The sequence below is a fragment of the Teichococcus rhizosphaerae genome, from assembly GCF_002631185.1.
GTDB lineage: Bacteria > Pseudomonadota > Alphaproteobacteria > Acetobacterales > Acetobacteraceae > Pseudoroseomonas > Pseudoroseomonas rhizosphaerae.
In genome coordinates this window covers 1-53776 of the sequence record NZ_PDNU01000006.1, presented here as the reverse complement: position 1 = coordinate 53776, position 53776 = coordinate 1, and the positions used below count along the sequence as shown (strand labels likewise).

Below are 53776 nucleotides of genomic sequence, written 5' to 3'. Positions count from 1 at the left end.
ACGAGGTGCACGCGGTCGGCCTCTATGGCGCGGAAGGGGCGGGCATCGCCGAGCGTGACGGGGCCGCGGCGCGGATCGACGTGATCGAGGGCACGCTGGCCAAGGGCGTCGGCGTGTTCGGCGGCTACATCGCCGGCGAGGCGGAGCTGGTGGACTATGTGCGCTCGGTGGCGGGGGGGCTGATCTTCACCACCGCCCTGCCGCCCCCCACCGTGGCGGCCGCGCTGGCCAGCATCCGCCACATCCGCGCCGATGCGCCGCTGCGCGCGCGGCTGGCGGAGCGCGCCGCGGCGCTGAAGGCGGCGCTGGATGCCGCCGGCCTGCCGCGCCTCGACAGCCACAGCCACATCGTGCCCGTCCCCGTGCCGGGCGCCGATGCCTGCCGCGCCGTGGCGCGCCGGATGCTGGAGGAGTTCTCCATCTACGTCACGCCGATCAACTACCCGACCGTGCCGCGCGGCACGGAGCGCCTGCGCCTTTGCGCCACGCCCTTCCACGACGACGCGATGATCGCGGGGCTGGTGCGGGCGCTGGGAGAGGTGCTGCGGATGCCCAAGGCGGCCTGAGGGCACCAGCGCAGCAAGGCGGCCCGGCCTTTGCCGGGCCGACGCCGCGACCGCGGCGCGCCGCCCATGCGGCGGAAGCCAAGCCGCCGGAGGCGGCGCCCGGCGCCTGAGGGCAGCCGAGAACCATGCGGCCCGGCCTTGCCGGGCCGAGGCCGCGACTGCGGCCCGCCGCCCATGCGGCGGAAGCCCAGCCGCCGGAGGCGGCGCCCGGCGCCTGAGGGCAGCCGAAAACCATGCGGCCCGGCCTTTGCCGGGCCGAGGCCGCGAAGGCGGCCCGCCGCCCATGCGGCGGAAGCCAAGCCGCCGGAGGCGGCGCCCGGCGCCTGAGGGCAGCCGAAAACCATGCGGCCCGGCCTTGCCGGGCCGAGGCCGCGACCGCGGCCCGCCGCCCATGCGGCGGAAGCCCAGCCGCCGGAGGCGGCGCCCGGCGCCTGAGGGCACCAAAACAGCAAACTGGAACAGGGCAAAACCCTGTTCTAGTTCGCCCCGTAGCCGGCCACGCGCGGCAGCCAGAGGGCGATGTCGGGAAAGGCGACGATCAGCCCCGTGCCGAAGGCCAGCATCAGCATGTAGGGGATGATGGAGCGGTTCACCTCGGCCAGCGGCGCCCCGGTGATGGCCTTGATGACCACGAGGTTCATCGCCACGGGCGGCGAGATCAGCGCCATCTCCAGACTCAGCGTCAGCAGGATGCCGTACCACACCTTGTCGATGCCGAGCTGCGCCAGCAGGGGCAGCACCGCCGGCATGGTCAGCAGGATGATGGAGAAGCTTTCCAGCACCAGGCCGAGGATGAACAGCAGCACCATCATGGCGACCAGGAAGCCGGTGCGCGACAGGCCCCACTCCAGCACCAGCGCGGTCAGCTCCTGCGGCACGCGCAGCTTGGTCAGCATGTAGCCGTAGATGGCGGCGCCTGCGATGATCATCAGCAGCATGGCGCTGGTGCGGGTCGCTTCCTGCACGCCGTCCAGCATGTCGCGCCAGGTGAGGCTGCGGTAGACCAGGGCCGCGATCAGGATGGCGTAGAGCGAGCCGGTGCCGGCGGCCTCCGTGGCGGTAAAGATGCCCATGTAGATGCCGCCCAGCACGAAGACCGGCAGCGACAGGCTCCATCCGGCGCGGGCGAGGGAGAACTGCTCCGGCGCCGCGGCGTCGATCTCGGCATCCTCCGGCGCCACGGCGCGCTTCTCGGTGAGGAAGCAGTAGAGGGCGAACATCGCCGCCATCATCAGGCCGGGGATGACGCCCGCCAGGAACAGCGCGCCGACGCTGGTCTCGGTGACATAGGCATAGAGCACCATGGGCGCCGAGGGCGGGATCAGGATGCCGAGCGTGCCGCCGCCCGCCACCACGCCGAAGGCGCCGCGCCGGCTCATGCCGTAGCGCAGCATCTGCGGGATGGCGATCTTGCCCACGGTGAGCGCGGTGGCGACGGAGGAGCCGGAAATGGCGGCGAAGACGGTGCTGGCGGCGACGGTGGCGATGCCCACGCCCCCGCGCACGCCGCGCAGCAGGCGGAAGGCGGCGGCGTAGAGGTCGTCCACCACCCGCCCGCGCACCATGACATGCGCCATCAGCATGAAGAGCGGGATGGCCACCAGCAGGTAGCCGTCGAGCTGGCCGATCACCAGCTCGCCCAGCGCCGGCACGCCGCCCTCCACCCAGATCAGCACGCCAAGCGGCAGCAGGAACAGCGCCACGAACATCGGCACGCCGAGATAGAGCACGACGAACAGCGCCGCGAGCAGGGCCAGGAAGGTCATGGGCGGTGTTCGATCCCTATTCGCCGCGCGCCAGCGTGTCGCGCGGCAGCTCCTCCGCCCCGTGGGGCAGGTAATCCGGGTCCTGGCCCAGCGCCAGCACCACCGACTGCGCCAGGGCCACCACCATCAGCAGCGCGGCGCCGAGCGGCAGCAGCGCCTGGATCCACCAGACCGGCACGCCGTCGATCTCGGTCATCACCCCGATCATGCGGCTGAAGGCCACCGTCTCCAGCCCGGCGTTCAGCAGGATGCCGGCCACCAGCGCGACGGACAGGGTGCCGAGCAGCCGCGCGCCGCGCGCCGCGCGGCCGGACAGGCGGTTGGTCAGCACGTCGACGCCGATATGCTCGAAGCGCCGCTGCGCCTCGGGCGCGGCCAGCAGCACCAGCGCCACCACCAGCCAGCCGGCGGTCTTGTCGATCCAGGGCTGCGGCAGCCCGGCCAGGTAGCGCGCCAGCACCGAGATGGTGACCAGCGCCAGGCACAGGAGCGTGGCCAGGGCGCCAAGGGCCGCCGCCGCCCGCGCCACCCCCGCCGCCAGGGCGGAAACGGCGCGCGCCGCCGGGCTCATCGCCGCCGGTTCCCTCACAGGGCGCGCAGCAGCTCGATGGCGCGCGCCCCGCCTTCCGGCGCCAGCTTCAGGAAGGCGTCGACCACCGGCTTCTGCATGGCGGCGCTCCAGGCGGCGCGCTCGGCCTCCGTCTGCTCGTGCACGGTCATGCCGCGCGCCTTCAGCTCGGCCAGCGCCTTGGCCGCGACCTCCTCGGTGAGCGGGATCTGGTCGCGCTCCGCCTGGGCGGCGGATTCGGTGATGATGGCGCGGTGCTCGGGGCTCAGCCGGTCGAACCAGCGCGGGTTCACATAGACATGGGTGAACACGCAGAACCACGGTGTCACGGTGCCGAACTTCTGGAACTCGTAGAAGCGGCGCGAGACGGCGGCGGACACGTCCGTCAGCCCGGCATCGAGCACGCCCGATTGCAGCGCCTGCGGCACCTCCGGCCCCGGCATGGAGGAGGGGGCGGCGCCGACGGCGGTCAGCGCGTGGTCGGTCAGCGCGTTCAGGCCGCGGATCTTGACGCCCTTGAAGTCGTCGGTCGTGACCAGCGGCTTGCGGCCGCTGGTGAAGATGGCCTGCCGCGTGGTGTAGAGCCACATCAGGTTGCGCACGGCGCGCTTCTGCAGCAGCCCCTCCAGGTATTGCGCGGCCGGGGAGCCGGGGAACTTCCGGATCCGCTCCAGCTCGGTGAACAGGTAGGGCAGGGTGATGACGTTCATCTCCGGCAGGGTGTTGCCCCACTGGAAGTTCACCGCCGCCGCCGCTTCGAAGGCGCCGCGCGCCACGCCGGGGAAGTTCTCGCCCGCCTTGGCCAGCTGCTCCGCCGGGAAGACCTGCACGTCGATGGCACCCTGGCTCCTCGCCTTCACCCGCTCGGCGAAGGCCACCAGGATGCCGGCATGCTGGTGGCTGGGCGGGAACTGGTGCGACAGGCGCATGGTGACCGCAGCCTGCGCCCGCGCCAGGCGCGGCAGGGCAGGCGCGGCGAGGCCGGCGGTGGCGGCCAGGAGCAGATGGCGGCGTTGCATGGAGCGTGTTTCCCCCGCTGGAAGGCTTGTGCGCCGTCTTTGCGGCGGCGGGCGGCGAGGGTCAACGGTTCCGGCAAGATTTTGCCGCTCGCTGCGTATGTTTGTTTCAAATTTTCCCGCTCGCGCGCAACACGCGCCGTGCTGGCCGCTGCACGGCGCGCGAGGTCCTGGCCCGGCCATGGAACATGAAAAAGCCCGCATCCGGGCGGAAGCGGGCGGTCGGGCCTGGGGCGGGCGTGTCTTGGCGGGGAACCGATGGATGGTGGGCGCGACAGGGATTGAACCTGTGACCTTCCCCGTGTCAGGGGGACGCTCTCCCGCTGAGCTACGCGCCCATCCGGTCGGGCGGGCTAACTATCGCGGCCGGGACGGGCTGGCAAGAGGCGATTGCGCGGAGCAGCCGCAAAAGCCCGCCCGTCCGCGCAAGCCGTGACAGGAGAAGGGCGCTATGGCTTGATACGGCCGGATCATGGATCTTCCACTCGCGCTCTCCGCCGGGCAGCAGCCCGGCCCCTTCCTGCTCTCGCGCCCGGCGGCGTGGCGGGCGCCGCTGGTGTTCGCCTCGCCGCATTCGGGGCGCGACTACCCGGCGGCGTTCCTGGCCGAATCGCGGCTCGACGCGCGCTCGGTGCGGCGCTCGGAAGACGGCTTCGTCGACGAGCTGTTCGCCGCGGCGCCCCTGCATGGCGTTCCGCTGCTGGCCGCCACCTTTCCGCGCGTCTATTGCGACGCCAACCGCGAGCCGTGGGAGCTGGACCCGGCGATGTTCGACGGGCCACTGCCCTCCTGGGTGAACAGCGCCAGCCCGCGGGTGGGGGCGGGGCTCGGCACCATCGCCCGCATCGTCGCCAGCGGCGAGCCGGTCTATCGCCGGCGCCTGCCCTTCCGCGAGGCGGAGGAGCGGGTGCAGCGCTGCTGGCAGCCCTACCACGCGGCGCTGAGCGGGCTGATCGCCGAGTCGAAGGCGCTGTTCGGCTGCTGCCTGGTGGTCGATTGCCATTCCATGCCGACCCACCCCGCGCAGCCGCACAACGCGCCCGACATGGTGCTGGGCGACGCGCATGGCACCGCCTGCGCGCCCCGCGCGGTGCGCCGGATGGAGGAGCTGCTCTGGTCGATGGGCTACCGGGTGCGGCGCAATGACCCCTATGCCGGCGGCTATGTGACGCGCCACTACGGCCGCCCGCGCGAGGCGGTGCATGTGCTGCAGATCGAGATGGCGCGCAGCCTCTACATGGACGAGGCGGCGATCGAGCGCCTGCCTTCCATGGGTCAGCTCCAGCGCGACCTCACCGCCATGATCGCGGCGCTGACGAAGATGGACTGGGCCTTCCTGCGCGGCTGACCGCCAGGCGCATGCCGGCATGGTGCGGCATGCGCCGGAATGTGCGCGAACGCAAAAAAAAGGCGGTGCCGAAGCACCGCCGAGTTTAGGGAGGAAACGTCCAAGAAAGACAACAACGCAGGGCGTTGCTGCGAGAGGGAACTTAAGTCCAAGGTCGTTCGTATGCAAGCAGTTTTTCGCGCTGCAACACGATATCTGCCTGCATTTTCAACGACCCCTCATGCGCCATCTGCATAACATCCGGGCGGTGCGGAGGTTGCACAACGAAAGCCCCGCACCAGCAGGGGCCGGTGCGGGGCTTTGCCGACAGGCCGGGCGGCCGGGCGGGGCCTCAGGCGGCGAGCGCGTCCTCGGCGTCGATCACGCCGGCGACCGCGTGCACCACGGAAGCGATGCGCACGGCGGCCTGCACCTGCTCGGTGCTCACCCCGCCATGCTTCACCACCTTCTCATGCGCCTCCATGCACATGCCGCAGCCATTGATGGCGGAAACGGCCAGCGACCAGAGCTCGAAATCCACCTTCTCGACGCCGGGCTTGCCGATGACGTTCATCCGCAGCTTGGCGGGCAGGCCCGGATAGTCGCCGCCCACCAGGTGGGTGAAGCGGTAGTAGACGTTGTTCATGCCCATGATGGCGGCGGCGGCCTTGGCGGCGGTCAGCGCCTCCGGCGACAGCTTCGGGCCGAACTCGGCGACGATGGCGCGGATCACCTCGGCGTTGCGGCTGGCGATGGCGCTGGCCACGAAGGTGCCGGCCAGCTTCTGCTGGTCCAGCGCCGGCTCGGTGGCCAGGCTGCCGAGGTTCAGCTTCAGGTCGCGGGCATAGTCGGGCAGGCGCGCGCGCAGGGCTTCGAGCGACATGGTTGTCCTCCGGTTCGTGGGACGGTTCGGGGGGCGCTTCCGGGGGGATCTGGAAGGGGCGGCCGGGCGGGGAGGCGGTGGGCGGGGCTGGCGTACAGCGCCGGTTCGGCGCACCGCCCCCCTGGTGCGGGCTTCCAGGGGGGAGGCCCGGGGGGAGAGGAGCCGGCGCCAAGGCGCCGGCCCGCTGTTCAGGCCGGGAAGGGCCGGTTCAGGCGGCCTGGAACAGCTCGGCGGGCTTCAGCGTGTCGCCGCCCTTGTTCCAGTTGCAGGGGCAGAGCTCGTCGGTCTGGAGGGCGTCCAGCACGCGGATCACCTCCTGCGGGTTGCGGCCGACGTTCAGGCCGTTCACCGAGGCCCACTGGATGGTGCCCTCGGGGTCGACGATGAAGGTGGCGCGCAGCGCGACGCCGGCCTGCTTGTCCAGGATGCCGAGGGCGGCGGACAGCTCGCGCTTCACGTCGGCCAGCATCGGGAAGGGCAGGTCGCGGATGTCGTTGTTGTGGACGCGCCAGTTCAGGTGCACGAACTCGCTGTCGGTCGAGGCGCCATAGACCACGGCGTCACGGTCCTCGAACTCCTGGTTCAGCTTGCCGAAGGCCGCGATCTCGGTCGGACAGATGAAGGTGAAGTCCTTCGGCCAGAAGAAGACGATCTTCCACTTGCCGGCATCGGACTCGTTGGAGATGTCGACGAAGGACTTGCCGGGGCCTTCCAGACCTTCCGGGCCGCCCTTCACGGCGGTCAGGTTGAAGGCGGGAAACTTGTCGCCAACGGTCAGCATGCGTGATTATCCCCAATTTCGGCGTTTCATGCGGGGGGCCGGATTGCTCCTGCCCCAGACGCGGCCTTTTATGTATGCTGCAGCGCACACAGGCCAATGAATAGTTTTCGACGGAATTATCGTCTGGATCGATGACCCCTCTCCCCAGCCCGCAGCAGCTCCGCTACCTCGTCGCCCTGGCCGATCTCGGCCATTTCGGGCGGGCGGCTGCGGCCTGCGCGGTGACGCAGTCCACCCTGTCGGCCGGCATCATCGCCCTGGAGCGCCAGCTCGATGCCTCCATCCTGGAGCGCGGACCCGGCAAGCGGCCGGTCTTCACGCCGCTCGGGTTGGAGCTCGTGCGCCGCGCCCGCGCCGCGCTCGCCGCCCTGTCGGCGGTGTCGGAAACGGCGGCGGCGGCGCGCGACCCGCTGGCCGGGCCGCTGCGCCTGGGGGTGATCCCGACCATCGGGCCCTTCCTGCTGCCGCGGCTGATGCCGGCGCTGCGCGAGGCCTTTCCCCGGCTGCAGCTCTGGCTGCGCGAGGACCTGACGGAGCGGCTGGCCGAGGACCTGGCCTCCGGCCGGCTGGACCTGCTGCTGCTGGCCCTGCCCGCCGTGCTGCCCGAGGCGGAGGTGGTGCGGGTGGCGGAGGACCCCTTCGTCGTCGCGCTGCCCGAGGGGCACAGGCTGGCGGCGCTGCCCGCCGTGCCGCTGGCCGCGCTGGGGGCGGAGCGGCTGCTGCTGCTGGAGGATGGCCACTGCCTGCGCGACCATGCGCTGGCCGCCTGCGGCCTGCCCGGCGCCGGCGGGGGCGACACCTTCGCCGCCACCAGCCTGCACACGCTGGTGCAGATGGTGGCGGGCGGGCTCGGGATCACGCTGCTGCCGCGGCTGGCGGTGGAGGGCGGCGTGCTGGCCGGCGCCCGGGTGGCGCTGCGCCCGCTGGAGATGCCGCAGGGGCGGGGGCTGGGCCTGGCCTGGCGGGCGCGCTCGCCGCGCGCGTCGGAGTTCCGCGGCATGGTGCCGGCCGTCTCGGCCGCCATCGCCACGCCGGCCAGCCTGGAGCGGGTGCTGGAGGAGGCCGGCTGAAGGCAGCCGCCAGGCAAGCGCCCTGGCAACCGCCCTGGCGCCCGGCCGTTCTGCCCTTGTCCGTTTCACGACAGGGAGAAAGCTTGTGGCAGGCACGATCGGGCGGATCGCCAGGGCATTGGTGCAGGGTGCGGTGCGGCGGCAGCAATACCGGGCCATGGGCGCGGTGGGGCTGCGCGGCTGGAAGCTCGACCTGCTGCGCGCGCTGCGCGGCGGCCGGCGCGGTCCCATGCCGCATGGCGAGATGCCGCCCCGCGCGACACGCCGCGATTGACAATCGCGCGCCCCGCCCCTAAACGCGCCCGCTCTAAGAGGGTGCCCCATGAAGATCCGTAACAGCCTGAAGAGCGCGAAGACGCGCGACAAGAACTGCGTGCTGGTGCGCCGCCGTGGCCGCCTGTACGTGCTGAACAAGAAGAACCCCCGGCTGAAGGCCCGCCAGGGCTGACACCGGCGGCCGCCCTCCGGGGCGGTGCCAGCAGGCTTCTTCCGCCTGAAAACGACGCCGCGGTGCGCACCGCGGCGTCGTTTTTGCGTGCGCGCCGCGCTTGCCCGGCGCCGGCCGCCGCCCCATCCTCCGCGAGAACAGGACTGGCGCGAGGAATGGACCGATGATCGAGCTGCCCTCCCCGAATCCGGCCGTGCTGGCGCGGCGGGCGGAGATTGTCGAGGCGCTGCGGAAGCTGGTGCCGGACACGCCCCTCGGCCATGGCGTCATCGGCGACGAGATCCGCCTCAAGGCCTATGAGACGGACGGGCTTTCCGCCTACCGCCAGCCGCCTTTGGCCGTGGTGCTGCCCACCGGCACGGCGCAGGTGGCGGCGGTGCTGCGCTATTGCCACGAGAACGGCATCCGCGTGGTGCCGCGCGGCGCCGGCACCAGCCTCTCGGGCGGCGCCCTGCCGCTGGCCGATGCCGTGGTGATCGGGCTGATGCGGATGAACCGCATCCTGGAGATCGACACCGACAACCGCCTCGCGGTGGTGGAAGCGGGCGTCACCAATATCGGCATCACCCAGGCCGTGGCGGAGGAGGGGTTCTTCTACGCCCCCGACCCTTCCAGCCAGCTCGCCTGCATGATCGGCGGCAACGTCATGATGAACTCGGGCGGCGCGCACTGCCTGAAATACGGCGTCACCGCCAACAACCTGCTCGGCGTCACCTTTGTCACGATCGAGGGCGAGGTGATCGAGATCGGCGGCGGGCACCTGGATGCCGCGGGCTATGACTGGCTCGGGCTGATCACCGGCTCCGAGGGGCAGCTCGGCCTCGTCACCGAGGTGACGGTGCGCATCCTGCGCGCGGCCGAGGGCGCGCGCGCCATGCTGGCCGCCTTCCGCTCCAACGAGGTGGCGGGGCAGGCGGTGGACGCCATCATCGGCAGCGGCATCATCCCCGTGGCGCTGGAGTTCATGGACCGCCCCGCCATCCATGCCTGCGAGGCCTTCGCCCATGCCGGCTACCCGCTGGACGCGGAGGCGATGCTGATCATCGAGGTGGAGGGCAATGCGGAGGAGCAGGACGCCCTGCTCGGCAAGCTGCGCGAGATCTGCGCCCGCTTCGACCCGATCAGCCTGCGCGTGGCCGAGACGGCGGAGGAGAGCCTGGCCATCTGGAAGGGCCGCAAAGGCGCCTTCGGCGCGGTGGGACGCATCAGCCCGGACTATCTCTGCATGGACGGCACCATCCCCACGGGCGAGCTGCCGCACGTCCTGCGCCGCATCGGCGAGATGAGCGACAGCTACGGGCTGCAGGTGGCCAACATCTTCCATGCCGGCGACGGCAACCTGCACCCGCTGATCATGTTCGACGCCAACGACCCGGAAAGCTTCCGCAAGGCCGAGGCCTTCGGCGCCGACATCCTGAAGCTCTGCGTCGAGGTGGGCGGCTGCCTGACCGGCGAGCATGGCGTGGGCGTCGAGAAGCGCGACCTGATGGGCGTGCAGTTCACGCGCGAGGAGCTGGACCGGCAGCGCGCCATCAAGAGCGCCTTCGACCCCGCCTGGCTGCTGAACCCCGCCAAGGTGTTTCCGCTGGACGGGCTGCCCGCCGCCGCCCGCGCCGCCGCCTGAGAAGCCGGAAGCCGATGACCGACCTGCTGGTGCCGCCTGACGAGAACAGCCTCGCCGAGGCGGTGCGCGCGGCCGCCGCCGCGCGCGAGCCGCTGGCCATCGAGGGCCATGGCACGCGCCGCGCCAGCCTGCGCCCGGTCCAGGCGGCGCGCACCCTGTCCACCCGCGGCCTGTCCGGCATCACCCTCTACCGGCCGGCGGAGATGGTGCTGTCCGCCCGCGCCGGCACGCCGATGCCGGAGATCGCGGCGGCGCTGGCCGAGCACCGCCAGATGCTGCCGGCCGAGCCGCCGGATTTCTCCGCCCTCTTCGGCGCCGCCCTGCCGCCGACGCTGGGCGGCATGGTGGCGGCCAACCTCTCGGGCCCCCGCCGCATCGGCCCGGGCGGCGCGCTGCGCGACCAGGTGCTGGGCGTGCGCGCCGTGACGGGTGATGGCGCCGTGATCCGCTCCGGCGGCCGGGTGCACAAGAACGTCACGGGGCTCGACCTGTGCAAGCTGCTGGCGGGCAGCCACGGCACGCTCGGCGTGCTCACCGAGATCACCCTGAAGCTGGCGCCACGCCCGGAGGACAGCCTGAGCCTGGCGGTGCGGGTGGCCGACCTCGCGGCCGGGGTGCGGGCGCTCTCGGCGGGGCTGGGCAGCCCCTTCGGCGTCAGCGGCGCGGCGCTGCTGCCGGGCGGCGCGCCGGAGCTGGGCCTGGACGGTCCCGCCGCCCTGCTGCGGCTGGAGGATTTTTCCCCGTTCCTGCCGCACCGGGCGGGGGCGCTGCGCGGCATCCTGGCGGCGCATGGCGCCGTCTCAATGGTGGAGGGCGAGGCCTCGCTGGTGCTGTGGCGCGCGGTGCGCGACGCGGCCCCGCTGGAGGCCGCGGCGGATCAGGCGGTGTGGCGCCTTTCGGTGCGGCCGACCGCGGCCCCCGCCGTGGCGCGCGCGCTGGAGGAGGCCTTCGGCGCCCGGCTGCTGCTGGACTGGGGCGGCGGGCTGGTGTGGGCGGCGGGGCCCGCCCTGGAGGCGGCGCACCGCGCGGTGATGGCGGCGGCCCGGGCGGCGCGCGGCACCTTCACCCTGTTCCGCGCCCCCGATTCGCTGCGTGCCGCCGTGCCCGTGGTGCCGGAGGAGCCCGCCGCTCTGGCGGCCATCGGGGTGCGGGTGAAGGCGGCGATGGACCCGCTCGGCATCCTCAACCCTGGCCGCCTGCGCGCCTGAGCGGCCCGCAGGGGCTTGCCCGCCCTTTCCGTGCGGCGGCGCGGGTCAGGGGCGGTCGAACCAGGAGGGGCCGCGGCGCGCCGGCTCCTGCGGCAGGCGCGTTCCCGGGCGATAGACTTCCCGCAGGCGGGCCTGCCGGGAAGCCTCGGAACTGCCGCCCAGAACGGGGCTGGGCGCGGCGGGCGCGGGGGCGGGAGTGGAGCGCGGGGTGGTCTGGGTGGTCACGTTGTCCTCAGGGCGATGGAACCCGTCCGGGCTTTTCCCGATCGACTGTAAATTTATCATATTTATGAATAATTGCCAGGATCGATGCATTTTTGATCCGGCTTGCATCCCCGCCCCGGGCTTTCCACCTTGGCGGGTGAGGAACGGACCGACCGATGCAAACCAGCTTTTCGCCCGCGCAGCTCACCGACCCCGACACGCGCGAATCCAACGCCATCCTGCGGAGCTGCGTGCATTGCGGCTTCTGCACCGCAACCTGCCCCACCTTCGTGCTGCTGGGGGACGAGCTGGATTCGCCGCGCGGCCGCATCTATCTGATCAAGGACATGCTGGAGGGCGGCAAGCCCGCGACCGAGGCGGTGGTGCGGCATGTGGACCGCTGCCTGTCCTGCCTGTCCTGCATGACGACCTGTCCGTCCGGGGTGCACTACATGCACCTGGTCGACCATGCCCGGCGCTACATCGAGGAAACCTACACCCGCCCCTGGCCGGAGCGGATGCTGCGCCGGGTGCTGGGCGCCACGCTGCCCTATCCGCGCCGCTTCCGCGCGGCGCTGGCGGCGGCGCGGCTGGCGCGGCCGCTGGGCGGGCTGATCCCCGGCCAGGGCACCACCGCGCGGCGGCTGCGGGCCATGCTGTCGCTGGCGCCTGCCCGCCTGCCGCCCGCCGGCGCGGCGCAGCGCCCGCGCATCCACCGCGCCGAGGGGCAGCGGCGCGGCCGCGTCGCGCTGCTCACCGGCTGCGCCCAGACGGTGCTGGCGCCTTCCATCAACGAGGCCACCATCCGGCTGCTGACGCGCATGGGGATCGAGGTGGTGGTGACGGCGGAGCAGGGCTGCTGCGGCGCGCTGAACCACCACATGGGCCAGCACGAGCCCGCCATGGCGCTGGCGCGCGCCAACATCGCCGCCTGGACGCGCGAGATTGACGGCGAGGGGCTGGACGCGATCGTGGTCAATGCCTCGGGCTGCGGCACCACGGTCAAGGATTACGGCTTCATGTTCCGCGAGGAGCCGGAGCCCTGGGCGGCGCGCGCCGCGGCGGTGGCGGCGCGGGCGAAGGACGTCTCGGAGGTGCTGCTGCGGTTCGGCTACGCGCCCACCCGCCCGGCGCCGGACCTCACGGTCGCCTATCACGCCGCCTGCAGCCTGCAGCACGGGCAGAAGATCACCGGCGTGCCGAAGCAGCTGCTGCGGCAGGCGGGCTTCACGGTGAAGGAGCCGGCGGAGGGGCATCTCTGCTGCGGCTCGGCCGGCACCTACAACCTGATGCAGCCCGAGATCGCGGGGCAGCTCAGGGCGCGCAAGCTGGAGAACCTGCGGCGCACCGGCGGCGCGGTGATCGCCAGCGGCAACATCGGCTGCCTGACGCAGCTCGGTGGCGAAGCGATGCCCGCCATCCACACGGTGGAGCTGCTGGACTGGATGGCGGGCGGCCCGCGGCCCGCCTCCCTGCCCGAAAGCCTGCCCCGCGACCGGCCGGAAGGCCCCGCCGCCCCGGTGGCCGCCGAATAGGGCGGGCTACCAGGGGGGCGAAAGGCCGGCGCGGCGGAAGGTCGGGAGGGGCTGTGGCGGATCAGGCCGCCATCTTGCGGGCGGCGCTGTCGCGCGCCAGCACCGACATCGCCTCGGCCACCAGGCTCGCCGCCTCGTCGGAGCCGGCATCCAGGCAGCAGCGCTCGGCATGGCCCAGCAGCCGCAGCACGGCGGCGAGATCGCGTTGCGCCTGGTGGGTCCAGAGGACCGCAGCGATGGGAGTGTCCATGGGGGAAGGGTGCCCGGAGGTTTCGGTGGGGGCGCCGCTTAACATTTCGCGGCCGCGTGAGGCCAGCAGAAAGCGCGGCGCCGCTTCCCCCTATTGCGGCAGGCCGCGCCGGGGCCCGCCCCAGCCGCCGGGCTGGATCTGCGGCAGCAGGGCGGCGGCGAGGGCCGCGTGGCGCGCCGCCTCCGGCGCGCCGAGCCGCGCGCATTCGGCCTCCACATAGGAGAGCATCAGCAGCAGCGCCTCGTGATCGACGCGCATCTGCTGCTGGGCAGGGGAGCGGTCAGGGGCGAGGGAGGAGGCCATGGCGGTGGACCCAGGAAAGGAGGAACGGCTGGCAGGCATGTTCACAAAATCGTGATTAATCCATAACGGCGCCGGTATCAACACTCCAGGCGGCGCGTCCATCAGGCCTTGGCTTGGCAGGGCGGTGCCCCATAGGCTCGCCACATAGCCTCCGGAGCGATTCGATGCTGCGCCCCCTGATCCGCCTGCTGTCCCTGCTGCCCGCCCTGGTGGCCCTGCCGGCCCTCGCCGGCCCGACGCTGGAGGGGGTGAAGGCCCGCGGCCAGCTCGTCTGTGGCGTCAACAGCGGGGTGGCGGGGTTCTCGGCACCGGACAGCCAGGGCAACTACCAGGGGCTGGACGCCGATTTCTGCCGCGCCGTGGCCGCCGCCACGCTGGGCGACGCGGGCAAGGTCCGCTTCGTGCCGACCACCTACCAGACGCGCTTCGTCGCCCTGCAATCGGGCGAGATCGACGTGCTGACCCGCAACGTCACGCAGACGCTGATGCGCGACACCGCCCTCGGCTTCAACATGGCGGGGGTGAACTTCTATGACGGGCAGGGCTTCGTGGTGCCGAAGGCGAGCGGCATCGCCAGCGCGAGGCAGCTCGACGGCGCCACGGTCTGCGTGCTGCCCGGCTCCACCAGCGAGCTGAACCTCGGCGACTTCGCGCGGCGCGAGAAGCTGCGCATCGAGCCCGTGGTGCTGAGCGCCATGGACGAGATGACCGCCGCCTACCAGGCCGGCCGCTGCGACGCCATGACCTCGGACGCCTCCCAGCTCGCCGCGCTGCGGGTGTCCGCCCTGCGCGACCCGGCGGCGCATGTGATCCTGCCCGAGCGCATCAGCAAGGAGCCGCTCGGCCCGATGGTGCGGCATGGCGACGAGGCGTGGCGCGACATCGTCGCCTGGACGCTGCTGGCGATGATCGAGGCGGAGGAGCTGGGCGTCGGCCGCGCCAATGCCGAGGCGATGCGCGGCGCGCAGGACCCGAACGTGCAGCGGCTGCTGGGCGTGACCCCGGGCTTCGGCAAGGCGCTCGGCCTGCCCGAGGACTGGGCCTACCAGGCCATCCGGCAGGTGGGGAACTATGGCGAGGTGTTCGAGCGCAACCTCGGCAAGGGCTCGCCCATCGGGCTGGAGCGGGGCCTGAACGACCTCTGGACGCGCGGCGGCCTGATGTACGCCCTGCCGCTGCGCTGAGCGGGCGGCCGCCTCCGCATTCCCCTCCCGAATCCCCGAGCTCCCCAGGGCCGGCCCCGGCGATCCCCGCCCGGGCCGGTTTTCCTGCGGACCGATCCTTACAATGACGTGGCATCTGGCGCGCTGCTGTGATGCCATGTGCCCGTGACGCCGCGCCAGGCTTCGCGGGGCGTCTCCAAGACAGCAGCAAGGAGGACTTCGCCTATGGCACGAGTGGCCCTCGTCACCGGTGGTCAGCGCGGCATCGGTGCCGCGATCAGCGAGCAGTTGCAGAAGGCCGGCCGCAAGGTGGTCGCCTCCTATGCCGGCAACGACGCCGCCGCCGCCGCCTTCACCGAGCGGACCGGCATCCCCACCATCAAGTTCGACGTCGCCGACTTCGAGGCATGCAAGGCGGCGGTGGCGAGGATCGAGGCCGAGCACGGCCCGGTCGAGATCCTGGTCAACAATGCCGGCATCACCCGCGACGCCACCATGAAGCGCATGGACCGCCGCATGTGGGACGAGGTGATCGACACCAACCTCGGCTCCTGCTTCAACCTCTGCAAGCTGGTCTGGGACGGCATGACGGAGCGCAAGTTCGGCCGCATCGTCAACATCGGCTCGATCAACGGACAGGCCGGGCAGTATGGCCAGGTGAACTACGCCGCCGCCAAGTCCGGCATCCACGGCTTCACCAAGGCGCTGGCGCAGGAGGGGGCGCGCTCCTCGATCACCGTGAACGCCATCGCGCCCGGCTATGTGGACACCGAGATGGTCCGCGCCGTGCCGGAGGACGTGCTGCAGAAGATCATCGCCCGCATCCCGCGCGGCCGCCTCGGCACGGCGGACGACATCGCGCGCGGCGTCTGCTTCCTGACCGCCGACGATGCCGACTTCATCACCGGCTCCACCCTCTCCATCAATGGCGGGCAGCACATGTACTGAAGCCGCGGCGGGCGGGCGACGTCCCGCCCGCCGGCCCGATCGGGGCGTCTGGCAGGCTCAGCGGTTGGCCACCGCCTCCCGGTCGCCCAGGAGGCGATTGACGAACCAGGACACAACCGCAACGATGATCGCGGCGAAGAACGCCGCCCAGAATCCCTCCACACGCATGCCAGGCATGACCAGCGCCGTCAGCCCCACCATGGCCGCATTGACCACCAGCGTGAACAGGCCGAGGGTGATGATGTTGAGGGGCAGCGACAGCAGCAGCAACACCGGCCGGATCAGCGCGTTGACGATGCCGAACACGATGGCCGCCAGCACCAGGTTGAGCGGCCCGGTGAAATTGATCCCCTCGATGAGCATATCGGCACACCAGAAGGCAAAGGCGGTGATCAGGGTGCGGGCCAGAAAACCCATGCGGGAACTCCTTGTTGCTGCGCGCGGCCGGTTCGCGGGCGGAACGCGGCCGCCCGCGCGCGGTTGCCGATCCCCGGTCACCTTCTCCCCGCTCATCTCCGCCCTGGACGCCTTCGGATGGCGCCGCTGAACACCGCGCGGGACGAGGGGCAGGGCGTGGCGCCGGCACCGCAGCTCGATTATCGCCGGGTCTACGAGACGCTGCCAGGGAACAACCTGCTGCTCTCGGCGGAACCCTCCTTCCGCGTCCTCGCCATCAGCAAGGACCTGCTTGGCACCGCCCTGCAGCGGCGCGAGGCGGTGCTCGGCCATCCGCTCTTCGCCATCTTCGCCGACAGCGACCCGCAGGCGCCCGGCATCACCACGCTCCGCGCCGCGCTGCTCCGCGTGCTGGAGACGGGCGAGCCGGAGCGCCTGCGGCACCTGCGCTACGCCCTTTGGCGCCCGGGCGGCGCGTTCGAGGAGCGCTGGTGGAACATCAGCTGCGTGCCGCTGCACGACGAGACGGGGGCGCTGCTGCACATCCTGGTCCAGAGCGAGGACGCCACCGCCTTCGTGCGCGAGAGCCAGCATGCGCGCGAAACGGTGCGGGGCCTGGAGGAGCGGCTTTCCACCATCTTCAACCAGGGCGTCGTCGGCATCGCCTTCGCCGACCTGAACGGGCGCTACATCGCCGCCAACGAGCGCTACTGCGCCATTGTCGGCCGGCCCTGGCCGGAGCTGCGGCAGTTCCGCAAGCAGGAGCTGACCCACCCCGACGACCGGCGCGAGCTGGTGGCCGCGCTGGAGCGGGTGAGCCGCTCGGAATCGCTGATCATCGAGCGCCGCTACGTGCGGCCCGATGGCGGCGTGGTCTGGGCCAACAGCAGCCTTTCCGTGGCGCATGACGCCTCCGGCGCGCCGGAGATGGTGGTGGCGGTGGTGCAGGACATCAGCGCCCGCAAGGCCACCGAGGCGGCGCTGGAGCGGCGGGTGGAGCGCCGCACCGAGGACCTGCGCGCCGAGATGCTGGAGCGCCAGCGCGCCGAGGCGGCGCTGCGCCAGGCGCTGAAGATGCAGGCGGTGGGCCAGCTCACCGGCGGTATCGCGCACGACTTCAACAACATGCTGACCGGCATCATCGGCTCGATCGACATCATGCGGCGGCGGCTGGAGCAGGGCGACGCCGCCGGGCTGCGCCGCTACCTCGATGGCGCCGCCGGCTCCGCCCGGCGCGCCGCGGCGCTCACCAACCGGCTGCTCGCCTTTTCCCGCCAGCACGCGCCGGACAGCCGCCCCCTCGACGTGAACGCGCTGATCGGCTCCCTGCAGGAGCTGCTGACCCGCACGCTGGGCGAGCAGGTGGTGCTGCGCGTGCTGCCCGCGCCCGACCTGCCGCTCGCCCGCGCCGACGCCAACCAGCTGGAAAGCGCGCTCCTCAACCTCGTGATCAACGCGCGGGACGCCATGCCGCAGGGCGGCGCGCTGACCATCGAGACCGCCCCCGCCCAGCTCACCGCGCAGGAGGCGCAGCGCCACGCCGAGGCGCGGCCGGGCACCTATGTGCGCATCGCCGTCAGCGACACCGGCATCGGCATGCCGCCCGAGGTGCTGGCGCGCGTCTTCGAGCCCTTCTTCACCACCAAGCCGGCCGGGCAGGGCACCGGGCTGGGGCTGGCGATGATCTATGGCTTCATCCGCCAGTCCGGCGGCTATGTGCGGCTGCACAGCCGCCCCGGCCATGGCTGCCGGGTGGAGCTCTACCTGCCCGTGGCGGCGGGCGGCGTGGCCGAGGAGGCGCAGGGCGTGGCGGCGCCGGAGCCGCCCCAGGGCGGCGGCGAGGTGGTGCTGGTGGTGGAGGACGAGCCCGCCGTGCGCCTGCTGGTGACCGACGCGCTGGGCGAGCTCGGCTATGTGACGCGCGAGGCGGCGGACGGCCCCTCGGCCCTGGCCCTGCTGAACAGCGACGAGCGGATCGACATGATGGTGACCGATGTCGGCCTGCCCGGGCTGAACGGGCGCCAGCTTTCCGCCCGGGCCCGCCTCGTGCGCCCGGAGATGCCGGTGCTGTTCATGACCGGCTACGCCGACAGCGCCTGGCTGGAGGAGGGCGGCATGGAGGCCGGCATGGATGTCATCGGCAAGCCCTTCGCGCTGGGCGCGCTGGCGGCCAAGGTGCGGGCCATGCTGGAGGGCGCCCGGCCGCGGTGAGGAAGGCGGGGAGGCGCCCGCCTCCCGCCCGCCCCGTCAGGCGCCGGCCGGCACCAGCACGCGCCGCCCCGGCAGGCGGGCCGTGGCCGCCGCCGCGTTGCCCTTCGGCATGACGCCGTAGAGCTCCTTGCGCGCCTCGACGATCACCACCCCCGCGAAGCGCGGCGCCAGGGCGCGGCCCGCGCCTTCCCACACCCGCGCCCCGCGCAGCAGCAGCCGCGCCTGGAAGGGCGGGATGAACAGCGCCCTGTCCCGCCGCGTCACGGTGTAGAGGTTGCGCTCCAGCAGGCGGGTGAGCTGGCCGGGGGAATAGGGGCGCCCCTGGCCGAAGGGCGTGCTGTCCAGATGCGCCCAGACGCCGCGCCGGTTGGGCGCCACGATCAGCACGCGGCCTTCGTCCTTCAGCACGCGCCACACCTCGCGCAGCATGCGGCGGGCATTCTCCGAGCCTTCCAGCCCGTGCACCAGCAGCACGTTGTCGAAGCTGAGGTCGGGAAAGGGAAGGGCGCCCTCCTCCACCCGGGCGGCGAGGCCGGGCGCGCCGGGCGGCCAGGGCACGGGGTCCGTTTCCGGCAGGCTGGCGCAGAGGATGCGCGCCGCCTCGTCCCGCCACAGCCGCAGATAGGGCGCGGCATGGCCGAGCCCCAGCACCTGCCGCCCCGGCAGGGAGGGCCAGAGGCGCTGCAGCCGGTTGCGCAGCAGCCGCGCCGCGACCCGGCCGGTGGCCGAGGCGTAGAACTCCCGGTGCCCGTGCGGGTCGGGCGGGAGGCCGGCGGGCATCTCGGCGTGGACCTCGTCGCTCATAAGGCTGATATAGGGTCTCGTTCGAGGCGTGACACGCCTTCGCGGCACCGGCCGGGCCGCCGCGAACGCCGCCGCGCCCGCCATGCCGCCGCAACCGAGGAGATCCGCGATGGCCGTGACCGTCCAGGCCGTGCCCTGCCTGTCCGACAACTATGCCTGGATGCTGCGCGACGGCGCCACCGGCACCGTGGCGGTCTGCGACCCCGGAGAGGCCGCGCCGGTGATCGAGGCGCTGGAAGCCGCGGGCGGCCGCTGCGACATCATCCTGCTCACCCACCACCATGCCGACCACATCGACGGCGTCGCCGAGATCCGCGCCCGCTACGGCAGCAAGGTGATCGGCGCCGCGGCCGACGCGCACCGCCTGCCGAAGCTCGACCAGGCGGTGCAGCCCGGCGACACGGTGCTGGTGGGCGCCACCGCCGGCACGGTGATCGACAGCCCCGGCCACACCATCGGCCATGTCGCCTTCCACTTCCCCCAGGGCGGCGTGCTGCTCTGCGGCGACACGCTGTTCTCGCTCGGATGCGGCCGGCTGCTGGAAGGCAAGGCGGCCGACATGTTCCGCGCCCTGTCTCTGCTGAAGGTGCTGCCGCCCGAGACGCTGGTGTGCTGCGGCCATGAATACACCGCCAGCAATGCCCGCTACGCGCTGACGGTGGAACCGGGCAATGCCGCGCTGCGCGCCCGCGCCGCCGAGGTCGAGGCGGCGCGCGCCGCCGGCCAGCCCACCCTGCCGGTGACGCTGGGGCAGGAGCTGGAAACCAACCCCTTCCTGCGGGCCGCGAGCGTGGAGGAGCTGGCCCGCATCCGCGCCGGCAAGGACAACTTCCGGGGCTGACGCGGCGGCGGAAGGGCGGCATCCTGCCGGGGCGGGGGCCGGATGGCGCCCGCCACAGGCCAGAAGCACAGGATGCGTCGATGCAGCTCTTCCACTCGCCCACCTCCCCCTTTGTGCGCAAGGTGATGGCCTGCGCCATCCTGCGCGGCCTGGAAGGGCGGGTCGAGCCTGTCGCCACCAGCGCCCATGCCAGCCCGCCGGCGCTGCTCGCCGCCAACCCGCTGAGCAAGGTGCCCGCCCTGCTCACCGACGAGGGCCAGGCGATCTACGACAGCCCGGTGATCTGCGAGTATCTCGACGGCCTGGGCGACGCCGCGCCGCTGTTTCCCGCCCCCGGCCCCCGGCCCCCGGCGCATCGCCGCGCTGGTGATGCAGGCGCTGGCGGACGGGATCATGGACGCCGCCGTGGCCCGCCGCGGCAACGACACCACCCTGCCGCAGGACGAGGGCCGCGCCGCCTTCTCCGCCCGGCAGAAGGCCGCCGTGTCCCGCGCGCTGGATGCGCTGGAGCAGGCGCCGCCGCGGGGCTTGGCCGATATCGGCGCCGTCGCCGTGGCCTGCGCGCTGGGCTATCTCGACTTCCGCTACGCCCATGAGCCGTGGCGCGAGGGGCACCCGGCGCTCGCCGCCTGGTATGCCGAGGTCTCGGCCAGCCCGGCCATCGCCCGCACCGCGCCGCCCGAGGCCTGAGGAAGCCCGCCCGGTGGACCTGCGCGACCCTGGCCTGCCGGCGGCGGCGGTGATCGCCACGCTCGGCCTCGCCCCGCATCCGGAGGGCGGGCATTACCGCGAGATCTGGCGCGACGTGCCCGCCGGCGGCGGGCGTGGCGCCGGCACCGCCATCTACTTCCTGCTGGCGGCGGGCGAGGCCAGCCACTGGCACCGGGTGGACGCCGCCGAGGCGTGGCACTGGTATGCCGGCGCGCCGCTGCGCCTGCGCCTTTCGGCCGGCGGGGCGGGGGAGGCGGAGCGCCGCCTCGGCCCTGGCCTTGGCGCGGGGGAGGAGCCCTTCGCCCTGGTGCCGCCCGGCCACTGGCAGGCGGCGGAAAGCCTCGGCGCCTGGACGCTGGTGGGCTGCACGGTGAGCCCCGCCTTCGACTTCGCCGGCTTCACCCTGGCGCCGCCCGGCTGGAGCCCCGGCGGAGGCGCGCCATGAGCGAGGCGGAAGCCTGGGAGGCGCGCTACGCCGCCGGCGCGTGGCTGTTCGGCCAGGCGCCCAACCGCTACCTGGAAACCCTGGCCCCCCGCCTGCGGCCGGGGATGCGCGCCCTGGCGCTGGGCGATGGCGAGGGCCGCAACGGCGTGTGGCTGGCGCGCCAGGGCCTGGCGGTGACGGCGGTGGACTGGTCCGCCACCGGCATGGCGCGCGCCGCCGCGCTGGCCGCCCGGGCCGGCGTGCCGCTGGAGACGGTGGTGGCCGACCTCACCGCGTGGCACTGGCCGGAGGGCGGGTTCGACCTGATCGCCTGGGTGTTCGTCCACCTGCCCACGCCCGACCGCCGCATCGTGGCCGAGGCCGCCTGCCGCGCCCTGGCCCCGGGCGGGCTGCTGCTGCTGGAGGGCTTCACCCCCGCCCAGCACGGGCGCCGCAGCGGCGGGCCGAGGGATCCCGACCTGCTCTGGACCCGCGCCGAGGCGGAAAGGCTGTTCGCCGGGCTGGAGGTGCAGGAATGCCTGGAGGGCACGGTGCGGCTGGACGAGGGCCCGCGCCACCAGGGCCCGGCGGAGGTGGTGCGCGGCCTCTGGCGACGCACGCCCTGACCTGACAGAAAAAAGATGGGCGCGAACCTGTAGGTTCGCGGGGGGAATTCCTTCCCCCCGGCCTTTCCCTTCCGCGTCAGGCCGCCTCGAGGCACATGGCGACGCCCATGCCGCCGCCGATGCACAGCGTGGCCAGGCCCTTCTTCGCGCCGCGCGCCTTCATGCCGTAGAGCAGGGTGGTCAGCACGCGCGCGCCCGAGGCGCCGATCGGGTGGCCCAGCGCGATGGCGCCGCCATGCACGTTCACCTTGGCGGTGTCCCAGCCCAGGTCCTTGTTCACCGCGCAGGCCTGCGCCGCGAAGGCCTCGTTGGCCTCGATCAGGTCGAGGTCCTGGATGTTCCAGCCCGCCTTCTGCAGCGCCTTGCGGCTGGCGGGGATGGGGCCGGTGCCCATGATCGCCGGATCGACGCCCGCCGTGGCCCAGGAGGCGATGCGCGCCAGCGGCGTCAGGCCGCGCCGCGCCGCCTCGGCCGCCGACATCACCACCAGCGCCGCGGCGCCGTCATTGATGCCGGAGGCGTTGCCGGCGGTCACCGAGCCGTCCCTGGCGAAGGCCGGGCGCAGCTTGGCCAGGATCTCGCGGCTGGTGTCGGGCTTCGGGTACTCGTCGTTCTCGACCACGGTGTCGCCCTTGCGGCCCTTCACCGTGACGGGGGCGATCTCGTCGCGGAAGGCGCCGGCCTTCATCGCCTCGCCCGCCTTGCGCTGGCTGTTGAAGGCGAACTCGTCCTGCTCGTCGCGGCTGATCTGGTACTTCTGGGCCACGTTCTCGGCGGTGTTGCCCATGTGGTAGCCGTTGAAGGCGTCCCACAGCCCGTCCCGGATCATCGTGTCGATCATCTGGAAGTCGCCCATCTTCACGCCGCCGCGCAGATTGGCGCAGTGGGGGGCCTGGGTCATGCTTTCCTGCCCGCCGGCGACGACGATGGAGGCGTCGCCCGAGGCCACCTGCTGGGCCGCCAGCGCGACCGCGCGCAGGCCGGAGCCGCAGAGCTGGTTGATGCCGAAGGCGGTGGCGCCGGCCGGGATGCCGGCGTTGATGGCGGCCTGGCGGGCCGGGTTCTGCCCGGCGCCGGCGGCCAGGATCTGGCCCATGATGACCTCGTCCACCGCGCCGGGCTCGACGCCGGCGCGCTCCAGCGCGGCCTTGATGGCGATGGTGCCGAGGTCGTGGGCGGGCAGGGCGGCGAAGGCGCCGTTGAAGGCGCCGACCGGTGTCCGCGCGGCGGCGGCGATCACGATATCCGTCATGGCTGGGTAACTCCCCCTTGTGTTGGCCGGTCGGTCCTTGCGGGGCCGTGTCTCGGCGAGGCCATCGCGCTGTCCGGGCGCGCGGGCGGCATCTCGTCCCGCGCCACCGTGGCGGGCCAGTGTGCGCCGCGTCATGGCCGGCTTACAAGCCCGCCAGCCATTCCCGCAATGGCCGCCAGAGCACCGCCTCGGCGCGGCCGCCCGCGGCCATGCCGATATGCCCCGCCGGAACGGGCAGCACCCTGGGCCCCGGCAGCCGCGCCGCCAGCGCCATGGCCGAGGCGGGCGGCACGATGCGGTCCGCCCCCGGCACGGCCACGAAGCTCGGCAGGGCGAGCGCCGCCGGGTCCACCGCCGCGCCCGCCACGCGCCAGCGCAGCGCCGCCGTCTCGTTGCGGCCATACCAGCCGCCCAGCGCCTCGCGCGCCACGGGGGCGGCGAGCGGCACGCCATCGTTCAGCCAGTCCTCCAGCGCCACGAACAGATGGGCACGCTCGCTGGCCGGGTCCATGGCCGCGAAGGCGCGGAACTTGGCGGCCACCCCCCAGGGGTCGAGCCCGGCGAACAGGGTCTGGATCAGGTCCACCGGCAGGGTGCCATGAGCCTCCAGCACCGGCTCCAGGCCCGGCAGCAGGGCGGCCAGGGCGAGGGCGCGCGCCTGCGCCTCGCCGCCGCCCGCGTGGAAGTCCCAGGGCGTGGCGAGCAGGGCCAGGCCGCGCAGCCGCTCCGGCCGGCGCAGCGCGGCGGCCAGCGCCAGCAGCCCGCCCATGCAGTAGCCGAGCAGCGCCACCGGCCCGAGCGGCCGCAGCGCCGGCGCCGCCAGGGCGCGCTCCAGCCGCCCGGCGATGTAGTCGGTCAGGGTGAAGCCGCGCGCCGCCTCGTCGGGCCAGCCCCAGTCCAGCAGCAGCACGCGGGAGCCGCCCCCCGCCGCCCCGCCTTCCGCCAGGGCGCGCAGCATGGAGTGGCCCGGGGCGAGATCCATCACATAGGCGCGGTTGACGAGGGAGGGCACCACCAGCAGCGGCGGGCCCTCGCCGCCATAGTCCAGCAGGCGGCTGTCGCCCTCCTGCCACAGCACGGGAAGGGATGGCGCCCGCCGCCGCGCCGGATGGCGGCGATAGGCGGCGAGGCCTGCGATCAGCGCGCGGTCCTGCCGCGCCAGGCGGCGCAGCACGGCGGCGCGGAACTGCTCAGGCGGATGGCCGCCGGCGGCGAGGGCGCCGGCGATCCGCTGCATCTCCTGCCGGCCGGCCCTCGAGACCGGCCAGGCGCCGCTCCAGCTCGGCGAGGCGGGCGACAAGGGCATCCCGCTCACCGGGTCCAGGCTCAGCACCGCGCCCATCCCGCGCAGCAGCGCCAGGCCCAGATGCAGCGGCAGGGGGCGCGGGCCGCGGCGGGGCGGGGTCATCGGCGGGCGGCGCCGCGGCATTGCCGGGCGGCGGCGGCGAGGCGGGGGGCCAGGGGAAAGGCGGTGGCGGGAACGGAAAGGGCGGCCGGAAAGCAGAGCCCTGGGAAGCAGAGCTTGGGGAAGCAGAGCCCTGGGAAGCAGAGCCCTGGGAAGCAGAGCCCTGGGAAGCAGGCCGCTGGGGCGCCGTGAAGCCGGGCCAGGGCATGCCCCAGACCGGATCGTTCCATCCCGGCTCCCCCCAGCCCCGGCTCCATGGCGCGGGCGGGACGGGCCATGGCGGCGGCGCGGCGGCGGCGCGCATCCAGGCGGCGCCGAGGGCCGCTCCATAGGCTGTCCATGACGACCAGCCTTCCGCCAGTTCGCGATCGGCCGCCAGTGCCGAGATCTCGCTCTGCCACAGCGTGATCCAATCCTCTGCCAGTTTCTCCAGCGCCTCGGGTCTGCCCTGGCTCCCCTCACCCTGGCCGCCGCGGCCGGAACCGCCATCGCCAGGGCCGCCATCGCCAGCGCCGCCATCGCCAGGGCCGCCATCACCGGCGGCGCCCCCGGTGGCACGACCGGTGCCGCTCTCCCGGGCCGCGTCGGGCCGCTTCCTTTGCGCGTCGTCCTCGGGGCCTGCCATGCCAGATCCTGTGCCTGCGCGACGTGGCCGGGAAGGCGGGAGACGCCTCCGCAGGCATCCGGCCGCCGGCCGGGCCGCGCCGGGCGAACATAGCGACGCGGCGCCGCCACGGAAGGGCCGAGGCGCCATCCTCCTGTTCGCACCGCACCAAGCGCCATGCTAGCCTGACCACCACCACATGGCGGGAGGAAGGCGGCAATGGCCGAACAGGCAAGGCAGCGTGGCGCCGAGGCGGAAGCCAAACCCACGGTTGTGATCAAGAAATATGCCAATCGCCGGCTCTACAACACCGAGGCCTCTTCCTATGTGACGCTGGAGGACCTGGCGGGCATGGTTCGGGAAGGGCGCGATTTCGTCGTCTATGACGCCAAGACGGGCGACGACATCACCCGCGGCGTGCTGACGCAGATCATCGTCGAGGAGGAGGCGAAGGGGCGGAGCCTGCTGCCCACCTCCTTCCTCCGGCAGCTGATCGGCTTCTATGGCGACAGCCTGCAATCGCTGGTGCCGCGCTACCTGGAATTCGCCATGGGCAGCTTCTCGCGGCAGCAGGAGCAGATGCGGGTCTCGGTGGAGCAGGCGATGGGCGGCTTCAACCCGCTCGCCGGGCTGGAAGAGGTGAGCAAGCAGAACATGGCGATGATGGAGCGCGCCATGTCGCTGTTCAGCCCGTTTCCGCGCAAGGACGAATCGGCCGCGTCCACCCGTTCCGCCGCCGAGGAGCCTGAGGATGTGGCCGCGCTCAAGGCTGAGTTGCGGCAGTTGCGGCAGCAGTTGGCACAACTGCAACGGGGAGGTAGCAAGGGAGGACAATAACGCCTCGGTTGCGCCTCTCACGCTGTTGTCAGTCTTCGTAACCTGAAAGGCAACACCGCGGCGGCCATATACTACTTAATAAGGGATGGGATCATTTTTCAGCCTAACAGGGTAGAGCATGGCCGATATTGAGGCCGGCGTCGTCGCCACGAGCGACGAGCCGGACGACACCTCCACACAGCGCGCCCGCCTGGCCGACCGCCATGTCGGGGCCCGTATCCGTGAACGCCGCCTGATGCTTGGCCTGTCGCAGCAGCAACTGGCCAGTATGATCGGCGTCACCTACCAGCAGGCCCACAAGTACGAACGGGGCCTGAACCGAATCTCCGCCGGGCGCCTGTTCGAGATCGCTCTCGTCCTGGCCGTCCCGGTGTCGTGGTTCTTCGAGGGGTTGAACGAGGAGGGAGCGGCCCAGCCGCTGGGCGTGCGGCAACGCATGTGCCTGGAACTGGCCCGCAACTTCGCGCTCATCGACAATGAGCGGCACCAGGAGGCGCTGAGCCAGATGGCCCGCGCCCTCGCGGCCCAGTCTCAGGGCCGTCCGCTGGACTGAGGCACCGCCCCCCTTCCGCGCGCTTTGCCGGAAGCAGGCGATGCCTCCCTTGTTGCCGCCTGTGCTCCGGCCGCGTCTGGCGTCCGCCGGGGCTCCGCCGTGCCCGCATCTCCACCGCGTGCCCCGCTTCCGCCCGTCATGCTCCGTGCCGGGCGGCGCGGGCCGCCGCCGGAAAACCGGCCCGCAAGAGGCGGGGCGGAACCGGAGGGGCGCCCCTTTCCTCAGGCCGGCTCGCAGGCCTCCACGCGCGGCCCGGCGGCCTCGATGGCGGCGCCGGCGGCGAGCAGCAGGTCCTCGCGGTAGCGCCCCGCGATGAGCTGCACCCCCACCGGGCTCTGCCCGGCACTGCCCTGCACGCTGCCTGTCGTCACCGTCAGCGCCGGCAGTCCCATCAGCGGCAGCCCGATCTGCACGAGCTGCGCCTCGGCCACCCGGTCGAAGGCCTCGGGCGATTCGACGTCCAGCAGGTCCGGGAAGGGCAGCTCGGCGCAGACCGGCACCAGCAGCACCGGATAGTTCCTCAGGAAGATCTGCCACTGCCGCACCAGCCCGGCCCGCGCCTGCAGCAGGTCCTGGAACTGGTGCAGGTCCGGCAGCTGGGCGATGCGCTCCATCTGCTGCAGCACGAAGCCGGCATCCGGGTCCCCCTCGCGCGCCACGGCGGCGTTGCCGCCGCGGCGGAACTCGGCCAGCCAGAGCATCAGCTGCAGGCGCATCGGCTCGCGCAGCGGCGGGCAGGCGGTCTCGACGATGCTCCAGCCCTGGGCCTGCAGGCGCAGCGCGGCGTCGCGCAGCGCGGCCTCCACCTCGGGCGCGGTGTCCAGCCCCTCGGGGCGGACGCAAAGGGCGGCGCGCTTCGGCATGGGCGGGCCCTCCAGGGGCGCCGGCACCCACCACGGGTCGCGCAGGTCCTCCGCCGCCATGGCGTGGAAGGACAGGCGCAGATCGTCGATGCTGCGGGCCAATGGGCCCGAGACGGCCATGAGCTGGGCGCCGATGGCACGCTCCGGCCCGGAGGGGTTCCAGGCCGGCACGCGCCCCAGCGTCGGCCGCAGCCCGTGGACGCCGCAGGCATAGGCCGGGTAGCGGATGGAGCCCGCGATGTCCGTGCCATGCGCGATGGCGCCGATGCCCGCGGCCACCGCCGCCCCCGCCCCGCCCGAGGAGCCGCCCGGCGTCAGCGCCGGGTTGCGCGGGTTGCGCGTGTGGCCGTGCAGGCTGTTGCGGGTGAACCAGCGCAGGCTGAAGGCCGGCGTGTTGGTGCGGCCGATGATCACCGCGCCGGCGCGCTTCAGGTTGGCCACCACCGGGTTGTCCTCGGCGGCGACGAGGTCCTGCTGGATGCGCAGCCCGTTGGTGGTGGCGAAGCCCGCCTGGTCCACGTTCACCTTGACCGTGACGGGCACGCCGGCCAGCGGGCCCACCGCCTCGCCGCGCGCCAGGGCGGCGTCCACCGCCCCGGCGGCGGCCAGCGCCTGTTCCGGCATCTCCTGCACCACGGCATTGATCCGGGGGTTCGCCGCCGCCAGCCGCGCCAGCGCGTCCTGCGCCACCTCGCGCGCCGAAACCTGGCGGGCCGCCACGCGGGCGGCGATCTCGCCAGCACCCAGGCGCCAAAGCTCACCCATGCCGAAGCCCCCCCATGCCAAGCCCCATCATGCCGGTCATCCCTGTCTTGCGGAACATGGGGCGAGTGTCGCCCCGGCCGCCGGCGGCGTCGAGGGGGCGGGAAGGGGCCGGGGGCTCAGCCCAGGCGGCGCTTGCGGCGGCGGGGCGGCGGGGGAGGGTGGAAGGCGGCGTCCTCCTCGGCGGGCAGCTCCTCCTCCTCGGGCACGTCCTCCCTTGGCATCTCCTCCCTGGGCATGTCCTCTTCCGGCGGAGCCTTGCCGGGCACCGCCTGTCCGGGCACCGCCTGTCCGGGGGGCGGCGCCGCGCCGCGCACCGCCGCCAGGCATTCCTGGAAGGCGGCCAGGATGGCGGGGCGGCCGCGCGGCGCGTCCGCCTCCCGCATCAGCATCCGCAGCAGCCCGAAGGCGACGGCCTGCTCGCTGTCGCCGGCGACGACGATCCGTGGCTTGGGCATCCGGGCTTCTCCTCGGGAAAGGGCGTCAGGTGGCGCCGGTATCGGGGTGGGTGGCGGGGGCGGCGGGGCCGGCGAGCTGGCGCAGCGCCGCCAGGAAATCCGGATGGTCCCAGGCGGCGGCGCCTTCCAGCCGCGCCACCTCCTGCCCCTGGCGGTTGACGACCAGGCTGGTGGGCAGGCCGCGCGAGCCGGTGGCGCGGGCGGCGGCGCCGCGCGGGTCCAGCCAGATCTCCAGATGCCTGATGCCGGTGCGCTCATAGAAGGGCCGCACCTGCGCCGCGCCGCCCCGGTCGGAGGAAAGCGCCAGCACGGCCCAGCCCTCGTCCCGCAGCGCCGCCTGGGCGCGGTCCAGCGCCGGCATCTCGGCCACGCAGGGCGGGCACCAGGTGGCCCAGAAGTTGATCAGCAGCGGGCGCCCCTGGAAGGCGGCCAGGTTCACCGGCCGACCCTCCGCGTCGGTGAAGTCGAAGGCCGGCAGCGGGCGGGGGGCGGAGCGGGCCAGCTTGCTCATTCCCTCCGCCTGCTCCGCCGAAATCCGTTGCAGCGGCGCCGCCGCAATCCCTTGCCGTGCCGGAAGCAGCGTGGTTAGGGTCGCCCCCGCCGCGAAGAGCGAGAGCAGGGAGCGGCGTTCCAGCAGCACGAGGCAGATCCTTCCTTGTCCAGTCACAGTCGCAGCCAGGGCAACCAGCAGTGGGGCGGGCGCTACAGCGCCGGACCCTCGGCGATCATGGAGGCCATCAATGCCTCCATCGGGTTCGACCGCAAGATGTGGCGGCAGGACATCCGCGGCAGCCTGGCCCATGCCGCCATGCTGCGGCATGTGGGGATCATCTCGGCCGATGACGAGGCGGCGATCCGCGAGGGCCTCTCCGCCATCGGCACGGAGATCGAGTCCGGCGAGTTCCCCTTCAGCGAGGCGCTGGAGGACATCCACATGAACATCGAGGCGCGGCTGACCGAGCGCGTGGGCGAGGCCGGCAAGCGCCTGCACACCGCGCGCTCGCGCAACGACCAGGTGGCGCTCGACGTCCGCCTCTGGGTGCGCGACGCGATCGACGGCCTCGACGGCCAGCTCGCCGACTTGATGCGCGCGCTGACCGAGCGCGCCGACGAGCACGCCGCCACCGTGATGCCGGGCTTCACCCACCTCCAGCCCGCCCAGCCCACCACGCTCGGCCACCACCTGCTGGCCTATGTGGAGATGCTGGGGCGCGACCGCTCCCGCCTCGGCGACTGCCGGGCGCGGATGAACGAGAGCCCGCTCGGCGCGGCCGCGCTCTGCGGCACCGGCTTCAACATCGACCGCCACATGACGGCGGCGGCGCTGGGCTTCGACGGGCCCACGCGCAACAGCCTGGATTCGGTGGCCAGCCGCGACTTCGCGCTGGAGTTCCTGGCGGCGCTGTCCATCTGCGCCACGCACCTCTCCCGCTTCGCCGAGGAGATCGTGCTCTGGACCAACCCGTATTTCGGCTTCGTCAAGCTGTCGGACGCCTACACCACCGGCTCCTCGATCATGCCGCAGAAGCGCAACCCGGACGCGGCCGAGCTGGTGCGCGCCAAGGTGGGCCGCGTCTCGGGCGCGCTGATCGGGCTGATGACGGTGATGAAGGGCCTGCCCCTGACCTATGGCAAGGACATGCAGGAGGACAAGGAAGGCATCTTCGACGCCGCCGAGACCATGGCGCTGGCGCTGGCCGCCACCGCCGGCATGGTGCGCGACATGAAGCCCGACACCGCCCGCCTGCGCGAGGCCGCCGGCGCCGGCTTCTCCACCGCGACCGACCTCGCCGACTGGCTGGTGCGCGAGCTGCGCCTGCCCTTCCGCGACGCGCACCACGTCACCGGCCGCCTCGTGGCCAAGGCGGAGGCGCGGGGCGTCGACCTGTCCGGCCTGTCGCTGGAGGAGCTACAGGCGGAGGAGCCGCGCATCCACAGCGGCATCTTCCATGTGCTGAGCGTCGAGGCCTCGGTCGCGTCCCGCACCTCCTATGGCGGCACGGCGCCGGTGAATGTGCGCCGCATGGCCGCCGAATGGCGGGAGCGGCTGGCATGAGGAGCGGGGGCATGAGGGGCGGGGGCATGGGGCGGGGCGTCAGGGGCCTGGCCGGGCTGCTGGCGGTGGCGCTGCTGGCGCCGCTGCTGCTGGCCGCCTGCGGCCGCCCGGGCCCGATCCGCGCGCCCGGGCCGCCGGAGGAGATCACCTATCCGCGCAGCTACCCGAGCCGCTGAGGGGACAGGGGGCCGTCAGCCCCCTTCCTCCAGCTCGTCATGCACCTGCCCGTAGGAGAGCAGGGCGAACAGCGCCGAGCCGCCGATGATGTTGCCCACCAGGAAGGGCAGCATGTAGCGGCCCAGCCCCTGCGCCAGCCCGAGCTGCCCCTCGAAGACGAGCAGGAACACCTCCACCGAGCCGGCCACGACGTGTGAAAGCTCGAACAGCGCGATCAGGTAGGTGACCAGCGCAATCGCCCAGAAGCGCGCCGTCTCGGCCGGCGGCAGCAGCCACACCAGCATGGCCATCATCCAGCCCGAGAAGACGGCGCGCAGCAGGGCCTGGAGCGGCGTCAGCTCCGTCACGTGCGCCGAGATGGCGAGCGCGCCCGCCCGCACGAAGGGTGGCAGCAGCCCCTCCCAGGACAGCAGCAGCGCGAAGATCGCGGTGCCCACCATGTTGGCCAGGAACACCACCGACCAGTTGCGCGCCAGCGTCGCCACCATCCGGCCCGTCGGGTGGGCCAGAACCGGCAGGAAGGCCGTCAGGGTGATCTCGGTGAAGAGCTGCTGCCGCGCCAGGATGACGACCAGGAAGCCCACCGTGTAGCCCCAGCTTTCCACCAGCGGGCGCCAGGGGGCGTCGGGCAGCAGGGCGTGCAGCACCCCTTCGGTCGCCACCGAGAGGCCGATGGAAAGCCCCGCCGCCAGGCCCGACCACCACAGGCTGCGCCAGGGGCGGCCAAGCTCCTCCGCCCCCTCCTTGCGCACCACCTCGTAGATCGCCAGCGGCCGGAGCTTGGCGTGCTCATCCACCTCCTCCCGCTCCTCCGGCGTCAGCGGGCCGGCGGCCTGCTCGACCTCGGCCTCCGGGCCGTGGTGGGGCGGATAGGGCGGGTTGGGCTGGGTGGGCAGGTTGCGCGGCATGGTTCCGGCTCGGCGGGGGTGCCTGCGCAATGACGGCCCGGTGGCGGCGGTTTCAGGCGGTGAAGGGAAATTCCCCGGCCGCTTCCCAGGGGCCGCCGCGGTAGTGCCACAGCAGCAGCCCGCGCCCGAGCCCGGCCCAGGGGGGCACCCGGGCCTCCAGCAGGGTGAGCAGGGCGCGCGCCGCCTCCGGCGCCACCTTGTTCTGCACCGTCACATGCGGCCGGAAGCCTTGCCGGTCCTGCGGCGTCAGCCAGTCCCGCCATTCGCCGGCCAGCCCCGCGCGGAGCGCCAGGAGGGGGGGCGATGCCACCGCGCAGGCCACGCCCCGCCCCAGGCCGCGCCACCCCGCGAAGCGCAGCGGCATGGGCGCGGTGGCGGCGGCGAGGGCCGCGAGCCGGGCGCCCACCTCGGGCAGCGCCGCGCCCGGCAGGGCGTGGAACAGCGTCAGATGCGCGGGCAGGTGGTTGCGCGCGGGCGGGAAATGCGCCTGCCGCAGCTGGCCGAGGCGGGCCTGGCTGGCCGGGTCGAGGGCGAGGCTGAGGATCAGCGGCGCGGCGTCGGTCATGCCGCCCAAGCTGGGAGCGGGGCGGCGCATGGCCAATGGGCACGGCCAATGAAGGCGATCAATGAGGGTGGCCAATGAGGGTGGCCAGTGGAGGCGGCCAGTGGAGGCGGCCAGTGGAGGCGGCCAGTGGAGGCGGCCAGTGGGGGCAGCCAGTGGAGGCGGCCAGTGGGGGCAGCCAGTGGGGGCGGCCAGTGGGGGCGGCCAGTGGGGGCGCACCTGCCGGGCGCGCTCTCATGCCGGGGGAGGGCTCCCGCTGCCGCGGCCCCTGGCCGCCGCAGGGCAGATTCACGCCGGCCGCCGATCCCAACGGGGCGCGATCTGCTCTAGGATGGGGCATGGCCGCTCCGCTTCCCGTCGCGCGGGATACCGCCGACCCGTCCTTCGCCGATCTTCTCGCCGCCCGCCCGGCGCTCTCGCTGCACGCCCATGACGGGCTGCTGCTGGAGGAGGTGCCGCTCGCCCGCATCGCGCGCGAGGTGGGCACGCCGACATGGGTCTATTCCGCCGGCACGCTGCGCCGCCGCTACCGCGCGCTGCGCGCGGCGCTGGACGGCGCCGGGCTGGAGGCCACCATCCACTACGCCGCCAAGGCCAATGACAGCCAGGCCGTGCTGCGCGTGCTGCGCGCCGAGGGGGCGGGGGCCGACGTGGTGAGCGGGGGCGAGCTGCGCGCCACCATGGCCGCCGGCATCCCCGCCGCGGCCACGGTGTTCTCCGGCGTCGGCAAGGCGCCGGAGGAGATCCGCCTCGCGCTTGCCGAGGGCATCTTCCAGCTCAACGCCGAGAGCGTGGAGGAGGTGGCGATGATCTCCGCCATCGCCGCCGGGATGGGGGTGCGCGCGCCGGTGGCGCTGCGCGTCAACCCCGATGTCGATGCCGGCACCCACGCCAAGATCACCACCGGCAAGGCCGAGAACAAGTTCGGCATCGCCTATGAGGACGCGCACGCGCTCTACGCCCACATGGCCGCGCTGCCGGGCATCCGCCCCATCGGCATCGCCACCCATATCGGTAGCCAGATCACCGCCGGCATGGCCGCCTACCACGCCGCCTATGCCCGGCTGGCCGAGATGGTGCGGGGCCTGCGCGCCGCCGGCCTGCCGGTGGAGCGCGTCGATTGCGGCGGCGGCCTCGGCATTCCCTATCGCGACGAGGTGGCGCCCGCCCCCGAGGCGCTGGCCGGCACCATCAAGGCCACGCTCGGCGGGCTCGGACTGCCGGTGATGCTGGAGCCGGGCCGCTGGATCGCCGGCCCCGCCGGGGTGCTGCTGGCCTCCATCGTGCTGCAGAAGCAGGGGCGGGGCCGCCGCTTCCTGGTGGCGGACGCGGCGATGAACGACCTGCTGCGCCCCAGCCTCTACGAGGCCTGGCACGGCATCCTGCCGCTGAGCCCCGCCCGCCACGCGGCGCCGCTGGCGCCGGCCGACATTGTCGGCCCCGTCTGCGAGAGCGGCGACACCTTCGCCCGCGACCGCGCCATGCCGGACCTGCCTCCGGGGGAATTCATCGCATTCCTCGATGCGGGCGCGTATGGTGCGGTGATGAGCAGCACCTACAACGCCCGCCCGCTGGCGGCCGAAGTGATGGTGGATGGCACCCGCTTCGCCGTTGTCCGGCCGCGGCAGACCCATCAGGACCTGCTGGCGCAGCAGCGCCTGCCGGAGTGGCTGGCCCCGTGACGGAACGGCGCGACCCGCTGGCCCGGCGCCTGGCGCGCGGGCGGCGGCTCGCGCGGATGGCGCTCGGATGGGAGGCGCTCTGGCCCCGGCTCTGGCCGGCGCTCGGCGTCATCGGCCTGTTCCTCGTGGCGGCGCTGGCGGGCCTGTTCATGGCCTTGCCGGCCTGGCTTCACCTGCTCCTGCTGCTGGGCTTCGCCCTGGCGCTGGGCCTGGCGCTGTGGCGCGGCTTCCGCCGCTTTCCCTGGCCGGGCGACGCCGCCGCCGAGCGCCGCATCGAGGCCGCCTCCGGCCTGCGGCACCGTCCCCTCTCCACCCTGCGCGACCACGCGGCCACGGACGATCCGGCGGCGCTGGCGCTGTGGCGGGCGCACCAGGCGCGCGCCGTGGCGGGGCTGAGCCGGCTCCGCGTCGGCGCGCCGCGCCCCAACCTGGCGGCGCGGGACCGGCGTGCCCTGCGCGGCGGCCTGCTGGTCGGGCTTTGCGCGGCGCTGGCCATGGCGGGTGGCGAAAGCGGCGAGCGGCTGCGCCGCGCGCTGTGGCCGAGCCTCGCCGCCGCCCCGGCCGGCATCGCGGCGCTGCGGCTCGAAGCCTGGATCACGCCGCCCGGCTATACCGGCGCGGCGCCCGTCTTCCTTGGGCTGGAGGGCGGCAGCCTGAGGGTGCCGCAGGGCAGCACGCTGCAACTGGCGCTTTCGGGCGGCCAGGGCGGCGTGCCCGAGCTGCGGCTGGACGAGCGGGCCACCCCCTTCCGCGCGCTGGATGCCGGAAGCTACGCGCTGGAGATGCCGCTGGAGCGCGGCGCCCGCCTCACCCTGCGGCGGGACGGGCGCGAGCTGGCGGCCTGGACCGTCAGCGTGCAGGCCGATGCGCCGCCCGTCGCCACCTTCGCCGAGGCGCCGGGGCCGGCGCCGCGCGGGCTCGCCATCCGCCTGCCCTGGGGCGCCGAGGATGACTGGGGGGTCAGCGCCGCCCGTGCCGAGTTGCGGCTGATGGCCCGCCCCCAGGCGCCCGCCCTGGCGCTGGAGCTGCCGCTTTCCGGCGGCAATCCGCGCCAGCAGCGCGGCGTGGCGCAGCCCGACCTGTCCGCCCACCCCTGGGCGGGGCTGCCGGTGCGCGCCCGCATCGTGGCGCGCGACGGCGCGGGCCAGGAGGGCGCCTCCGGGGAGATGACCCTCACCCTGCCCGAGCGCAGCTTCAACCACCCCGTGGCCCGCGCCCTGGCGGAGCTGCGCAAGGCCCTTTCGGCCGATCCCGGCGGGCGGGAGGCGGCCCGGATGGGGCTCGACCGGCTGGCCGCCGCGCCGGAAGCCTTCGAGCATGACATCACCACCTTCCTGGCGCTGCGCGTGGCGCGCCACCGGCTGCAGCGGGACCGCCGCCCGGAGGGGGTGGAGGAGGCGCAGGCGCTGATGTGGCAGACGGCCATCGCGCTGGAGGAGGGCCGCGCCGACCGCACGGCCCGGGTGCTGGCCGCCGCGCGCGAGGCGCTGCGCGAGGCACTGGCCGAGGCCGAGCGCACGCCCCCCGACGCCGCCGCCCGCGCCGAGCTGGAGCGCCGCGTCGAGGCGCTGCGCGAGGCCGTGCGGCGCCACCTGGAGGCGCTGGCCGAGCGGCTGCGGCAGGAGAACGCCGAGGCCATGCCCTTCGACCCCGCGCAGCGCCTGATGGACCAGCGGGAGCTGGAGCGCCGCACGCGGGAGATGCAGGAGGCCGCCCGCGAAGGCCGCACCGACCGGCTGGAGCAGGAGCTGGCCGCGCTGGAGCAGATGCTGGACGCCCTGGAGGAGGGCCGCGTGGCTGCCCGCCCCGAAGGCGGCGAGGCGCGCCGCCAGCAGCAGCAGCGCGAGCGGGGTCAGCAGCAGATGGGCGCGGTGCAGGACATGGTGCAGCGCCAGGGCGAGATGCTGGACCGCAGCCACCAGCGCGGCGAGGCCCGCCCGCCCGGCGGCCCGCAGAACAACGGCGCCCAGCCCCCGGGCCAGCGCCAGAACTCCCCGGCGCAGCGGCAGGCCCAGCGGCAGGCCCAGCGGCAGGCCCAGGAACAGGCCCAGGAACAGGCCCAGGAACAGGCCCAGGAACAGGCCCGCCAGCAGGCGCGGCGCGATGCGAGCCAGCAGCGGGCCCTGCGCCGCGCGCTGGGCGAGCTGATGCAGCAATTCGGCGACCTGACCGGGGAGATCCCCGAGGCCCTCGGCCGCGCCGACCAGGCGATGCGGCAGGCGCAGGAGGCGCTGGGCCAGGGCCAGGATGCCAGCGCGCACCAGCAGCAGGCCATCCGCGCCCTGCAGGAAGGCGGGCGGCAGATGGCGCAGTCCATGCAACGGCAGTTCGGCGAGGGGCCCGGCGAGGGCCGGGCCATGCCGGGCCAGGAGCAGGGCGACGGCCAGGGCCAGGAGCGCATGACGGGGCAGAACCAGGGCCGCGATCCGCTGGGCCGCCCCACCCGCGACGCGCCCGGCGCCCATGACGAGGGCAGCGACACCCAGGTGCCGGAGGAGGCCGAGATGCTGCGCAGCCGGCGCATCCTGGAGGAGCTGCGCCGCCGGGGCGCGGAGCGGGAGCGGCCGGCCAGCGAGCTCGACTACATCGAGCGGCTGCTGAAGTCGTTCTGAAGGGCCGCCGGGGGGGGACCGCCCCCCGGTCACCGCGCGCCGGTCCGGCGGAATGTCAGTCCGGCAGTCTCAAGGCGGCAGTCTCAGGGCGGCAGGACCAGGGCGGCAGTCTCAGGGCGGCAGTCTCAGGGCGGCAGGACCAGGGCCGGCAGGCGCGCGAGCGGGAGGCGGGCGGCGGAAAGGGTCCGGTTCTCCAGCGTCACCGCGACTTCCAGGCTGGGCTGGCCGGTTTCCGGGTCGGGGCGGGACAGCAGGGGGAGCAGGCCGCGCGCCAGGGTGGCGGTGCGCTCCGGCACCATTCCCGCCCTGCCCAGGGCCTCCAGCAGAAGCGGCGCGCCAGTGATGCGCAGCGTGCCCGCTCCCCTGGGCTGCAGGGCGGCGTCCAGCGCCAGGGTGGCGGCGGCGCTGGCGGCCACCTCGTCGGCGCGCAGGGTCAGCGCCCGCACTTCCAACGTGCCGCCCGCATCGCGCCATTGCGCGGCCCGCGCGGGCCAGGGGCGCGGGTCCGGCAGCGGGCCGGTCAGCGCCACCTCCAGCGTGGCGCCGCGCAGCGTGCGCCCCAGCGGCGTGGCCACCGGCAGCGTCAGCTCCTCCGCCGTCAGGGACAGGGTGAGGGCCGCCTCGCCCTCGCCGGCACGGGGCTGCCGGGCGAGACGGGCGGCGGCGGCCTCCACCGCCACGCCCTCCGCACCCGCGCCGATGCGGAGCTGCGCGGCGGAGAGGTCGGCATGGTCCGGCATGGCGCCGGCCGCCAGGGGCAGGGTGGCCAGCATCCGGTCGGCGGCGAAGGGCAGGGTGGCGCCGCCGAGGCGCAGCGACTGCCGGCCCTCCGGCTCGGCCTGCAGCGTGCCGGGCCGCAGCAGGGGCACCCGCAGCGTCAGCGACTCCGCCTGCCATTCCGTGCCGCCGGGGGCCGCCGCGCGCGGCGCGGGCAGGGTGAGGGCGGCCGCCATGGGCCAGCCGCCCCGGCGTGGCGTGCCATGGGCGATCCGCCAGCCTTCGGCCCGGCGCGCTTCGGCCCAGGCCTGGAAGCCATCCTCCAGCCGCTGTTCCACCAGGCGCCACAGCAGGGTGTGACCCGCGCCGGCCAGCGCCAGCAGCAGGGCCAGGCCGAGCAGCCACCGCCCGGCGCGCCGGCGGAACGCGGGGCGGGAGCGGGGCGGGGAGGCAGGCGGCTTCCGGGTCATCGCCGGCCAGGGTATAGGAGGATAGGCCGTTCGCGGAAACGCGGCGCGGCTCCTTCCCCGACCCCGATCCGGCCGGCCGCTTCCCCTCCTCCCCCCGGCGCAGGCCGGGGCGGGTGGCGCGCGGCCGCGCGCCCTGGCCCGCCGCATGACCCCTTCCGCCATCGCCCCGCTGCTCGACCCGGACGGCTCGCTCTACGTCTTCGGCTACGGATCGCTGATCTGGAAGCCCGGCTTCGCGCACAGCGCCATGCATCCGGCGCTGCTGCGCGGCTTTCACCGCCGCTTCTGCATCTGGTCCCGCCGCTACCGCGGCACGCCCGAGGCCCCGGGCCTGGTGCTGGGGCTGGACCGGGGCGGCGCCTGCCGCGGCGTGGCCTTCCGCGTGGAGGCGGAGGCGGCGCCGGCGGTGCTGGACTATCTGGACGAGCGGGAGATGTCGGGCGGCGTGTATGAGCGGCGGCTGGTCCCGGTGCGGCTGCTGGACCGGCCCGGCGCGGTGCGGCGGGCGGTGGCCTTCATCGTCGACCGCCGCGCCGAGGCCTATTGCCGCGAGCTGGCCCCGGAGAGCGCCGCCGCCGCCATCGCGGCCGGGCAGGGCTGCATGGGGCCGAACCGGGAATACCTGCTGAACACGGTGGCGCATCTGCGCGCGCTCGGCGTGCGGGATGCGGGGCTCGACCGCATCGTGGCCCTGCTGCCCGCCGCCACGATGCCGTAGCGGCGCCGATTCGCCTCAGGCGGCGCAACGGGCGGAACGGCTTATCCGCAAACTTATCCACAAGCCGCCGTGGAAAGCTGCTGGCACATCAGGCCCTTCCCGCGCCAGCCTCCCGCTGCCCGAAATGCAAAACGAGCAATTTCAATGGTTTGATTGTATTTTCGGCTGCGGCGGAACGGTCAAGAGGGGGTGATGAAAAGGGAAAAACAAGCTTTGGCAGCGGCTTGCCCGGCGTGGCTGAAACACTTTCGAAATCATCTGTGACCCTTATCCCACAGATTTATCCACAAGCGGCGGAGACAGCGAGGGGCCGCCCGCGGCCACCACCAGCCGGTCCGTCTCGCCCTCGATCGCCGTCTCCAGCGCCGCCACCAGCCGGGCGCGCGGCAGGCCGGGCGGCAGCGCCGGCATGACGGCCACCGTGATCGGCCCCGGCAGCTTGCGGGACATGGCGCCACGCCCCCAGCGCAGCCCGCTGTCGGTCGCCACCGGCACCACGGGCGCGCCGCTGGCGGCGGCCAGCGCCACCACCCCCGGCTGGTAGGGGATGCGCTGCCCGGGCATGGTGCGCGTGCCCTCGGGGAAGATGACGATCTGGTGCCCCTCGGCCAGCACGGCGCCGGCCTCGCGCACCATGCGCTTCAGCGCCGTGGCGCCGCCCTTGCGGTCCACCGCGACCGAGCCGTAATGCCGCGCCAGCCGGCCCCAGGCGGGGATCTTCAGCAGCTCCTGCTTCAGCACATAGACCGGGTCCGGCAGCAGGGCGAGCCAGACCACCGTGTCGTAGGCCGACTGGTGCTTGGCCGCGACCACCACTGGCCCCTCGGGCATGTGCTCCCACCCCGTCACGCGCAGCCCGATGCCGCAGACGACGCGCAGCAGCCACAGGATCAGCCTCGCCCAGCCCTGCACGTAGCGCCGCAGGATGCGGCGCGGAAAGGGCAGCAGCATCAGGCCCAGCACGCAGGTCAGGGCGGTGACGCTGAAGAACAGCGCGTTGAACAGGGCCGAACGCAGGGCGGTCACGAGGGCGGGTTCTCCGGTTTCAGGACGGACAGGCCGAACATCGCCCCGATCAGCTTGCCGTATTCCCGCAGCAGCAGCCCGAGCCGGGGGCCGTTGGCCTGCACCGGATGGGACACCAGCCTGGCCTCGGGCAGGGTCCGGCGCAGCTCCAGCAGGGCGCGGGGCATATGGAAGGCGGCGGTGACGACGCGCAGCGAGCCGATCTGCCGCGCCCGCGCCCATTCCGCAACCTCCAGCCCGTTGCCGCGCGTGCTGGTGGCGGCGCGGCCCAGCGTCACGCGGTCGGAAAGCGGCGCCGGGTCCAGCCCGGCGCGCTGGGCCAGCTCCTCCAGCGTGGCGTCCCGGCCGACGCCGGAGATGATCAGCCAGCGCGCGCGCCCCGAGGCCAGCAGGTGCAGCCCGGCATCGACGCGCTGCGGCCCGCCGGTGAGCACGGCGATGCCGTCCGTATAGGCCAGCGGCGCTTCCGGCCGGGCGCGGCTCTGCCCGGCGAACAGGGCGAGCCCCCCCAGCAGCAGCAGCGCCGGGATGGCGGGCAGCAGCCACAGCCGGCTGGGGCGGCGCGCGCCCTTCCGGCTGCCATCGGGCAGCCTTGTCACGGCAGGCGCTTCAGCCAGCGGCGGACGCTGAACTGCGCCGTGGCCCAGCCGATCGCGCCTGCCACCGGCGGCAGCAGCAGCAGGTCCAGCCAGGGCAGGGCCGACCAGGGCTGCACCACGCCGCCCGAGAGCGGCGCGGCGAGGCTCGCCATGGCGCCCAGCGTCGGCACCGCCAGCGCCGCGCCGGCCAGCGCGCCGCCCGCCGCCAGCAGCCCGATGCGGCGGGCGAAGCGGCCGGCGATGTCGCCCTGCGTGGCGCCGAGGTCGTGCAGGATCTCGATGGCCTGGCGGCGGGAGGCGAGGCCGGCGCGGGTGGCCACCGCCACCACCGCCACGGCGACGCCCACCACCAGCGCCAGCACCGCCAGCGCCACGCCCTGCACGCTGCGGGCCAGGGCGGCGAGCCGCGCGACCCAGATGCCGTGCGCCTCCAGCTCCGCCCCCGGCACCGCCTCGGCGAGCTGGCGGCCGATCGGCGCGGGGTCGATGGAGAGGTTCTCCAGCCGCAGCTCCAGCACGGAGGGCAGCGGCAGCGCCGGCACCTCGCCCAGCCAGGGGCGCAGCAGCTCGCGCATCCGGGCCGAATCGACCGCCTCGGCGGCGGCCACGCCGGGCATGGCGCGCAGCAGGGAAAGGGCGTCGTCCATGCGGGCGGCCTGCTCGGGCGGCAGCTGCACCGTCACGGCGGCGGCGGCGCCCTGCTGCCAGCGGTCCTTCAGCGCCGCGGCGCCGCGGCTGCCGGCCAGCGCCAGCGCCGCCAGCAGCGCCATGGCGGCGACCAGGCCGGGCAGCAGCCGGTCGGAAAGCGCGCGCTTCAGCCCCAGCGGGTCTCGCGCGTAGCGGGTGCGGCGCTCAGCCATGATGGACCACCCTTCCATCCTCCAGCAGCAGGGCCTGGGCGGGGAACTGCTCCACCAGGTCCTCGCTGTGGGTGGCCACCACCACGGTGGTGCCCAGCCGGTTCATCTGCGCCAGCAGCGCCAGCAGGCGGCGCGCCTGGTGCGAATCGAGGTTGCCGGTGGGCTCGTCGGCCACCAGCAGGGCGGGGCGCGTCACCACCGCGCGGGCGATGGCGATGCGCTGCTGCTCGCCGCCCGAGAGCTGCTGCGGCAGGGACAGCTCCTTGCCCTGCAGCCCGACCCAGCGCAGCATCTCCGTCACGTCCGGCCGCAGGCTGGCCTCGGAGCGGCCGGCGAGGCGCAGCGGCAGCGCCACGTTGTCGAAGGCCGAGAGATAGGGCAGCAGCCGGAAGTCCTGGAACACCACGCCGATGCGCCGGCGCAGCGCCGGCAGCGCGCCGCGCCGCGCCGCGTTGACGCGCACGCCCAGCACCTCGAGCTCCCCCCGCGTCGGCAGCAATGCCAGGTGCATCAGCCGCAGCAGCGAGGATTTGCCGGCGCCGGAGGCCCCCAGCAGCCAGGTGAAGCTGCCCTCGGGCAGCGTGAAGGTCAGGTCGGCCAGGGCCTCCGGCCCCTCCTGCCCGTCGGGGGAGGGGTAGCGCAGGCCGACCGCGGTGAAGCGCACCATGCGGCACGGAATGCCACGCCCGGCCGCGCGCCGCCACCCGCCCCGGTGAAGGAATGAGCCTGGACGAAGCAAAGGTTGCAGGGCCTGGGGCGCCCCGGCATAGCGGTGGCATGCGCCTCGAATGCCCGGCCTGCGCTGCCGCCTACGACGTTCCGGATTCGCTCCTGGCGCCGGGGCGGGCAGTGCGCTGCGTGCGCTGCGCGCAAAGCTGGGTGCCGGTGCCGCCGCGGCTGGAGGCGCCGCCGCGGCGGCTCGCGCTGCCGCCGCTGCGGCCTTCCGGGCCGCCCGCCGCGCCGGGGCTGGCGGGGGTGGCGGTGGCCTGGGCGGCCTCCCTCGCGGCGGTGGCGGCGGGGGGTGCCGCGTTGTGGCACTGGCGCGCGGAGATCGCCGCCGCCTGGCCGCCGGCGGCCCGCCTGCTGGCGTTGCTGCCGCAGGGCTGAGCGGCGGCGGCGCGGCCCGCCCGCCCCAGGCGGGACGGCGGATCAGCCCCGCGGGAGGTCAGCCCCTCGGGAGTTCAGCCTCTCGGGAGGTCAGCCTCTGGGGAGGTCAGCCTCTGGGGAGGTCAGCCGAGCGGCGCGTCGTCGCGCCCCTCGGCATGGCCGAAGGCGATGTAGTGCAGCGCCGCCGCCTGCTCGTCCGCGCCGAAGGCGTCGCGCAGGTCGGCGTAGTTGCGCAGGTATTGCGCGGCGTCGAAGGCGGTGGCGGAGCGCCCCTCGGCATGGCCATGCGCCAGCCAGTGCTGCGTGCCGGCCCGCAGGTCGGTGCCGAAGGCGCCGATCAGGTCGTCATGGCCGGCGATGTAGTGCGCGGCGCCGAAGGCGGTGGCGCGGCCCTCCGCATGGCCGAAGCGGATGTAGTGCGCGGCGGCCGCCTCGGTGTCCCGCCAGAAGGCATCCAGCAGGTCCTCATGGGCGGCGAGGTAGCTGGCGGGGTCGAAGGCGGTGGCGCGGCCCTCGGCGCGGCCGAAGCGGATGTAGTGCAGCGCGCCCGCATCCTCGCTGGCGCCGAACGCGGCCATCAGGTCGGCATGGCTGGCGATGTAGGCCAGCCCGTCGAAGGTGGTGGCGCGCCCCTCGGCCAGGCCGTGCTGCAGGCGGTGGACGGAGCCCGCCAGCGCGTCGGCGCCGAAGGCCGCGACCAGGTCGGCATGGCTGGCAACGTATTCGAGCGGCCGCTCGGAGGCGAGGCTGCGCAGGTCCACCCGCACCCCGTCGGCGAAGCGCACCATCTCGACCGCGCCGCCCGAGAGGGTGGCGCCCGTGTTCAGGTTGCGCGCCAGCAGCGCTTCGCCGTCGCGCAGCACCCGCCAGGGGGCGCTGTTCTGGTCGATCCGCAGCATGTCCAGCCCCTCGCCGCCGCTGACGAGGCCGCCCTGCAGCGGCGCCACCAGCATCCGGGTGGCGCCGAAATCGGTGCCGGCGATGAAGTCCAGGATGGCCAGCTTGCCCCGGTCGGGGGTGGTCCAGTTGTCGGTCAGGATGCCGCCCGTGTCGCCCGAATTGGGGTTCCAGGACCACCAGGCCCAGGACAGGCCGGCCGCGGGTGCGCCGGCATCGACGGTGCCGTCACCGTCATGGTCGCCGTTGAGGGTGCCGGGCCGGTTGCGGGCCGGGTCTCCGGCCAGCGCCAGCAGCCACTGCACGTCCTTGGGGTCCTGCAGCCGGCTGCCGAACTCGCCGAGCAGGATGGGCGCGATGCCCTCGCGCGAGATGTAGCCCCATTGCCTGTCGAACACCGCCGGCAGGGTGGCGGTCAGGTCGTCGCCCCCGAACCAGGGCTGGGCATAGACGGAGTTCGGGTAGTCATGCGGCGAATAGACCACCTTGTTGCCGACCGGCAGCACCACCGGCCTGGCGGCGACGCCCTGCAGGTTGCCGCCCCACCAGTAGTGGTCGCCCTCGTGCTGGCCGATGCCCTCGACCAGGATCAGCCAGTCCGGGTTCACCCCCTGGATCGCGGCGCCGGCGCGCTGGGCGGCGGCGTGCCAGTCGGTGCGCGGGTCGCCGCCGCCCCAACTGGCCTCGTTGTGCGGCTCGTTGTGCAGGTCCGCGCCGATGACGGCGGGGTTGCCCCGGTAGCGCTGGGCCAGCATCACCCAGTCGGCGATCCATTCGGATTCGGGGTGGGCGCTGTCATACCAGAGGCCGCTGCCATTGGGGCCGTCCCCCGCCGGGCCGCGATGCCGGTCCAGGATGATCCGCAGGCCGATCTCGCCCGCATAGCCGACGATCCTGTCGAGCAGCCCGAGCCCGGACAGGCCGGCGAGGTCGGGGTTGCGGGCGTAGTCGATGTCGGTGGGGGCCAGCTTGCCGTCCAGCACCTCGCTGGAGAAGGGCAGGCGGATGGCGTTGAAGCCAAGCGCCTTCATCTGGTCCATCATCTCCTGCCAGTTGCGTGCCTTCAGCCCGTCCGGCGCGCCGCGCACCGTCTCCATGCCGAACCAGTTCACCGCCGCGAGCCGCACCGGGTCGCCGGCGGCATCGACGATCTCGTTGCCGCGGGTGGAGAAGAAGCCGTCGCCCGGCTGGTGGCGTGAGAGCATGGAGGCGCTTCCGCAGAGGGAGGGAGGCCGGGCGCCCACGGAGGAAAGCCCGATCAGGCGGTTGTGCCCGATCGGGTGAGAAAAGTCTCAAAAAATGATGCCGCCTCCAGCGCCTTGGGCCGGGGCGGAGCGGTGCCTCAGAACAGCGCGCTGTCGGTGCGCCCCTCGCCATGGCCGTGCAGGATGAAGTGCCGTGCCGCGTCGGTCTCGTCCCAGCCGAAGGCGGCGCGCAGGTCGGCGTAGTTGGCGAGGTAGGTCTGGGCGTCGAAGCGGTCGGTGCTGCGGCCTTCCTCGATGCCGTAGTGGAAGTAGTGGCGCTGGCCCGCCTTGGCGTCAGGGCCGAAGGCCTCGATCAGGTCGCCATAGCCGGCGATGTATTGCAGCCCGTCCAGGCTCCAGTCCATGCCCGCATCCGAGAAGGTCTCGACATAGGCGCGGCCGGTGTTCGGCTCGCTGCCGTCGGACAGGCGGCCGGGGAAGCTGTCATCCGAGTCCCAGCGCGACTGGAACACCACGTCATGCGTGTCGAACCAGACCTTCATCGCCTTGACGAAGGGCTCGGCGTTGTTGGTCATCACGCCCCATTCGGAATAGGCGGTGGGCTTGCCGCGCGCGGCGGCGAAGTCCTGGTGCCACTGCAGCCCGTATTTCTCCTTCAGCAGCATGTCCCAGGCCTGGTAGGGGTCGCTGGTGAAGTAGAGGGTGTTCCAGTACACATCCATGCCGATGATATCGACATAGTCGTCGCCGGGATAAGCGGCGGCGGGGTCCATGCCGCCCCAGGCCTCGTTGACGTTCCACTCGAAGACGAAGCGGTCCGACACGGCGCGGAACGCGTCCACGAACTGGCGGAAGGCGCCGATATACGCCTCCTCGCGCCCGATGGCCGACCACGGGAACCAGTCCCCGTTGAACTCCCAGCCGGTGCGGACGTCGATCGGCCCGTCCGTCTGGCTGTTCTCGACCAGGATGGTGGCGAGCTCGCGGTAGCGGGCGTTGTAGGCGCCCGTCGCGGCCTCCTCCAGCGTGGCCCCGAGCGGGATCAGCGGGATCGACCATTGATGGTCGCGCGGCGTCTCGTGCCAGAGCTCGCGGGCGTTCCAGCGGGTGCTGTCGATCAGGTCCGCCCAGCTCTGGTAGCCGGACACGACATGGACATTGTCCACCTCGCGGCCGAGCCACTCCTCGAAGGCAGGCAGGTCCTGCGGCCGGTTGCCGAGATAGACACCTAGCTGGGTCATCGGGTTCTCCATGATAGGTCAAGACGAAGGAGAGGGGAGTGCCCGCTGATCAAGGCGGCCAGATGCCACGCTCCTGTTGAAACTGGCGATAAGGCAGGGCGGCCGCTGAAAAAATAGAAAGCTCCAGATTCCCTGCAAACATTTGAGTGATAACTCGAAAATGATGGAAACTTCGCGCTGATCTTGTTTTATGTTGTGCTTCTGCACGGAATGATTGCGCTTCTTCTTGAGAGGCGTGTGGAAAGCCCTCCTGATGCACGGCGTGCATGGAGTGGAGGCGGCTCATCAATCCGTGCGTTAGCGTGTGCCACGGCGGGCGGGGCCGTCAGCCTCCGGCCAGCAGGCCGTAAAGCCACACCGCCGCCACGCCCGCCAGGATGGAGGCGCTGAGATGGCCGGTGCGCCACTGCACCAGCACCACCGCCGCAGCCCCCGCCAGCCCCGCCAGGCCCGTGCGGGACAGCGCGAGCGTCACATAGGCGATGAAGATCGGCCCCGGCAGGTGGCGCAGCATCGCCTCGGCGAAGGGGGGCGGCCGCACCACGCGCAGCACCGCATAGCCGCCCGCGCGACAGAGATAGGTGACCAGCGCCATGCCCAGTATGGCGAGCAGCACGTCCTCGCGGATCATGGCCCCGGCCTCCGCGCCGCATCAGTTTGAGGGCCAGGATTGAGGCCAGGGGTGGTGCCAGGGCTGGGAGCGGTTCCGGCGCGGCCGCGCGTCTCGTTCCAGGCGGCGAGGGCCGCGCCGGACAGGGCGCCGGCCAGCAGGGGCAGGGGCTGCGGCAGGCCCAGGCCCTGCGCCGCCAGCGCCGCCAGCCCGGCCAGCGCCCAGGGCAGCAGGTCCTGCCGCGCGCCGCGCCAGATCGGCACCAGCAGCCCGACAAACGCCGCCGTGCCGCCGAAGAACAGGGCGTGCCCGGGCGGCAGGCGCACCATGCCGTTCAGCACATGCCCGGCCAGCGTGGCGGCCTGCCAGGCCAGCCACAGCGAGACGCCCATGCCCAGCAGGTAGCCCGCGTCCCGCCCGCCGCCGCGCTGCTCTGCGATGCTCATGGCGAAGGAGTGGTCCACCAGCGTGGCCAGCGTGCCCCAGAGCCGCCAGCCGCACAGCCGGTCCAGCCAGAAGCCGAGGGCGGCCCCCATCGGCGCCAGGCGGATGTTCACCACCAGCGCGGCGAAGACGACGGCCAGGATGGGCACGGGCTCCGCCCACAGCTCCAGCGCCAGGAGCTGGGCCGCGCCGGCATAGACGATCGCCGACATCAGCAGCGTCTCGGCCAGGGAAAGCCCCTTGCCGGCGGAGATGACCCCCACCACCAGGCCGAAGGGCAGCATGCCGAGATAGAGCGGCAGGGCCCCGCGCGCCCCGCGCCAGACGCCGGCGCGGGTGAACACCACCGGGCGGGAGGGCGGCGGCTCAGCCACGGCGGGAGGCCAGCAGCCGCTCCTCCGCCTCCCCGGGCGGCAGGTCGAGCGCGCGTTCCGCCACCTCGCGCGGGAAGCCGGCGCGGGCCAGGGCGGCCATCGCCTTCAGCCGCGCCGCCGCGTCGGGCGGGGTGGCGGCGAAGGGGCCGGCGCGGCGGCGGCGCAGATGGCCCAGCGCGGCGGCCAGCTCGTCGGCCGCCGCCTCCGCCAGCGCGGCCTCGGCGGCGGAGGCCGCCACGCCCTTGGCGGCCAGATGCGCGGCGATGGCGCGGCGGGAGCGGCCGCCCTGTTGCAGGCGCCGGGCGCGCGCGGCGGCAAAGGCGGCATCGTCCACCGCGCCGGCCTGCGCCAGCCGGTGCGCTACCTCCAGCGCGGCGGCGCGGCCTGCCGCGGCGATGCGGGCAATGGCGGCGCCATCCTGGCCCTCCGCCTCGGCACGCTGCGCCCAGCGGGCGACGCGCCGCTGCAGCACGCGCGCCAGCCCCGCCTCGGTGGCGGCGAAGCGCGCCAGGTGCCGCAGGGCCGCCTCGCGCAGCACGGCCGCATCGGGCGGGCGGCCCGCCTGCGGCCGTGGCCGCCTGTCCTCCCGTTTGTCCATGGCGCCAAACTGCCATGAAGCGGCCAGACTGCCCATAGCGCCGCTGCCCATGGCGCCCCTGCTCATGGTGCCGCTACCCCTGGCGCCGCTTCCCTGGGCGGGGCCAGGACAATGGGCCGGCCGCCGGTGGCGGGCGTGACGGGAGGGCATGAAAAAGCCCGGCCTGGCTGGTGCCGGACCGGGCGGAAGGGCGGGGCGCCGCCCCTCTCCGCGAGGCTGCCCCCGGGAGAGGATGGCGTGCCCCTGCGCGGCGGCGCGCCGGGCTCAGTTGCTGCTGTTGCCGCGGATCGGCGGCGGCACGGGGGAGCTGCCCGGGGCCGTGGTGCGGGAGCTCGGCGCGTTGGCGCCCGCGGGGCCGGTGGTGGTGGGGGTGGAAGGGCTGCCGGCGCGGGTGTTGGGCGTGGGCTCGCCGGACTGCGCGCGGGGCGGCACGGGCGTGGCGCCGGGGGCGCTGCCGGCGCTGCTCGGCGCGTTGGCGCCCGCGGGGCCGGTGGTGGTGGGGGTGGAAGGGCTGCCGGCGCGGGTGTTGGGCGTGGGCTCGCCGGACTGCGCGCGGGGCGGCACGGGCGTGGCGCCGGGGGCGCTGCCGGCGCTGCTCGGCGCGTTGGCGCCGCTCTGGGCCAGCGCGGCGCCACCCATGCCGGAAAGGCCGATCAGGGCGGCGGCGGTCAGGGCGATCATCGGGTTGCGCATCGTGTCGGATCCTCCAGGGGGGAGACGGGTCGCGCCCGGCAGGGCGCTGGCCCGGAGGTAACCGGCCTGGCGGGGCAAAGTTGCGACGGCCGAGTTTGCGCGGCCTTCCGCCGCGGCCCCGCCGGCCGCCTGCCGGTCCTTTCCGGACCTTTGACCGCGCCGGCGGTTTGCGGCACTCTCGCCGTTTCCGCGGTCGGGCACGCGAAGGGTTTGCGTGCGCCGCGGATGCAGCCGGAGACGTATCCGCGTGATCCCCGCCCTGATGCCGACCTACAACCGTGCCGACCTCGCCTTCGAGCGGGGCGAGGGCGCCTGGCTGTGGACGGCGGAGGGGCGACGATTCCTGGATTTCGGCAGCGGCATCGCCACCACCAGCATCGGCCACGGCCACCCGCATCTGGTGCGGACCATCGCCGAGCAGGCGGCGAAGGTGATGCACGTCTCCAACCTCTACCGCGTGCCGCAGGCCGAGCGGCTGGCCGCGCGCCATGTCGAGGCGTCCTTCGCCGACAGCGTCTTCTTCTGCAACTCGGGCGCCGAGGCGAATGAGGGGATGATCAAGGCCGTCCGCAAGTATCACGCGGAGAACGGCCATCCCGAGAAGTTCCACCTGATCTGCTTCGAGGGCGCCTTTCACGGCCGCACCCTGGCCACGCTGTCCGCCACCGGCAACGAGAAGTACCTCGCCGGCTTCGGCCCGCCGGTGCAGGGCTTCGACCACGTGCCCTTCGGCAACATGAACGCGGTGCGCGGCGCCATCGGGCCGCAGACCGCCGGCATCATGATCGAGCCGATCCAGGGGGAGGGCGGCGTGCGCCCGGCCGATCTCCGCTTCCTCCAGGAGCTCCGCGCCGTGTGCGACGAGTTCGGCCTGCTGCTGGCGCTGGACGAGGTGCAGACCGGCATGGGCCGCTCCGGCAGGCTCTGGGCGCACCAGTGGGCGGGCATCGAGCCGGACGTGATGTCCTCGGCCAAGGGCATCGGCGGCGGCTTCCCGCTGGGTGCCATCCTGGCCAAGGAGAAGGTGGCCAGGCACCTCAAGCCCGGCACCCACGGCACCACCTATGGCGGCAACCCGCTGGCCTGCGCCGCCGGCAACGCCGTGCTGGACGTGGTGCTGGCCCCCGGCTTCCTGGAGCAGGTGGACCGCGTGGCGCGCCATCTCTGGAAGGGCATGGGCGAGCTCGCGGCGCGCCACCCGGCGGTTGCCAGCGGCGTGCGCGGCGCCGGCCTGCTGGTCGGGCTGCAACTGACGCCGGAGGTGATCAACAGCGACATGCAGGCCGCCGCCGTGGAGGAGGGCCTGCTGACGGTGGCCGCCGGGCAGAACGTGCTGCGCGTGGCGCCGCCGCTGATCGTCACCGAGGCGGAGGTGGACGCGGCGCTGGAGATGCTGGACCGCGCGGCGCGCCGCATGGCCCCGGCCAGCGCCAAGGCCATGGCCAAGTGAGCACCGTGTCGGACGCGGTGCCGGACGCGGTGCCGGACGCGGTGCTGGGCGCGGCGCCGCGGCGCGCGGCGGAGCGAGGAGGGGCGGCACGGGGCCGCCCTCGCCACTTCCTGGAGCTGTCGGACTTCGACGGCGCCACGCTGCGCGGCATGCTGGACCTCGCCGCCCGCGCCAAGGCGGGGCAGGTGCCGGACAGGCCGCTGGCCGGCAAGACGGTGGCGCTGATCTTCGAGAAGCCCTCCACCCGCACCCGCGTCTCCTTCGAGGTGGGCATCCACCAGCTCGGCGGCCACGCCATCGTGCTGTCCTCGAAGGACATGCAGCTCGGCCGCGGCGAGACGCCGGCGGACACGGCGCGAGTGCTGTCCCGCTACGTGGACGCCATCATGCTGCGCACCGACAGCGTGGCGAAGCTGCGCGAGCTGGCGCAGCACGCCACCGTGCCGGTGATCAACGGCCTGACCGACGTGTCGCACCCCTGTCAGCTGATGGCCGACATCCTCACCTTCGAGGAGCATCGCGGCCCGATCGCCGGCAAGGTCGTGGCCTGGACGGGCGACGGCAACAACGTGGCGCAGAGCTTCATCCAGGCCGCGGCGCGCTTCGACTTCACGCTGCGCCTGGCCACCCCGCCCGAGCTGGCGCCGCCCGCCCAGCTGGTGGACTGGGCCCGGCGCGAGGGTGCCCGGGTGGAGCTGACGGCCGACCCGGAGGCGGCGGTGCGCGGCGCGCACTGCGTCGTCACGGACACCTGGGTCAGCATGTCGGACGAGAAGGAGGGCGGCCCCACCGCCCGCCACAACAGCCTCGCGCCCTACCAGCTCAACGAGGCGCTGCTGGCCCACGCGGCGCCGGATGCGGTGGTGATGCACTGCCTGCCCGCGCATCGCGGCGAGGAGATCACCGAGGGGGTGATCGACGGCCCGCAATCGGTGGTGTTCGACGAGGCGGAGAACCGGCTGCACGCGCAGAAGGGCGTGCTGCTCTGGGCGCTGGCGGGGCTCTGACAGGGGTTTTTGTCAGGGCTCGGGCTGGGGGAGCCGTGGCGCGCGGCTGAGGCCGGGCGCCGGAGCTTGCCCGCGCGTTCCGGCCAGCCTTCCCTGGCCCACCGCCCCCGGCCCCGCATGCCGCGCCCAGGCGGAGGCGCCCAGGCGAGGCCCTTGGGCGGCGGCGCCCGGGCGCGGTGCCGTTCCGGCACGCCGGCGGCTTGGCCGAACCGCGGCGCCACCCCACCTGAGCAAGGGCGCCGCCCGGATGGCGGCGCCGGCAAGGGCCGGGCATGAGCATGGCCAGGCATGGCCAGACACGAACCGCGCCGCGGCGGGCGTTCCGTTTCCGGCGGCGAGACGCAGAGGATGGACCCGGGGATGGATGGGGCGATGCGCTTTGACGTGGTCATCGTGGGGGGCGGCCCGGTGGGGCTGGCCTTCGCCACCTCGCTGTCCGGCCTGGGCCTGGCCATCGGCGTGGTCGAGCGGCAGGACGGGGCGGCGCTGGAGAACGCCGCTTTCGACGGGCGCGAGATCGCGCTCACCTACCATTCGCAGGACATCCTGAAGCGCCTCGGCGCCTGGGCGCACATCCCGGCGGACAGCGTCTCGCCGCTGCGCGAGGCGCGGGTGCTCAATGGCGGCTCCGGCTATGCGCTGCGCTTCGACACGCGCGGCCGGCCGGAGGCGGAGCTGGGCCGGCTGGTCTCCAACCACGCCATCCGCCGCGCCCTCCACCGGGTGGCGCGCGCCTGCCCGGACGTGACGCTGCTGGCCGGCCAGGGCGTGGCGGCCATGGGCACCGACGTGGACGGCGCCTGGCTGCGGCTGGAGGATGGCCGGGAATTGCGCGCCGGCCTGCTGGCGGGGGCGGACAGCCGCTTCTCCGGCGTGCGCCGGGCGCTCGGCATCGGCGCCGAGACGCGGGATTTCGGCAAGCGCATGATGGTGGCGCGGGTGCGCCACGAGGCGCCGCACCACGCCGTCGCCACCGAATGGTTCGACTACGGCCAGACCATGGCCATGCTGCCGCTGAACGGCAACTGCTCCTCCGTGGTGCTGACCCTGCCGCCCGAGGAGATGGCGCGGCTGGAGGCGATGCCGGAGGCGGAGTTCGGCCCCGAGATCGCCCGCCGCTACCGCCAGCGCCTCGGCGCCATGGAGCTGGTCAGCACCCGGCATGTCTATCCGCTGGTGGCGGTCTATGCCGAGCGCTTCGCCACCACGCGCGCCGTGCTGCTGGGGGACGCGGCGGTGGGCATGCACCCCGTCACGGCGCATGGCTTCAACTTCGGCCTGCGCGGCCAGGACACGCTGGCGGGCGAGATCCGCGCCGCCCGCGCGGCGGGGCGGGACTTCGCGGCGCCCGACGTGCTGCGCCGCTACGCCCATGCGCACCGGCGCGCCACCCGGCCGCTGTTTCTGGCCACCAACGCCACGGCGGTGCTCTACGGGCAGGAAACGCTGCCCGCCCGGCTGCTGCGCGGCGCCGCGCTGCGGCTCGGCAACCACCTGCGCCCGGTGCGGCAGCTCGTCGTGTCGCAGCTGATGGAGAACCGGGTGGAGCGCGGCGCGGCCTGAGCCCCCCCCCGCGTGGCCCGCATGGCACCGATGGCTTTGCCCTGTCGCAGAGCGGGGCGGAGTTCCCTATTTATGCGTTTTGGAAATTTCAGGCCCCTGCCGCGTGACCGATCCCACACAGCCTTCCGCCACCCCCGACTTCCTGAACCATGACCGCCCCCCCGTGCCGGACCTGACGGTGCCGCGCGGGGTGCAGCCCTTCCACCTGCAGGAGAAGCCGGTGCGCGGCCGCCTCGTGCGGCTCGGCCCGCTGGCCGACGTGCTGCTGACCCGCCACGACAACCCGCCCGCCGTGGCCGCGCTGATGGGGCAGGCCCTGGCGCTGACCGCCGGCCTCGCCGCCGCGCTGAAGTTCGAGGGCAGCTTCAGCCTGCAGGCCAAGGGCAACGGCCCCGTCGGCATGCTGCTGGCCGATTGCACCGATGCCGGCGCGCTGCGCGGCTATGCGCGGGCCGAGCCGGACGCCCTGCCGGGAGGCACCCCCGCCGCGGGCGCGCTGCTCGGCCAGGGCTACCTCGCCTTCACGGTGGACCAGGGGCCGGAGATGGAGCGCTACCAGGGCATCGTCGCCATCGAGGGCGAAAGCCTGGCGGAGATGACGGGGCACTACTTCGCCACCTCGGAGCAGCTTTCCAGCCGCGTCTGGCTGGCGGCCGGCCACACCCCCACCGGCTGGCGCGCCGCGGCGCTGATCCTGGAGCGGGTGGCGGGCGAGGGCGGCCTCGGCCCGGACATGGACAACGCCGCCCAGGACGACGCCTGGGAAACCGCGCTCGCGCTCGCCTCCACCATCACCGAGGCGGAGATGCTGGACGACGCCCTCTCCTCCGACCGGCTGCTGCACCGCCTGTTCCACGCCGAGGGGCTGATGCTGGACCGGCCGCGCCCGCTTTCCTATGGCTGCCGCTGCTCGCGCGCGCGGCTGGCCTCGGTGCTGGCCGGCTTCGGCGCCGACGACCTGGACCACATGGCCGAGAACGGCGACATCACCATGACCTGCGAGTTCTGCAATGTCGGCTTCCGCTTCGCGCGGGACGAGGTGCAGCCCGCCGGCGGTCCGGCCTGACGGCGCCCGCCACGGGCGGGGGGAATCACGGGAGCGCCCTTCCCTGCGCGGAAGGGAGGCCTGAACTGGGGGAGAACAGGGGATCATGATGTCCATCACACGCCGCGGGCTCGCGCTGTCGCTGCCGGTGCTGGCGGCGGCCTGCGCGGGCGGCGATGCCCAGCCGGCCCTGCAGCCGCCGCCCTCCTATGGCCACCTGACGCCGCTGCGGCTGAACGTGCTGAACATCGAGGTGCTGGAGCCCGGCCCCGGACCCGGCATCCGCGTCGATCCGCCGGCGCCGCTCTCGCCCGTGGTGCAGGCGGTGCAGATGGGGCGCGAGCGGCTGGTGCCGGTGGGCACCACCGGGCGCGGCCGCTTCCTGGTGGAGACGGCGCAACTGGCGCGGGAGGTGGCCGATGCGGGCGGCCTGTTCACCCAGCGCACCGAGCGCCTGTCGCTCGCCATCCGCGTGCGGGTGGAGGTGCTGGCCGATGACGGGCGGCGCGTGGCCTTCGCCGAGGCCGAGGTGCGCCGCACCGCCACCGTGATCGACGAGGGCCCGGCCAGCCGCGCCCGTGCCGCCGACCAGATCGTGCGCCAGGGCATGGACGACCTGAACGTGGAGTTCGAGTTCCAGCTCCGCCGCAACCTGCGCGACTGGCTGATGTCGGCCACCCCCGCCGCGCCACTGCCCGGCCCCGTGCAGCAGGAAAGCCTGACCCGCCCCTGAAGGGAGGGGCTTCCT

At 73.7% G+C, this 53776-nt stretch carries 57 protein-coding genes, 1 tRNA gene and 1 pseudogene (1 of these 59 cut by a window edge); 29 read left to right on the top strand and 30 right to left on the bottom strand.

The features are described 5' to 3' along the window. Nucleotides 1-566, top strand: the final stretch of a protein-coding gene (gene hemA, locus CR162_RS05830; protein ID WP_099094599.1) for a 5-aminolevulinate synthase. Its footprint begins 649 nt before the window's first position; only the last 566 of its 1215 coding nucleotides appear in the window; its start codon lies beyond the left edge, outside the window; the stop codon is at nt 564-566. 476 nt (nt 567-1042) lie between these two features. Here the strand turns inward: hemA and CR162_RS05825 are convergent, their stop codons facing one another. The 4 genes from CR162_RS05825 to CR162_RS05810 all read right to left on the bottom strand — a co-directional run bounded on the left by CR162_RS05825 (nt 1043) and on the right by CR162_RS05810 (nt 4254). Further along, nucleotides 1043-2332 carry a TRAP transporter large permease gene (locus tag CR162_RS05825; protein WP_099094598.1) on the bottom strand — a complete coding sequence of 430 codons (1290 nt, stop codon included), beginning with the start codon at nt 2330-2332 and terminating at the stop codon, nt 1043-1045. 16 nt (nt 2333-2348) lie between these two features. Continuing rightward, the gene (locus CR162_RS05820; RefSeq protein WP_099094597.1) at nt 2349-2903 is read right to left on the bottom strand and encodes a TRAP transporter small permease; all 555 of its coding nucleotides are present in this window, start codon (nt 2901-2903) and stop codon (nt 2349-2351) included. A 14-nt stretch (nt 2904-2917) separates the two neighbouring features. Continuing rightward, nucleotides 2918-3919 (bottom strand): TRAP transporter substrate-binding protein, encoded by a 1002-nt coding sequence (locus CR162_RS05815; RefSeq protein ID WP_099094596.1) that lies wholly within the window; start codon nt 3917-3919, stop codon nt 2918-2920. A gap of 260 nt (nt 3920-4179) precedes the next feature. After that, nucleotides 4180-4254 (bottom strand) — tRNA-Val (locus CR162_RS05810). 134 nt (nt 4255-4388) lie between these two features. Between CR162_RS05810 and CR162_RS05805 the strand changes: the two genes are divergently transcribed. Next, nucleotides 4389-5264 (top strand): N-formylglutamate amidohydrolase, encoded by an 876-nt coding sequence (locus tag CR162_RS05805; RefSeq protein ID WP_099094595.1) that lies wholly within the window; start codon nt 4389-4391, stop codon nt 5262-5264. Nucleotides 5265-5595: 331 nt separating this feature from the next. Here the strand turns inward: CR162_RS05805 and CR162_RS05800 are convergent, their stop codons facing one another. Beyond that, nucleotides 5596-6126 carry a carboxymuconolactone decarboxylase family protein gene (locus CR162_RS05800; protein WP_099094594.1) on the bottom strand — a complete coding sequence of 177 codons (531 nt, stop codon included), beginning with the start codon at nt 6124-6126 and terminating at the stop codon, nt 5596-5598. 208 nt (nt 6127-6334) lie between these two features. Further along, nucleotides 6335-6907, bottom strand: coding sequence for a peroxiredoxin (locus CR162_RS05795; protein ID WP_099094593.1), 573 nt, complete (start codon nt 6905-6907; stop codon nt 6335-6337). A 131-nt stretch (nt 6908-7038) separates the two neighbouring features. On the opposite strand from CR162_RS05795, the gene CR162_RS05790 reads away from it, so the two are divergent. From CR162_RS05790 to CR162_RS23070, 5 genes are all read left to right on the top strand, one after another. Then, nucleotides 7039-7977, top strand: coding sequence for a hydrogen peroxide-inducible genes activator (locus tag CR162_RS05790; RefSeq protein WP_099094592.1), 939 nt, complete (start codon nt 7039-7041; stop codon nt 7975-7977). Nucleotides 7978-8062: 85 nt separating this feature from the next. After that, on the top strand, nt 8063-8251 hold the full coding sequence (locus CR162_RS21940) for a hypothetical protein (RefSeq protein ID WP_141563082.1): 189 nt from the start codon (nt 8063-8065) through the stop codon (nt 8249-8251). A gap of 48 nt (nt 8252-8299) precedes the next feature. Further along, nucleotides 8300-8425: a type B 50S ribosomal protein L36 gene (ykgO, locus tag CR162_RS05785; protein WP_099094591.1), complete on the top strand. Its 126-nt coding sequence runs from the start codon at nt 8300-8302 to the stop codon at nt 8423-8425. Between the two features lie 163 nt (nt 8426-8588). Next, nucleotides 8589-10049: an FAD-linked oxidase C-terminal domain-containing protein gene (locus CR162_RS05780; RefSeq protein ID WP_099094590.1), complete on the top strand. Its 1461-nt coding sequence runs from the start codon at nt 8589-8591 to the stop codon at nt 10047-10049. A gap of 14 nt (nt 10050-10063) precedes the next feature. After that, nucleotides 10064-11257: an FAD-binding protein gene (locus tag CR162_RS23070; RefSeq protein WP_176559745.1), complete on the top strand. Its 1194-nt coding sequence runs from the start codon at nt 10064-10066 to the stop codon at nt 11255-11257. 45 nt (nt 11258-11302) lie between these two features. On the opposite strand, the gene CR162_RS21935 is transcribed toward CR162_RS23070, so the two are convergent. Then, entirely contained in the window at nt 11303-11482 is a 180-nt protein-coding gene (locus tag CR162_RS21935) for a hypothetical protein (protein ID WP_141563081.1), read from the bottom strand. A gap of 155 nt (nt 11483-11637) precedes the next feature. Between CR162_RS21935 and glcF the strand changes: the two genes are divergently transcribed. Continuing rightward, complete coding sequence (gene glcF / locus CR162_RS05770) at nt 11638-12996, top strand: glycolate oxidase subunit GlcF (RefSeq protein ID WP_099094589.1); 1359 nt, start codon at nt 11638-11640, stop codon at nt 12994-12996. A gap of 61 nt (nt 12997-13057) precedes the next feature. Here glcF and CR162_RS05765 read toward each other — a convergent pair whose 3' ends face one another. After that, nucleotides 13058-13246 (bottom strand): soj family protein, encoded by a 189-nt coding sequence (locus CR162_RS05765; RefSeq protein ID WP_099094588.1) that lies wholly within the window; start codon nt 13244-13246, stop codon nt 13058-13060. A gap of 90 nt (nt 13247-13336) precedes the next feature. Beyond that, nucleotides 13337-13588, bottom strand: coding sequence for a hypothetical protein (locus CR162_RS21930; protein WP_141563080.1), 252 nt, complete (start codon nt 13586-13588; stop codon nt 13337-13339). A 125-nt stretch (nt 13589-13713) separates the two neighbouring features. On the opposite strand from CR162_RS21930, the gene CR162_RS05760 reads away from it, so the two are divergent. After that, nucleotides 13714-14733, top strand: a complete 1020-nt coding sequence (locus CR162_RS05760) for an amino acid ABC transporter substrate-binding protein (RefSeq protein WP_099094587.1) — start codon at nt 13714-13716, stop codon at nt 14731-14733. Nucleotides 14734-14937: 204 nt separating this feature from the next. Further along, nucleotides 14938-15660, top strand: a complete 723-nt coding sequence (phbB, locus tag CR162_RS05755; protein ID WP_099094586.1) for an acetoacetyl-CoA reductase — start codon at nt 14938-14940, stop codon at nt 15658-15660. 57 nt (nt 15661-15717) lie between these two features. Here phbB and CR162_RS05750 read toward each other — a convergent pair whose 3' ends face one another. Then, the gene (locus CR162_RS05750) at nt 15718-16077 is read right to left on the bottom strand and encodes a phage holin family protein (RefSeq protein ID WP_099094585.1); all 360 of its coding nucleotides are present in this window, start codon (nt 16075-16077) and stop codon (nt 15718-15720) included. A 117-nt stretch (nt 16078-16194) separates the two neighbouring features. On the opposite strand from CR162_RS05750, the gene CR162_RS05745 reads away from it, so the two are divergent. After that, complete coding sequence (locus CR162_RS05745) at nt 16195-18267, top strand: ATP-binding protein (RefSeq protein ID WP_099094584.1); 2073 nt, start codon at nt 16195-16197, stop codon at nt 18265-18267. A 36-nt stretch (nt 18268-18303) separates the two neighbouring features. Here CR162_RS05745 and CR162_RS05740 read toward each other — a convergent pair whose 3' ends face one another. Next, nucleotides 18304-19071, bottom strand: a complete 768-nt coding sequence (locus CR162_RS05740) for a class I SAM-dependent methyltransferase (protein ID WP_245870145.1) — start codon at nt 19069-19071, stop codon at nt 18304-18306. Nucleotides 19072-19180: 109 nt separating this feature from the next. Between CR162_RS05740 and gloB the strand changes: the two genes are divergently transcribed. From gloB to CR162_RS05720, 5 genes and pseudogenes are all read left to right on the top strand, one after another. After that, entirely contained in the window at nt 19181-19912 is a 732-nt protein-coding gene (gene gloB / locus CR162_RS05735) for a hydroxyacylglutathione hydrolase (protein ID WP_099094583.1), read from the top strand. A gap of 80 nt (nt 19913-19992) precedes the next feature. Next, a pseudogene (locus tag CR162_RS22745) lies at nt 19993-20154 on the top strand (glutathione S-transferase N-terminal domain-containing protein); the annotation flags it as partial. Nucleotides 20155-20305: 151 nt separating this feature from the next. Then, the gene (locus CR162_RS22740; RefSeq protein WP_245870160.1) at nt 20306-20602 is read left to right on the top strand and encodes a glutathione S-transferase C-terminal domain-containing protein; all 297 of its coding nucleotides are present in this window, start codon (nt 20306-20308) and stop codon (nt 20600-20602) included. 13 nt (nt 20603-20615) lie between these two features. Continuing rightward, the gene (locus CR162_RS05725; protein WP_245870144.1) at nt 20616-21068 is read left to right on the top strand and encodes a cupin domain-containing protein; all 453 of its coding nucleotides are present in this window, start codon (nt 20616-20618) and stop codon (nt 21066-21068) included. Next, nucleotides 21065-21673 (top strand): class I SAM-dependent methyltransferase, encoded by a 609-nt coding sequence (locus tag CR162_RS05720; protein ID WP_099094581.1) that lies wholly within the window; start codon nt 21065-21067, stop codon nt 21671-21673. The genes CR162_RS05725 and CR162_RS05720 overlap by 4 nt, the downstream gene beginning before the upstream one ends. A gap of 76 nt (nt 21674-21749) precedes the next feature. Here the strand turns inward: CR162_RS05720 and CR162_RS05715 are convergent, their stop codons facing one another. Beyond that, nucleotides 21750-22925: an acetyl-CoA C-acetyltransferase gene (locus CR162_RS05715; RefSeq protein ID WP_099094580.1), complete on the bottom strand. Its 1176-nt coding sequence runs from the start codon at nt 22923-22925 to the stop codon at nt 21750-21752. Between the two features lie 142 nt (nt 22926-23067). Next, nucleotides 23068-24333, bottom strand: a complete 1266-nt coding sequence (locus tag CR162_RS05710; RefSeq protein ID WP_176559744.1) for an alpha/beta fold hydrolase — start codon at nt 24331-24333, stop codon at nt 23068-23070. A gap of 820 nt (nt 24334-25153) precedes the next feature. Here CR162_RS05710 and phaR point away from each other — a divergent pair. Both phaR and CR162_RS05700 read left to right on the top strand, forming a co-directional pair. Further along, nucleotides 25154-25771, top strand: a complete 618-nt coding sequence (gene phaR / locus CR162_RS05705) for a polyhydroxyalkanoate synthesis repressor PhaR (RefSeq protein ID WP_099094578.1) — start codon at nt 25154-25156, stop codon at nt 25769-25771. Nucleotides 25772-25889: 118 nt separating this feature from the next. Further along, nucleotides 25890-26324, top strand: coding sequence for a helix-turn-helix domain-containing protein (locus CR162_RS05700; protein WP_281254956.1), 435 nt, complete (start codon nt 25890-25892; stop codon nt 26322-26324). A gap of 221 nt (nt 26325-26545) precedes the next feature. Here CR162_RS05700 and CR162_RS05695 read toward each other — a convergent pair whose 3' ends face one another. From CR162_RS05695 to CR162_RS05685, 3 genes are all read right to left on the bottom strand, one after another. Then, complete coding sequence (locus CR162_RS05695; RefSeq protein ID WP_099094577.1) at nt 26546-27952, bottom strand: amidase family protein; 1407 nt, start codon at nt 27950-27952, stop codon at nt 26546-26548. 116 nt (nt 27953-28068) lie between these two features. Then, the gene (locus tag CR162_RS05690) at nt 28069-28407 is read right to left on the bottom strand and encodes a hypothetical protein (protein ID WP_099094576.1); all 339 of its coding nucleotides are present in this window, start codon (nt 28405-28407) and stop codon (nt 28069-28071) included. 25 nt (nt 28408-28432) lie between these two features. Next, nucleotides 28433-29047, bottom strand: a complete 615-nt coding sequence (locus CR162_RS05685; RefSeq protein WP_099094575.1) for a TlpA disulfide reductase family protein — start codon at nt 29045-29047, stop codon at nt 28433-28435. A gap of 15 nt (nt 29048-29062) precedes the next feature. On the opposite strand from CR162_RS05685, the gene argH reads away from it, so the two are divergent. Further along, nucleotides 29063-30463 (top strand): argininosuccinate lyase, encoded by a 1401-nt coding sequence (gene argH / locus CR162_RS05680; protein ID WP_099094574.1) that lies wholly within the window; start codon nt 29063-29065, stop codon nt 30461-30463. 11 nt (nt 30464-30474) lie between these two features. Further along, a complete protein-coding gene (locus CR162_RS22315; RefSeq protein ID WP_176559737.1) occupies nt 30475-30639 on the top strand; it encodes a hypothetical protein in 165 nt (54 codons plus the stop codon). A 15-nt stretch (nt 30640-30654) separates the two neighbouring features. On the opposite strand, the gene CR162_RS05675 is transcribed toward CR162_RS22315, so the two are convergent. Together CR162_RS05675 and CR162_RS05670 are read right to left on the bottom strand one after the other, a co-directional pair. After that, on the bottom strand, nt 30655-31548 hold the full coding sequence (locus CR162_RS05675; RefSeq protein WP_099094573.1) for a formate/nitrite transporter family protein: 894 nt from the start codon (nt 31546-31548) through the stop codon (nt 30655-30657). A 52-nt stretch (nt 31549-31600) separates the two neighbouring features. Next, entirely contained in the window at nt 31601-32113 is a 513-nt protein-coding gene (locus tag CR162_RS05670; RefSeq protein ID WP_099094572.1) for a 2'-5' RNA ligase family protein, read from the bottom strand. Nucleotides 32114-32448: 335 nt separating this feature from the next. Between CR162_RS05670 and lysA the strand changes: the two genes are divergently transcribed. Next, nucleotides 32449-33792 (top strand): diaminopimelate decarboxylase, encoded by a 1344-nt coding sequence (gene lysA, locus CR162_RS05665; RefSeq protein WP_099094571.1) that lies wholly within the window; start codon nt 32449-32451, stop codon nt 33790-33792. Further along, nucleotides 33789-36404 (top strand): TIGR02302 family protein, encoded by a 2616-nt coding sequence (locus tag CR162_RS05660; protein WP_099094570.1) that lies wholly within the window; start codon nt 33789-33791, stop codon nt 36402-36404. The genes lysA and CR162_RS05660 overlap by 4 nt, the downstream gene beginning before the upstream one ends. A 125-nt stretch (nt 36405-36529) precedes the next feature. Here CR162_RS05660 and CR162_RS05655 read toward each other — a convergent pair whose 3' ends face one another. Beyond that, complete coding sequence (locus CR162_RS05655; protein ID WP_176559743.1) at nt 36530-37591, bottom strand: DUF2125 domain-containing protein; 1062 nt, start codon at nt 37589-37591, stop codon at nt 36530-36532. Between the two features lie 145 nt (nt 37592-37736). Between CR162_RS05655 and CR162_RS05650 the strand changes: the two genes are divergently transcribed. Further along, nucleotides 37737-38309 carry a gamma-glutamylcyclotransferase gene (locus tag CR162_RS05650; protein ID WP_099094568.1) on the top strand — a complete coding sequence of 191 codons (573 nt, stop codon included), beginning with the start codon at nt 37737-37739 and terminating at the stop codon, nt 38307-38309. A gap of 267 nt (nt 38310-38576) precedes the next feature. Here the strand turns inward: CR162_RS05650 and CR162_RS05645 are convergent, their stop codons facing one another. From CR162_RS05645 to CR162_RS05630, 4 genes are read right to left on the bottom strand one after another with little or no spacing between them, the layout of a single operon-like run. Then, a complete protein-coding gene (locus CR162_RS05645; protein ID WP_176559742.1) occupies nt 38577-39335 on the bottom strand; it encodes a lysophospholipid acyltransferase family protein in 759 nt (252 codons plus the stop codon). Beyond that, nucleotides 39332-39934 carry a YdcF family protein gene (locus tag CR162_RS05640; RefSeq protein ID WP_245870143.1) on the bottom strand — a complete coding sequence of 201 codons (603 nt, stop codon included), beginning with the start codon at nt 39932-39934 and terminating at the stop codon, nt 39332-39334. Before CR162_RS05640 ends, CR162_RS05645 begins: the two co-directional genes overlap by 4 nt. Further along, nucleotides 39931-40794 carry a cell division protein FtsX gene (locus tag CR162_RS05635; RefSeq protein ID WP_099094567.1) on the bottom strand — a complete coding sequence of 288 codons (864 nt, stop codon included), beginning with the start codon at nt 40792-40794 and terminating at the stop codon, nt 39931-39933. Before CR162_RS05635 ends, CR162_RS05640 begins: the two co-directional genes overlap by 4 nt. Next, on the bottom strand, nt 40787-41461 hold the full coding sequence (locus CR162_RS05630) for a cell division ATP-binding protein FtsE (RefSeq protein ID WP_099094566.1): 675 nt from the start codon (nt 41459-41461) through the stop codon (nt 40787-40789). Before CR162_RS05630 ends, CR162_RS05635 begins: the two co-directional genes overlap by 8 nt. 110 nt (nt 41462-41571) lie before the next feature. On the opposite strand from CR162_RS05630, the gene CR162_RS05625 reads away from it, so the two are divergent. Continuing rightward, nucleotides 41572-41901: a zinc-ribbon domain-containing protein gene (locus tag CR162_RS05625; RefSeq protein ID WP_176559741.1), complete on the top strand. Its 330-nt coding sequence runs from the start codon at nt 41572-41574 to the stop codon at nt 41899-41901. A 122-nt stretch (nt 41902-42023) separates the two neighbouring features. Here CR162_RS05625 and CR162_RS22600 read toward each other — a convergent pair whose 3' ends face one another. From CR162_RS22600 to CR162_RS05595, 7 genes are all read right to left on the bottom strand, one after another. Further along, nucleotides 42024-44003, bottom strand: coding sequence for a glycoside hydrolase family 5 protein (locus CR162_RS22600; protein WP_099094564.1), 1980 nt, complete (start codon nt 44001-44003; stop codon nt 42024-42026). A 137-nt stretch (nt 44004-44140) separates the two neighbouring features. Further along, nucleotides 44141-45244, bottom strand: coding sequence for a glycoside hydrolase family 26 protein (locus CR162_RS05615; protein WP_176559740.1), 1104 nt, complete (start codon nt 45242-45244; stop codon nt 44141-44143). Between the two features lie 49 nt (nt 45245-45293). Further along, entirely contained in the window at nt 45294-45512 is a 219-nt protein-coding gene (locus CR162_RS21920) for a hypothetical protein (RefSeq protein WP_141563079.1), read from the bottom strand. A gap of 57 nt (nt 45513-45569) precedes the next feature. Further along, a complete protein-coding gene (locus CR162_RS05610; RefSeq protein ID WP_176559739.1) occupies nt 45570-45875 on the bottom strand; it encodes an AzlD family protein in 306 nt (101 codons plus the stop codon). Further along, a complete protein-coding gene (locus CR162_RS05605; RefSeq protein ID WP_245870142.1) occupies nt 45872-46672 on the bottom strand; it encodes an AzlC family ABC transporter permease in 801 nt (266 codons plus the stop codon). Before CR162_RS05605 ends, CR162_RS05610 begins: the two co-directional genes overlap by 4 nt. Further along, nucleotides 46665-47270: a RecX family transcriptional regulator gene (locus CR162_RS05600; RefSeq protein WP_099094562.1), complete on the bottom strand. Its 606-nt coding sequence runs from the start codon at nt 47268-47270 to the stop codon at nt 46665-46667. The genes CR162_RS05605 and CR162_RS05600 overlap by 8 nt, the downstream gene beginning before the upstream one ends. A gap of 264 nt (nt 47271-47534) precedes the next feature. Next, nucleotides 47535-47963, bottom strand: coding sequence for a hypothetical protein (locus tag CR162_RS05595; protein WP_099094561.1), 429 nt, complete (start codon nt 47961-47963; stop codon nt 47535-47537). Between the two features lie 247 nt (nt 47964-48210). On the opposite strand from CR162_RS05595, the gene CR162_RS05590 reads away from it, so the two are divergent. The 5 genes from CR162_RS05590 (at nt 48211) to CR162_RS05570 (ending at nt 53761) form a co-directional block, all read left to right on the top strand. After that, complete coding sequence (locus CR162_RS05590; protein ID WP_176559738.1) at nt 48211-49413, top strand: aspartate aminotransferase family protein; 1203 nt, start codon at nt 48211-48213, stop codon at nt 49411-49413. A 44-nt stretch (nt 49414-49457) separates the two neighbouring features. Further along, nucleotides 49458-50420, top strand: coding sequence for an ornithine carbamoyltransferase (gene argF, locus CR162_RS05585; RefSeq protein ID WP_099094680.1), 963 nt, complete (start codon nt 49458-49460; stop codon nt 50418-50420). A gap of 372 nt (nt 50421-50792) precedes the next feature. Then, nucleotides 50793-51983 (top strand): 5-demethoxyubiquinol-8 5-hydroxylase UbiM, encoded by a 1191-nt coding sequence (gene ubiM, locus CR162_RS05580; RefSeq protein WP_099094679.1) that lies wholly within the window; start codon nt 50793-50795, stop codon nt 51981-51983. 103 nt (nt 51984-52086) lie between these two features. Beyond that, on the top strand, nt 52087-53049 hold the full coding sequence (gene hslO / locus CR162_RS05575; RefSeq protein ID WP_099094560.1) for an Hsp33 family molecular chaperone HslO: 963 nt from the start codon (nt 52087-52089) through the stop codon (nt 53047-53049). 85 nt (nt 53050-53134) lie between these two features. Then, nucleotides 53135-53761, top strand: coding sequence for a hypothetical protein (locus tag CR162_RS05570; RefSeq protein ID WP_099094559.1), 627 nt, complete (start codon nt 53135-53137; stop codon nt 53759-53761). Nucleotides 53762-53776 lie beyond the last annotated feature (15 nt).

What these genes read in the sequence shown, in the direction of transcription:
- CR162_RS05825 (WP_099094598.1), bottom strand. Translation starts at nt 2,332, where the DNA reads ATGACCTTCCTGGCCCTGCTCGCGGCGCTGTTCGTCGTGCTCTATCTC.
- CR162_RS05820 (WP_099094597.1), bottom strand. Translation starts at nt 2,903, where the DNA reads ATGAGCCCGGCGGCGCGCGCCGTTTCCGCCCTGGCGGCGGGGGTGGCG.
- CR162_RS05815 (WP_099094596.1), bottom strand. Translation starts at nt 3,919, where the DNA reads ATGCAACGCCGCCATCTGCTCCTGGCCGCCACCGCCGGCCTCGCCGCG.
- CR162_RS05805 (WP_099094595.1), top strand. Translation starts at nt 4,389, where the DNA reads ATGGATCTTCCACTCGCGCTCTCCGCCGGGCAGCAGCCCGGCCCCTTC.
- CR162_RS05800 (WP_099094594.1), bottom strand. Translation starts at nt 6,126, where the DNA reads ATGTCGCTCGAAGCCCTGCGCGCGCGCCTGCCCGACTATGCCCGCGAC.
- CR162_RS05795 (WP_099094593.1), bottom strand. Translation starts at nt 6,907, where the DNA reads ATGCTGACCGTTGGCGACAAGTTTCCCGCCTTCAACCTGACCGCCGTG.
- CR162_RS05790 (WP_099094592.1), top strand. Translation starts at nt 7,039, where the DNA reads ATGACCCCTCTCCCCAGCCCGCAGCAGCTCCGCTACCTCGTCGCCCTG.
- ykgO (WP_099094591.1), top strand. Translation starts at nt 8,300, where the DNA reads ATGAAGATCCGTAACAGCCTGAAGAGCGCGAAGACGCGCGACAAGAAC.
- CR162_RS05780 (WP_099094590.1), top strand. Translation starts at nt 8,589, where the DNA reads ATGATCGAGCTGCCCTCCCCGAATCCGGCCGTGCTGGCGCGGCGGGCG.
- CR162_RS23070 (WP_176559745.1), top strand. Translation starts at nt 10,064, where the DNA reads ATGACCGACCTGCTGGTGCCGCCTGACGAGAACAGCCTCGCCGAGGCG.
- glcF (WP_099094589.1), top strand. Translation starts at nt 11,638, where the DNA reads ATGCAAACCAGCTTTTCGCCCGCGCAGCTCACCGACCCCGACACGCGC.
- CR162_RS05765 (WP_099094588.1), bottom strand. Translation starts at nt 13,246, where the DNA reads ATGGACACTCCCATCGCTGCGGTCCTCTGGACCCACCAGGCGCAACGC.
- CR162_RS21930 (WP_141563080.1), bottom strand. Translation starts at nt 13,588, where the DNA reads ATGCCTGCCAGCCGTTCCTCCTTTCCTGGGTCCACCGCCATGGCCTCC.
- CR162_RS05760 (WP_099094587.1), top strand. Translation starts at nt 13,714, where the DNA reads ATGCTGCGCCCCCTGATCCGCCTGCTGTCCCTGCTGCCCGCCCTGGTG.
- phbB (WP_099094586.1), top strand. Translation starts at nt 14,938, where the DNA reads ATGGCACGAGTGGCCCTCGTCACCGGTGGTCAGCGCGGCATCGGTGCC.
- CR162_RS05750 (WP_099094585.1), bottom strand. Translation starts at nt 16,077, where the DNA reads ATGGGTTTTCTGGCCCGCACCCTGATCACCGCCTTTGCCTTCTGGTGT.
- CR162_RS05745 (WP_099094584.1), top strand. Translation starts at nt 16,195, where the DNA reads ATGGCGCCGCTGAACACCGCGCGGGACGAGGGGCAGGGCGTGGCGCCG.
- CR162_RS05740 (WP_245870145.1), bottom strand. Translation starts at nt 19,071, where the DNA reads ATGAGCGACGAGGTCCACGCCGAGATGCCCGCCGGCCTCCCGCCCGAC.
- gloB (WP_099094583.1), top strand. Translation starts at nt 19,181, where the DNA reads ATGGCCGTGACCGTCCAGGCCGTGCCCTGCCTGTCCGACAACTATGCC.
- CR162_RS22740 (WP_245870160.1), top strand. Translation starts at nt 20,306, where the DNA reads ATGGACGCCGCCGTGGCCCGCCGCGGCAACGACACCACCCTGCCGCAG.
- CR162_RS05720 (WP_099094581.1), top strand. Translation starts at nt 21,065, where the DNA reads ATGAGCGAGGCGGAAGCCTGGGAGGCGCGCTACGCCGCCGGCGCGTGG.
- CR162_RS05715 (WP_099094580.1), bottom strand. Translation starts at nt 22,925, where the DNA reads ATGACGGATATCGTGATCGCCGCCGCCGCGCGGACACCGGTCGGCGCC.
- CR162_RS05710 (WP_176559744.1), bottom strand. Translation starts at nt 24,333, where the DNA reads ATGACCCCGCCCCGCCGCGGCCCGCGCCCCCTGCCGCTGCATCTGGGC.
- phaR (WP_099094578.1), top strand. Translation starts at nt 25,154, where the DNA reads ATGGCCGAACAGGCAAGGCAGCGTGGCGCCGAGGCGGAAGCCAAACCC.
- CR162_RS05700 (WP_281254956.1), top strand. Translation starts at nt 25,890, where the DNA reads ATGGCCGATATTGAGGCCGGCGTCGTCGCCACGAGCGACGAGCCGGAC.
- CR162_RS05695 (WP_099094577.1), bottom strand. Translation starts at nt 27,952, where the DNA reads ATGGGTGAGCTTTGGCGCCTGGGTGCTGGCGAGATCGCCGCCCGCGTG.
- CR162_RS05690 (WP_099094576.1), bottom strand. Translation starts at nt 28,407, where the DNA reads ATGCCCAAGCCACGGATCGTCGTCGCCGGCGACAGCGAGCAGGCCGTC.
- CR162_RS22315 (WP_176559737.1), top strand. Translation starts at nt 30,475, where the DNA reads ATGAGGGGCGGGGGCATGGGGCGGGGCGTCAGGGGCCTGGCCGGGCTG.
- CR162_RS05675 (WP_099094573.1), bottom strand. Translation starts at nt 31,548, where the DNA reads ATGCCGCGCAACCTGCCCACCCAGCCCAACCCGCCCTATCCGCCCCAC.
- CR162_RS05670 (WP_099094572.1), bottom strand. Translation starts at nt 32,113, where the DNA reads ATGACCGACGCCGCGCCGCTGATCCTCAGCCTCGCCCTCGACCCGGCC.
- lysA (WP_099094571.1), top strand. Translation starts at nt 32,449, where the DNA reads ATGGCCGCTCCGCTTCCCGTCGCGCGGGATACCGCCGACCCGTCCTTC.
- CR162_RS05655 (WP_176559743.1), bottom strand. Translation starts at nt 37,591, where the DNA reads ATGACCCGGAAGCCGCCTGCCTCCCCGCCCCGCTCCCGCCCCGCGTTC.
- CR162_RS05650 (WP_099094568.1), top strand. Translation starts at nt 37,737, where the DNA reads ATGACCCCTTCCGCCATCGCCCCGCTGCTCGACCCGGACGGCTCGCTC.
- CR162_RS05635 (WP_099094567.1), bottom strand. Translation starts at nt 40,794, where the DNA reads ATGGCTGAGCGCCGCACCCGCTACGCGCGAGACCCGCTGGGGCTGAAG.
- CR162_RS05630 (WP_099094566.1), bottom strand. Translation starts at nt 41,461, where the DNA reads ATGGTGCGCTTCACCGCGGTCGGCCTGCGCTACCCCTCCCCCGACGGG.
- CR162_RS05625 (WP_176559741.1), top strand. Translation starts at nt 41,572, where the DNA reads ATGCGCCTCGAATGCCCGGCCTGCGCTGCCGCCTACGACGTTCCGGAT.
- CR162_RS22600 (WP_099094564.1), bottom strand. Translation starts at nt 44,003, where the DNA reads ATGCTCTCACGCCACCAGCCGGGCGACGGCTTCTTCTCCACCCGCGGC.
- CR162_RS05615 (WP_176559740.1), bottom strand. Translation starts at nt 45,244, where the DNA reads ATGACCCAGCTAGGTGTCTATCTCGGCAACCGGCCGCAGGACCTGCCT.
- CR162_RS21920 (WP_141563079.1), bottom strand. Translation starts at nt 45,512, where the DNA reads ATGCACGCCGTGCATCAGGAGGGCTTTCCACACGCCTCTCAAGAAGAA.
- CR162_RS05610 (WP_176559739.1), bottom strand. Translation starts at nt 45,875, where the DNA reads ATGATCCGCGAGGACGTGCTGCTCGCCATACTGGGCATGGCGCTGGTC.
- CR162_RS05600 (WP_099094562.1), bottom strand. Translation starts at nt 47,270, where the DNA reads ATGGACAAACGGGAGGACAGGCGGCCACGGCCGCAGGCGGGCCGCCCG.
- CR162_RS05595 (WP_099094561.1), bottom strand. Translation starts at nt 47,963, where the DNA reads ATGCGCAACCCGATGATCGCCCTGACCGCCGCCGCCCTGATCGGCCTT.
- ubiM (WP_099094679.1), top strand. Translation starts at nt 50,793, where the DNA reads ATGCGCTTTGACGTGGTCATCGTGGGGGGCGGCCCGGTGGGGCTGGCC.
- CR162_RS05570 (WP_099094559.1), top strand. Translation starts at nt 53,135, where the DNA reads ATGATGTCCATCACACGCCGCGGGCTCGCGCTGTCGCTGCCGGTGCTG.